The organism is Agromyces protaetiae (genome assembly GCF_030866785.1).
GTDB classification, from domain to species: domain Bacteria; phylum Actinomycetota; class Actinomycetes; order Actinomycetales; family Microbacteriaceae; genus Agromyces; species Agromyces silvae.
Map to the genome: position 1 here is coordinate 57,672 of NZ_CP133018.1, position 56,753 is coordinate 114,424.

At 69.1% G+C, this 56,753-nt stretch carries 52 protein-coding genes and 1 tRNA gene (2 of these 53 cut by a window edge); 31 read left to right on the forward strand and 22 right to left on the reverse strand.

From position 1 onward, the window contains the following. The 5 genes from QU602_RS00270 to QU602_RS00290 all read left to right on the forward strand — a co-directional run. Positions 1 to 418 carry the 3' portion of a LacI family DNA-binding transcriptional regulator gene (locus tag QU602_RS00270; RefSeq protein ID WP_308798112.1) on the forward strand. The gene continues 617 nt to the left of window position 1, outside the view, so the window shows 418 of its 1,035 coding nt (coding positions 618–1,035); the start codon falls outside the window, past its left edge; the stop codon is at positions 416 to 418. A gap of 71 nt (positions 419 to 489) precedes the next feature. After that, positions 490 to 1,782: an ABC transporter substrate-binding protein gene (locus QU602_RS00275; protein ID WP_308798113.1), complete on the forward strand. Its 1,293-nt coding sequence runs from the start codon at positions 490 to 492 to the stop codon at positions 1,780 to 1,782. A gap of 5 nt (positions 1,783 to 1,787) precedes the next feature. Then, complete coding sequence (locus QU602_RS00280) at positions 1,788 to 2,717, forward strand: carbohydrate ABC transporter permease (RefSeq protein WP_308798114.1); 930 nt, start codon at positions 1,788 to 1,790, stop codon at positions 2,715 to 2,717. Continuing rightward, positions 2,707 to 3,570, forward strand: coding sequence for a carbohydrate ABC transporter permease (locus tag QU602_RS00285; protein ID WP_308798115.1), 864 nt, complete (start codon positions 2,707 to 2,709; stop codon positions 3,568 to 3,570). The genes QU602_RS00280 and QU602_RS00285 overlap by 11 nt, the downstream gene beginning before the upstream one ends. 134 nt (positions 3,571 to 3,704) lie before the next feature. Continuing rightward, the gene (locus tag QU602_RS00290; protein WP_308798116.1) at positions 3,705 to 6,227 is read left to right on the forward strand and encodes a beta-xylosidase family glycoside hydrolase; all 2,523 of its coding nucleotides are present in this window, start codon (positions 3,705 to 3,707) and stop codon (positions 6,225 to 6,227) included. Positions 6,228 to 6,295: 68 nt separating this feature from the next. On the opposite strand, the gene QU602_RS00295 is transcribed toward QU602_RS00290, so the two are convergent. Together QU602_RS00295 and QU602_RS00300 are read right to left on the reverse strand one after the other, a co-directional pair. After that, positions 6,296 to 9,895 carry a polysaccharide lyase family 8 super-sandwich domain-containing protein gene (locus QU602_RS00295; protein WP_308798118.1) on the reverse strand — a complete coding sequence of 1,200 codons (3,600 nt, stop codon included), beginning with the start codon at positions 9,893 to 9,895 and terminating at the stop codon, positions 6,296 to 6,298. A 178-nt stretch (positions 9,896 to 10,073) separates the two neighbouring features. After that, complete coding sequence (locus QU602_RS00300; protein ID WP_308798119.1) at positions 10,074 to 11,264, reverse strand: enolase C-terminal domain-like protein; 1,191 nt, start codon at positions 11,262 to 11,264, stop codon at positions 10,074 to 10,076. Positions 11,265 to 11,394: 130 nt separating this feature from the next. On the opposite strand from QU602_RS00300, the gene QU602_RS00305 reads away from it, so the two are divergent. The 3 genes from QU602_RS00305 to QU602_RS00315 all read left to right on the forward strand — a co-directional run bounded on the left by QU602_RS00305 (position 11,395) and on the right by QU602_RS00315 (position 13,892). Further along, on the forward strand, positions 11,395 to 12,096 hold the full coding sequence (locus tag QU602_RS00305; protein WP_308798120.1) for an RraA family protein: 702 nt from the start codon (positions 11,395 to 11,397) through the stop codon (positions 12,094 to 12,096). Positions 12,097 to 12,139: 43 nt separating this feature from the next. Next, positions 12,140 to 12,841, forward strand: a complete 702-nt coding sequence (locus QU602_RS00310; protein WP_308798121.1) for an SDR family NAD(P)-dependent oxidoreductase — start codon at positions 12,140 to 12,142, stop codon at positions 12,839 to 12,841. A gap of 73 nt (positions 12,842 to 12,914) precedes the next feature. Beyond that, positions 12,915 to 13,892 (forward strand): acetylxylan esterase, encoded by a 978-nt coding sequence (locus QU602_RS00315; protein WP_308798122.1) that lies wholly within the window; start codon positions 12,915 to 12,917, stop codon positions 13,890 to 13,892. A gap of 30 nt (positions 13,893 to 13,922) precedes the next feature. Here the strand turns inward: QU602_RS00315 and QU602_RS00320 are convergent, their stop codons facing one another. Continuing rightward, positions 13,923 to 14,693, reverse strand: a complete 771-nt coding sequence (locus tag QU602_RS00320; protein WP_308798123.1) for an IclR family transcriptional regulator — start codon at positions 14,691 to 14,693, stop codon at positions 13,923 to 13,925. Between the two features lie 133 nt (positions 14,694 to 14,826). Here QU602_RS00320 and QU602_RS00325 point away from each other — a divergent pair, with 133 nt between their 5' ends. The 4 genes from QU602_RS00325 to QU602_RS00340 all read left to right on the forward strand — a co-directional run bounded on the left by QU602_RS00325 (position 14,827) and on the right by QU602_RS00340 (position 19,266). Beyond that, complete coding sequence (locus tag QU602_RS00325; protein WP_308798124.1) at positions 14,827 to 15,771, forward strand: carbohydrate ABC transporter permease; 945 nt, start codon at positions 14,827 to 14,829, stop codon at positions 15,769 to 15,771. Continuing rightward, positions 15,761 to 16,666, forward strand: coding sequence for a carbohydrate ABC transporter permease (locus tag QU602_RS00330; protein WP_308798125.1), 906 nt, complete (start codon positions 15,761 to 15,763; stop codon positions 16,664 to 16,666). Before QU602_RS00325 ends, QU602_RS00330 begins: the two co-directional genes overlap by 11 nt. A 52-nt stretch (positions 16,667 to 16,718) precedes the next feature. Continuing rightward, positions 16,719 to 17,996 carry an ABC transporter substrate-binding protein gene (locus QU602_RS00335; RefSeq protein ID WP_308798126.1) on the forward strand — a complete coding sequence of 426 codons (1,278 nt, stop codon included), beginning with the start codon at positions 16,719 to 16,721 and terminating at the stop codon, positions 17,994 to 17,996. A 94-nt stretch (positions 17,997 to 18,090) separates the two neighbouring features. Beyond that, positions 18,091 to 19,266 (forward strand): hypothetical protein, encoded by a 1,176-nt coding sequence (locus tag QU602_RS00340; protein WP_308798127.1) that lies wholly within the window; start codon positions 18,091 to 18,093, stop codon positions 19,264 to 19,266. A gap of 104 nt (positions 19,267 to 19,370) precedes the next feature. Here QU602_RS00340 and QU602_RS00345 read toward each other — a convergent pair whose 3' ends face one another. Continuing rightward, a complete protein-coding gene (locus tag QU602_RS00345; RefSeq protein WP_308798129.1) occupies positions 19,371 to 19,895 on the reverse strand; it encodes a DNA helicase in 525 nt (174 codons plus the stop codon). A gap of 116 nt (positions 19,896 to 20,011) precedes the next feature. Between QU602_RS00345 and QU602_RS00350 the strand changes: the two genes are divergently transcribed. Then, positions 20,012 to 20,557: a peptidylprolyl isomerase gene (locus tag QU602_RS00350; RefSeq protein WP_308798130.1), complete on the forward strand. Its 546-nt coding sequence runs from the start codon at positions 20,012 to 20,014 to the stop codon at positions 20,555 to 20,557. A 7-nt stretch (positions 20,558 to 20,564) separates the two neighbouring features. Further along, positions 20,565 to 21,422: a rhomboid family intramembrane serine protease gene (locus QU602_RS00355; RefSeq protein ID WP_308798131.1), complete on the forward strand. Its 858-nt coding sequence runs from the start codon at positions 20,565 to 20,567 to the stop codon at positions 21,420 to 21,422. Between the two features lie 185 nt (positions 21,423 to 21,607). On the opposite strand, the gene QU602_RS00360 is transcribed toward QU602_RS00355, so the two are convergent. Continuing rightward, positions 21,608 to 21,847 carry a cell division protein CrgA gene (locus QU602_RS00360; protein WP_308798132.1) on the reverse strand — a complete coding sequence of 80 codons (240 nt, stop codon included), beginning with the start codon at positions 21,845 to 21,847 and terminating at the stop codon, positions 21,608 to 21,610. A gap of 115 nt (positions 21,848 to 21,962) precedes the next feature. On the opposite strand from QU602_RS00360, the gene QU602_RS00365 reads away from it, so the two are divergent. Next, the gene (locus QU602_RS00365; RefSeq protein ID WP_308798133.1) at positions 21,963 to 23,894 is read left to right on the forward strand and encodes a bifunctional diguanylate cyclase/phosphodiesterase; all 1,932 of its coding nucleotides are present in this window, start codon (positions 21,963 to 21,965) and stop codon (positions 23,892 to 23,894) included. Positions 23,895 to 23,905: 11 nt separating this feature from the next. Here the strand turns inward: QU602_RS00365 and QU602_RS00370 are convergent, their stop codons facing one another. After that, the gene (locus tag QU602_RS00370) at positions 23,906 to 24,202 is read right to left on the reverse strand and encodes a DUF7882 family protein (protein WP_308798134.1); all 297 of its coding nucleotides are present in this window, start codon (positions 24,200 to 24,202) and stop codon (positions 23,906 to 23,908) included. A 32-nt stretch (positions 24,203 to 24,234) separates the two neighbouring features. On the opposite strand from QU602_RS00370, the gene QU602_RS00375 reads away from it, so the two are divergent. Then, positions 24,235 to 24,501, forward strand: a complete 267-nt coding sequence (locus tag QU602_RS00375) for a hypothetical protein (RefSeq protein WP_308798135.1) — start codon at positions 24,235 to 24,237, stop codon at positions 24,499 to 24,501. Between the two features lie 103 nt (positions 24,502 to 24,604). Here the strand turns inward: QU602_RS00375 and QU602_RS00380 are convergent, their stop codons facing one another. Then, positions 24,605 to 25,384: an EAL domain-containing protein gene (locus QU602_RS00380; protein WP_308800236.1), complete on the reverse strand. Its 780-nt coding sequence runs from the start codon at positions 25,382 to 25,384 to the stop codon at positions 24,605 to 24,607. A 122-nt stretch (positions 25,385 to 25,506) separates the two neighbouring features. On the opposite strand from QU602_RS00380, the gene QU602_RS00385 reads away from it, so the two are divergent. Continuing rightward, positions 25,507 to 25,839, forward strand: a complete 333-nt coding sequence (locus QU602_RS00385; RefSeq protein ID WP_308798136.1) for a DUF7882 family protein — start codon at positions 25,507 to 25,509, stop codon at positions 25,837 to 25,839. Here the strand turns inward: QU602_RS00385 and QU602_RS00390 are convergent. Further along, complete coding sequence (locus QU602_RS00390; protein WP_308798137.1) at positions 25,836 to 26,159, reverse strand: DUF7882 family protein; 324 nt, start codon at positions 26,157 to 26,159, stop codon at positions 25,836 to 25,838. The genes QU602_RS00385 and QU602_RS00390 overlap by 4 nt on opposite strands. Before the next feature lie 74 nt (positions 26,160 to 26,233). On the opposite strand from QU602_RS00390, the gene QU602_RS00395 reads away from it, so the two are divergent. Genes QU602_RS00395 through QU602_RS00405 form a run of 3 tightly spaced genes read left to right on the forward strand, consistent with a single transcriptional unit; the run spans position 26,234 to position 27,826 of the window. Continuing rightward, on the forward strand, positions 26,234 to 27,025 hold the full coding sequence (locus QU602_RS00395) for a class E sortase (protein ID WP_308798138.1): 792 nt from the start codon (positions 26,234 to 26,236) through the stop codon (positions 27,023 to 27,025). 1 nt (position 27,026) lies between these two features. Further along, positions 27,027 to 27,188, forward strand: a complete 162-nt coding sequence (locus tag QU602_RS00400; RefSeq protein WP_308798139.1) for a hypothetical protein — start codon at positions 27,027 to 27,029, stop codon at positions 27,186 to 27,188. Next, positions 27,185 to 27,826: an anthranilate synthase component II gene (locus QU602_RS00405; protein WP_308798140.1), complete on the forward strand. Its 642-nt coding sequence runs from the start codon at positions 27,185 to 27,187 to the stop codon at positions 27,824 to 27,826. Before QU602_RS00400 ends, QU602_RS00405 begins: the two co-directional genes overlap by 4 nt. A gap of 447 nt (positions 27,827 to 28,273) precedes the next feature. Here QU602_RS00405 and pknB read toward each other — a convergent pair whose 3' ends face one another. The 9 genes from pknB to QU602_RS00450 form a co-directional block, all read right to left on the reverse strand. Beyond that, complete coding sequence (pknB, locus tag QU602_RS00410; protein WP_457851475.1) at positions 28,274 to 29,905, reverse strand: Stk1 family PASTA domain-containing Ser/Thr kinase; 1,632 nt, start codon at positions 29,903 to 29,905, stop codon at positions 28,274 to 28,276. A gap of 123 nt (positions 29,906 to 30,028) precedes the next feature. Beyond that, a complete protein-coding gene (locus tag QU602_RS00415; RefSeq protein WP_308798142.1) occupies positions 30,029 to 31,726 on the reverse strand; it encodes a serine/threonine-protein kinase in 1,698 nt (565 codons plus the stop codon). After that, complete coding sequence (locus QU602_RS00420) at positions 31,723 to 33,177, reverse strand: peptidoglycan D,D-transpeptidase FtsI family protein (RefSeq protein ID WP_308798143.1); 1,455 nt, start codon at positions 33,175 to 33,177, stop codon at positions 31,723 to 31,725. Before QU602_RS00420 ends, QU602_RS00415 begins: the two co-directional genes overlap by 4 nt. Continuing rightward, the gene (locus tag QU602_RS00425) at positions 33,174 to 34,550 is read right to left on the reverse strand and encodes an FtsW/RodA/SpoVE family cell cycle protein (protein WP_308800237.1); all 1,377 of its coding nucleotides are present in this window, start codon (positions 34,548 to 34,550) and stop codon (positions 33,174 to 33,176) included. Before QU602_RS00425 ends, QU602_RS00420 begins: the two co-directional genes overlap by 4 nt. Before the next feature lie 37 nt (positions 34,551 to 34,587). After that, a complete protein-coding gene (locus QU602_RS00430; RefSeq protein ID WP_308798144.1) occupies positions 34,588 to 35,820 on the reverse strand; it encodes a PP2C family protein-serine/threonine phosphatase in 1,233 nt (410 codons plus the stop codon). 3 nt (positions 35,821 to 35,823) lie between these two features. Further along, positions 35,824 to 36,366, reverse strand: coding sequence for an FHA domain-containing protein FhaB/FipA (locus QU602_RS00435; protein WP_308798145.1), 543 nt, complete (start codon positions 36,364 to 36,366; stop codon positions 35,824 to 35,826). Beyond that, positions 36,363 to 37,109 (reverse strand): DUF3662 and FHA domain-containing protein, encoded by a 747-nt coding sequence (locus tag QU602_RS00440; RefSeq protein WP_308798146.1) that lies wholly within the window; start codon positions 37,107 to 37,109, stop codon positions 36,363 to 36,365. Before QU602_RS00440 ends, QU602_RS00435 begins: the two co-directional genes overlap by 4 nt. Before the next feature lie 65 nt (positions 37,110 to 37,174). Then, positions 37,175 to 39,685, reverse strand: coding sequence for a glycoside hydrolase family 65 protein (locus QU602_RS00445; protein WP_308798147.1), 2,511 nt, complete (start codon positions 39,683 to 39,685; stop codon positions 37,175 to 37,177). Further along, positions 39,682 to 40,485, reverse strand: coding sequence for an HAD family hydrolase (locus tag QU602_RS00450; RefSeq protein ID WP_308798148.1), 804 nt, complete (start codon positions 40,483 to 40,485; stop codon positions 39,682 to 39,684). Before QU602_RS00450 ends, QU602_RS00445 begins: the two co-directional genes overlap by 4 nt. A gap of 185 nt (positions 40,486 to 40,670) precedes the next feature. Between QU602_RS00450 and QU602_RS00455 the strand changes: the two genes are divergently transcribed. From QU602_RS00455 to QU602_RS00490, 8 genes are all read left to right on the forward strand, one after another. After that, positions 40,671 to 40,754: transfer RNA gene (locus tag QU602_RS00455), tRNA-Leu, on the forward strand. 327 nt (positions 40,755 to 41,081) lie between these two features. After that, the gene (locus QU602_RS00460; protein ID WP_308798150.1) at positions 41,082 to 41,639 is read left to right on the forward strand and encodes a VOC family protein; all 558 of its coding nucleotides are present in this window, start codon (positions 41,082 to 41,084) and stop codon (positions 41,637 to 41,639) included. Between the two features lie 229 nt (positions 41,640 to 41,868). Then, positions 41,869 to 42,897 (forward strand): alpha/beta hydrolase, encoded by a 1,029-nt coding sequence (locus tag QU602_RS00465; RefSeq protein ID WP_308798151.1) that lies wholly within the window; start codon positions 41,869 to 41,871, stop codon positions 42,895 to 42,897. Positions 42,898 to 43,180: 283 nt separating this feature from the next. After that, positions 43,181 to 45,052 carry an alkyl/aryl-sulfatase gene (locus QU602_RS00470; protein ID WP_308798152.1) on the forward strand — a complete coding sequence of 624 codons (1,872 nt, stop codon included), beginning with the start codon at positions 43,181 to 43,183 and terminating at the stop codon, positions 45,050 to 45,052. A gap of 116 nt (positions 45,053 to 45,168) precedes the next feature. Next, complete coding sequence (locus QU602_RS00475; protein ID WP_308798153.1) at positions 45,169 to 46,002, forward strand: DUF4397 domain-containing protein; 834 nt, start codon at positions 45,169 to 45,171, stop codon at positions 46,000 to 46,002. A 17-nt stretch (positions 46,003 to 46,019) separates the two neighbouring features. Then, positions 46,020 to 46,682 (forward strand): class F sortase, encoded by a 663-nt coding sequence (locus QU602_RS00480; RefSeq protein WP_308798154.1) that lies wholly within the window; start codon positions 46,020 to 46,022, stop codon positions 46,680 to 46,682. A 15-nt stretch (positions 46,683 to 46,697) separates the two neighbouring features. Further along, entirely contained in the window at positions 46,698 to 47,372 is a 675-nt protein-coding gene (locus tag QU602_RS00485) for an RNA polymerase sigma factor (protein ID WP_308798155.1), read from the forward strand. After that, positions 47,353 to 48,171, forward strand: coding sequence for an anti-sigma factor (locus tag QU602_RS00490; protein ID WP_308798156.1), 819 nt, complete (start codon positions 47,353 to 47,355; stop codon positions 48,169 to 48,171). Before QU602_RS00485 ends, QU602_RS00490 begins: the two co-directional genes overlap by 20 nt. A 54-nt stretch (positions 48,172 to 48,225) precedes the next feature. Here the strand turns inward: QU602_RS00490 and QU602_RS00495 are convergent, their stop codons facing one another. The 5 genes from QU602_RS00495 to QU602_RS00515 all read right to left on the reverse strand — a co-directional run bounded on the left by QU602_RS00495 (position 48,226) and on the right by QU602_RS00515 (position 52,717). Further along, the gene (locus QU602_RS00495; protein ID WP_308798157.1) at positions 48,226 to 49,161 is read right to left on the reverse strand and encodes a DUF5996 family protein; all 936 of its coding nucleotides are present in this window, start codon (positions 49,159 to 49,161) and stop codon (positions 48,226 to 48,228) included. A 54-nt stretch (positions 49,162 to 49,215) separates the two neighbouring features. Then, on the reverse strand, positions 49,216 to 50,688 hold the full coding sequence (gene cls, locus QU602_RS00500; protein WP_308798158.1) for a cardiolipin synthase: 1,473 nt from the start codon (positions 50,686 to 50,688) through the stop codon (positions 49,216 to 49,218). Between the two features lie 122 nt (positions 50,689 to 50,810). Next, positions 50,811 to 51,137 (reverse strand): hypothetical protein, encoded by a 327-nt coding sequence (locus tag QU602_RS00505; RefSeq protein ID WP_308798159.1) that lies wholly within the window; start codon positions 51,135 to 51,137, stop codon positions 50,811 to 50,813. Between the two features lie 41 nt (positions 51,138 to 51,178). Then, positions 51,179 to 51,826 (reverse strand): SDR family NAD(P)-dependent oxidoreductase, encoded by a 648-nt coding sequence (locus tag QU602_RS00510; protein WP_373692860.1) that lies wholly within the window; start codon positions 51,824 to 51,826, stop codon positions 51,179 to 51,181. Between the two features lie 198 nt (positions 51,827 to 52,024). After that, positions 52,025 to 52,717, reverse strand: a complete 693-nt coding sequence (locus tag QU602_RS00515) for a GntR family transcriptional regulator (RefSeq protein ID WP_308798162.1) — start codon at positions 52,715 to 52,717, stop codon at positions 52,025 to 52,027. Between QU602_RS00515 and QU602_RS00520 the strand changes: the two genes are divergently transcribed. The 3 genes in view from QU602_RS00520 to QU602_RS00530 are tightly spaced (at most 41 nt apart) and all read left to right on the forward strand, a layout consistent with a single transcriptional unit that may run on beyond the window. Next, positions 52,716 to 54,128: an FAD-dependent oxidoreductase gene (locus QU602_RS00520; RefSeq protein ID WP_308798164.1), complete on the forward strand. Its 1,413-nt coding sequence runs from the start codon at positions 52,716 to 52,718 to the stop codon at positions 54,126 to 54,128. The two genes, QU602_RS00515 and QU602_RS00520, sit on opposite strands and share 2 nt — an antisense overlap. Further along, on the forward strand, positions 54,125 to 55,795 hold the full coding sequence (gene ilvD, locus QU602_RS00525; protein WP_308798165.1) for a dihydroxy-acid dehydratase: 1,671 nt from the start codon (positions 54,125 to 54,127) through the stop codon (positions 55,793 to 55,795). The genes QU602_RS00520 and ilvD overlap by 4 nt, the downstream gene beginning before the upstream one ends. A gap of 41 nt (positions 55,796 to 55,836) precedes the next feature. Beyond that, positions 55,837 to 56,753 carry the 5' portion of an MFS transporter gene (locus tag QU602_RS00530; protein ID WP_308798166.1) on the forward strand. Its footprint extends 427 nt past the window's final position, so only the first 917 of its 1,344 coding nucleotides appear in the window; the start codon lies at positions 55,837 to 55,839; its stop codon lies beyond the right edge, outside the window.

Genomic DNA, 56,753 nt, shown 5'->3' on the forward strand with positions numbered 1-56,753 from the left:
GCTCGCATCCGCCGGGATCCCGGCGGGCACCGACCTCGTCGAGGAGGGCGAGTTCACGTACGAGTCGGGATTGCATGCGGCGCAGGAACTCCTCGGGCGACCGGACCGCGTGACGGCGATCTTCGCCGCGAGCGACGCGCAGGCCGCGGGCGTGCTGGAGGCGGCGCGGCTCGCCGGACTCTCGGTGCCGCAAGATCTCAGCGTCATCGGTTTCGACGACCAGCTCGTCGCGCGAATGACGGCGCCGCAATTGACGACCATTCGCCAGCCGTCCGAGGCGATGGGTGCGTACGCCGTCGAGGTCGCCCACAAGCTGCTGCTCGGTGGGTCGCCTGCTGCGTTCCACACCGACCTCGCGACGGAGCTCGTCACACGAGGGTCGACAGCACCCCCGGCAAGTCTCGAAACTTCTGCTTGATATTTTCGGTAACTCTGGTACTTTTTCCTCGATGCGCCGTGGAGCGCGTCCCGAGTCCGAAGGAGTACTTCATGCGAGTAAGCCGTTCCCGCGGAACCGCCATCGCGCTCACCGGTGTCCTCGCCGTGTCCCTCGCTGCATGCACGGGCACCGGCGACTCCGGAGCATCCGGCCCCGTCGATCTGAAGATGGCGCTGTGGTCCTCGAACGAGGACCACCTGGCGCTTCTGCAGGAGATCGGCGACGCCTACGTGGCCGAACACGGCGACGAGGTCGCGTCCATCACGTTCGAGCCCGTCACCAACCCTGACTACATCGCGGGTCTCACCACCCAGATCGCGGGCGGCGACGTGCCCGACCTCGCGTGGATCCCCGAGGCCAGCGGCCCGGAGTTCGTCGACGCGGGCATCGTGCACGACGTCCGCGACGTCTTGGAGTCGACCGACGGCTACGATCTCGACGACATCCTCCCCGCGGCCATCGCACCGTGGCAGGACGAGGAGGGCGGCGTCTACGCCTATCCGTTCTCGAACTCGCCGTTCGCCCTGTACGTGAACGAGACCCTGCTCGCCGCTGCCGGTCAGCCGGACGTGAAGGCCCTGGTCGGCACGCCGGAGTACACCTGGGAGACCATCACCGACATCGCGGCTGCGACGAATGCCGCGACGGGGGCCACTGGTCTGAACGTGCCGACGTTCAACCCCACGAACTGGAGCGCGGTCACCATGCTCGGCAACGCGTGGGGCGCGATGCCCTGGTCCGAGGACGGCACCTCCTGCGAGTTCGCCTCGCCCGAGATGGTCGAGTACCTCACCTGGTACCAGGAGCAGATCGCTCGCGGCGCCATCCCCGCGGTCTCCGGGAACGCGGCCCCCGACGCGTTCGCGAGCGGCAACGTCGCCTTCAGCGTCGCACAGCTCAGCCAGTCGGGCAGCCTCGACGACAGCTTCGAGTGGTCGTTCCTCCCGCTGCCTGCCGGCCCTGAGGGCTACCACCCCATCGTCGGCCAGGCCGGCGTGAGCGTGCTCGAGCGGAGCGAGCACAAGGACCAGGCCGCCGGGTTCCTCGCCTACCTCACCAACCCGACGAACGCCGAGCTCCTCGCGCAGTTCTTCCCGCCGCCCCGTGAGTCGCTGCTCAACGTGGAGACGCTGTCGCAGGCCGCGCCGAAGCTGTCGCCCGAGGAGATCCAGACCGCGATCATCGACGTGGTGCCCGAGGCCGAGGTGAAGCCGCAGCACGCCGTGCTCTCGCAGTTCTCCGACAAGGTCCGCGCCGGGCTCGACCCCGTGTGGTCCGGCGGCGACGTCGAGACCGCCGTCACCGGCATCTGCGAGCAGATCTCGCCGACGCTCGCGGGCTGACCCGGGTGTCCGCGAGCACTTCCGCGGCGACCGGCAGAAGTGCCGCGCCGAGCCGGCGGTCCCGTCCCGATGCGGACCGCTGGCTCGGCGCGGCGTTCGTCGCCCCGCAGGTTCTGGGCGTCATCGTCCTCGGTGTCGTGCCGTTCATCTTCGTCATCTGGTACAGCTTCAACGAGTGGCGCCCGCTCACGGGGCAGATGGAGTTCATCGGGGGCGACAACTATTCCCGCCTCATCGCCGACCCCACCTTCTCGGCATCGGTCGTCGCCAGCCTGTTCTTCAGTGCAGGGGTTTTGGTCCTCAACCTCGTGATCGCGATCAGCCTCGCGGTGCTCCTCAACCGCCGGATGAAGGGGATCACGGCATTCCGCACGATCTTCTTCTCGCCGGTCGTCGTGTCGATCGTCGCCTGGTCCGTGACCTGGGGATTTCTGCTCGCCCCGGCCGGAGGGATCAACGGTGCGCTGAAGCTGCTCGGCATCGACGGGCCGAACTGGCTCGCCGATCCGTCCACCGCGCTGATCTCGCTCGTCGTGGTGCAGGTGTTCAAGGGCGTCGGCATGAACATGGTGCTCTTCCTCGCCGCGCTGCAGAGCGTGCCGGAGGAGATCCGGGAAGCCGCGCAGCTCGACGGCGCGTCACCGTGGCGGTCGTTCTGGTCGATCACGGTCCCGATGATCGCTCCGACCATCCTGCTCACCGGCATCCTTACCACCATCGGCTCGCTCGAGGTGTTCGCACCCGTGCAGCTGCTCACCGGCGGAGGGCCCGGCGACTCGACGAACGTGCTGCCGTTCTTCCTGTATCGGACCGCCTTCGTCAGTCAGCAGTTCGGATACGCGAGTGCGATCGGCGTGGTGCTGTTCGTCATCATCCTGGCGCTGACGATGCTCCAGTGGTCGACCCGCAAGAGGTGGGTGCACGATGAGGTCTGACGCATCCAGGAAGGCCCGGAGCCGCTCGACCATCACCACCGTCACGCTCTATGCGCTCCTCGTGGTGGTCTCGCTCCCGTTCCTGTACCCCACGCTGTGGATGTTCTTCTCGTCGTTCAAGCCGGCGAACGAGATCTTCATGCAACCGCCCACCCTGCTGCCGCAGGAATGGACGCTCGAGGGGCTCGAGCAGGTGTTCACCGCACAGCCGTTCCTCCAGCAGTACTGGAACTCGATCTACATCGCGGTGGTCGTCACGGTGGCGTCCATCCTGCTCTCGGCGATGGCCGGGTATGCGTTCGCGCGCATCCGCTTCCCGCTGCGCAACGCCGCGTTCACGCTCATGCTCGCCGCCATGATGGTGCCGACCGAGGTCACGATCATCCCGATCTTCACGGCGGTCAACGCCATGGGACTGAACGACACCCATTGGCCACTGATCCTGCTGCCGATCTTCGGGCCGACGGCGGTCGTGTCGGTCTTCATCTTCCGGCAGCACTTCCTCTCCTTCCCGAAGGAGTACGAGGAGGCGGCCCGGCTTGACGGCGTGAGCCGAGCGGGCGTGTTCTTCCGGATCGCGTTGCCGCTGGCGAAACCGGCCATCGCCGCCGTCGGCATCATGGCGTTCCTGCGTTCGTTCAACATGTACTTCGAGGCGCTCATCTTCCTGCGAACGCCCGAGAACTTCACGCTCGGACTCGCCATCACGCGCTACCAGGACTTCTACGGCGAGCAGATGTGGAACACCCAGCTCGGCGCCGCCTCGCTGACCGTGGTCCCCATCCTCATCGTGTTCCTGATCGCGCAGAAGCAGTTCGTCCAGGGGTTGGCGCAGACGGGCCTGAAGGGCTGAGATTCGACCGATCATATACCGAGAAAAGATGAACTAATTCTCGAAATTAACTGGACATTCGCGGAAACGCTTGGCTAGCCTGGCGTCACCCTGGGCGCGCACGTCGTCGTGCCGCCCCGAGCAAAGGAGCTGCAATGTCACTTCGTTCTCGCTGTGCCGCACTCGCGGTCGCGGCCGCGGTGCTGTTCACGGGCGCCGCGGTCGCGCCCGCGCAGGCCGCCCCGCCACCGCCCGAGGCCGACGAGCTGCCGATCTTCACCTCGACCGGCCCCGTCATCGATCCGTACACCACCGAGACGTGGAACCCCACGCAGGAGTTCATCTTCCCCACGCTGTTCCATGCCGGCGAGCACCTCGAGGACCCGCTGGGGGAGTGGTACTTCTACTTCGGCCCACACGACGCGCCGGGCGGCATCAACATGATGTACGGCGACTCGCTTGAGGGTCCGTGGACCTTCTACGACGGCAATCCCATCGTCAGTCGCACCTGGGCGCCGCACTACGACGTGTCCCACGTCGCCGCGGCTGAGGTCGTGTACAACGAAGAGCTCGACAAGATCGTCATGTACTTCCACGGCGAGAACGACACGAGCCGGTACGCGACCAGCGACGACGGCGTGAACTTCGAGTACGGCGACGTCTACATGACGACCGCGATGTTCGGGCAGGACGCCATCGAGGCATCCTACGGCCGGGTCTTCAAGAATCCCGAGGTCGACAACCCGGCATCCGACGTCCAGGGCTACGAGTGGGCCCAGTACTTCATGGTCAACGATCGGCAGAACACCCGCCGGGTCGGTCTCGCCGTCTCCCACGACGGCCTGACCTGGGAGCCGCGGCCGGGCTGGGTCGCCGAGCCGAACGTCGTGACCGGGCCGAACATCGCTCCGTCGGGCTTCTGGCAGTACAACGGGGACAACTACGTGCTCTTCCACGGCAGCGTCGGGAAGATCTTCGCCAAGCGCGTCGACGAGCACCTGCGTTCCTACGGCGAGACGCAGGTGCTCTACGTGCCGAGCGTGCTGCCACCGGAGGCCGGCCGGTCGTCGTCGCCACGCATCATCGAGCACGACGGACAGCTGCAGATGTTCTACGAGGCCGGCGTGCGCGGCCACACCACCATCTTCCGCGCCGTGCTCGACCCTGACGGGGTCCGCGACCCGCTGAACCAGCGGCCCGACGACCCGATGTACGAGCAGTGCCAGGCGCCGGGGTCGGACGAGTTCGAGGATGGCGAGCTCGGCGAACAGTGGTCGGTCGTCGGCGGGACCGCCACGAGCCCGCGGCTCGAGGACGGTGCGCTCGTGCTCGACACCGCGGTGGCCACCACCGCGAACTTCGGTCGCGCGCCGACGGTCCGGCAGCAACTCCCGGTCGGGCAGACGTGGGAGTACACGACGGAGCTCGAGTTCGACCCGACGCAGATCCACCAGCAGGCTGGGCTCTTCCTGCACCGGGACGACCGCAACAACGCACGCGCGGTGTTCGGCTTCGCGCGTCAAGGTGGCGAGGACTACAAGCTCCGGTTCGACTTCACGTGGAAGCGCAACAACGTCGACCGGTTCAACACGTGGGTCTGGGAGGACGCGTACTTCCCGGGTGACACGACCGGGGACCGCGTCTGGCTCCGGGTGACGAACAGCGGGCTGCACATCACCGCGTCGCTGTCGACCGACGGGCAGACCTTCATGAAGCTCGGTCAGCCGATCCCGACCGCCGAACTCGCCCCGACGACCGTCGGGGTCGGTGCGGCGCGCAGCACGGCCGAGATCGCCGAGATCCCGGCCGCGTTCCACTGGTTCCGCGGGACGCCGAACGTCCAAGAGCCGCTGTCCTGCGACCCGCCGGCGCCGCACCAGGCACCCACGGTGAGCGGCTCGCTCGACGGCCGGACGGTGACCCTCGAGGCCCAGCCCTTCGGAACCGCGACCATCGCGAACTTCGGCTACACGATCGACGGGGGCCGCTTCGTGACGTACACGGGCCCGTTCGAGGTCGCGGGGACGGACGCGGCGACGATTCGCTTCAGTGCTCGGGACTCGTATGGTCTGAAGTCGGAAGACGGGGTGATCGAGATCCCGAGCATCGCGGACGATGCGGTCAAGCCGCAGGTGACGCTCGCGTCGCCGGGAGCGCCGGGTCCGTTCCGAGCACTCGAGATCGACCTCGACGCGACCGACGACGTCGGGTTGGCGAAGATCGTCGCGAACATCTACGACGCGAACGGCGTCCTGGTGAGATCGACGCAGACCGCGGCGAACGGGGCCACCTCCGCCACGCACACCGCTTCGGTGACACTGCCCGACGGCTCGTACACGCTGAGGTTCAACGCGCACGACCTGAACGGCAATGTGTCGCAGACCGGGAGCTTCGCCTTCACGCTCGACTCGACCAAGCCGACCGCGACGGTCAAGGAGGGCGCGCCGTACACGGTGCGAACCGGTGACACGTACGACGTGATCTCGTTCAAGCTGCACGACGCGCAGCGCATCGACCGGGTCGAGCTCAACGGCACGGTCAAAGACCTCGTGAACGATCCGTGGTCCGACGTGAACTTCATCGCGCCCGGCGCGTTCGGTGCGGTCTCGGGCTCGAACACCCTCGTGGTGTTCGACGTCGCCGGCAACAGCGAGACGTACACCTTCACCCTCAACTGAGCGCACGAACGCCGAGGTCCCTCGCCCGACGGGCGAGGGACCTCGGTTTCGACCGTTCGGCCGGAACCCTATGGTGCGGGGACGGCGATCCGCGCCGTGAAGGTCGCGCCCTTCGCACCCGAGACCGGGACGGAGAGCTGCACCGTCGGCGACGTCTGGATGGCGGTGACGCCCGGGGACGTCGACACCACCGATGCACCGACGACATGCAGCTCGACGACCAGTGGGGTCGTGCGCGCCTGTGTGGGGTCGACGACCGACAGCACGTACTCGTCGCCGTCGCGCTCCAGCGTCACGGATGCCGCGCCGGTGACCGAGAGCAGGGCCGCGCCGTCGCGGGCCACGGTGGCGGTGCCCGTCGACCAGAAGTTCGCGGCGACCGATCCGTCCGCGACGTGCTCGACGGCCGTCACGGCCGACGTGTCGGCGAGCACCCGGACACCCGGCGTCTGGGCGTAGCCCTCGGTCGCCGCGGCGTCGGCGCCCGGCAGCAGCACGTAGCCGTAGCCGGCGTTCGTCGGCGCTGCGCCGTGGTCCACCCAGAGGGTCGTGTATCGGTCGGTGCGCGTGTCGGACGAGCCGCTCGCTGCGTTGATCGCCGCCCACGTCCCCGTCCGGTCCTCGGTCAAGGCCTTGAGCGTCGTGTCGCCGAGCAGGACGTAACCGGTCTCACTCTCCCCGGTCGTGAGGTGCGCCCACGAGGCATCCGCGTGGGTTTCTGCGGTGCCGGGCGTGGTGCCCGCAGCAGCGCCGTCGACGAGCAGCTCCGACGCCGAAGCGACGGCCCTGTTCTCCAGCACGGTCTCGATCCGCCGTGGCGCACCGTCCCAGCCGTTGCCGCTCACCGCGGCCCGGGTGATTCCGGAGCCGAGCGCGACCACCTCGTCGCCGAAGAAGAACCACGACTTGCGGGCGGAGAGATCGGACCCGAAGGCGTCGAGCACCATGCCGGTGGCCGCGGCGGTGCCACCCGCGCCCGTGACGCCGCCCGCGAAGGTGTTCGTCGGCGCGGTGTGCGCGCCACTGGTGGCCGAACGGACGTGCGTGTCGACCGTGGTGCCGGCCAGACGGTACCGGTTCACGGTCGCCCAGAAGTCTCCGCCGTACGCCGGCTCCGCGTCGTACAGGTACGTCATGCCGTCGGCGGTGTACCAGGAGCGGGAGTTCTCGGAGTTGATCGCCTCGTACGTCTTGATGCGCGTGCTCGACATCGCGATTCCGACCGCGCTGGCATCCCCGTGGTGGATGACGCGCCCCATGCTGTTGTAGACCCACGTGCCGTGCAGGGGAGGAGCCGCCGACCCGGCGAGCGCCTCGACGCCCCACTCGAGCTCGGTGAGCGAGCCGCCCTGCCAGAAGTCATCGCGCTCCGTGGCGGTGAGGTGGCGGGCGACGATCCCCCGGATGACGTCGCCGTCCGCCGATGGTGCCCCGGCGGCGATGCCCAGCATCGCACGCAGCGTCGTCGCGCCCGCGGCGTGGTCGGGGTTGTACTCGCGCGAGATCTCGCGCCCCCGCACGGAGTCCATCATCGTCCCCTCGAACATGACGGGGTCGAACGCGTCGCTCACCCAGCCGTAGACGTTCGCGACATCCGGGTCGACCACCTCCCACGGGCTGCCGTCGAGCAGCAGCAGGAGATCGGCGAGATTCACGAGGAAGGAGATGCCGTAACCGCCCGTGTAGGGGTAGTCGGTGTGCTGCAGGAATCCGCCGTCCCAGTGGAAGCCGTCGCCGGTCGGTGTGACCTCGAACTCGGCTCCGACCTGGTCGCGCGCCTGCGCGACCTTGCCCGCGTCGCCGACGATGATCCCGCGGAGGCCGACGACCATCGCCTTCCAGACGCGGTTCGCCCCGGTGAGCCCGACGGTCGGGCTGAACACGTCGATCGCATCCATCGCATCGTCGCGCACGTCGGCGTCGAGCTCGTCATAGAGGATGACGGCGAGCTCGTTCACCTCGAGCGGAAAGCCGATCTCGAGGTACCACCAGTTGCCGGTGTCGGGCGTGGTCGCGTTGTAGCGGTTGGCGATCATCCAGTCGAAGACCCGGAGGGTCTCGGCAAGCGCACGGGCGTCCCCGTGGAGCGGGCTGCCGGGGGTGGCCCACGACGTCGCGATGGCTTTCAGACGCCGGAACGCGGTGAGCGACTGCGCCTGATCGGACGTGGCGAGGTCGGCCCAGGGTTCGCCTGCAACGGTGATCGAGTCGAGGTAGCCGGTCGCGAGGGCGGCCTCGGAGGCGATGACGGATGCGAACGGCTCGACCCCGGGGTCGATCGTGGGTGAGCCGATGAGGAGCTCGCGCCAGCGTTCGCGTGCATCGACGAACTCCGGAGCGACCTCGCCGCCGCCTGCGCAGTCGTCGCCCACGGGACTCCACCGGAACCAGTCGAAGTTCGCATCGATCTCGGGCGCGGAGCTCGTCGCGCCGCGGAACGCGGTCGGACCGATGCGGTTCGGTGCGAACGCGCCGAGGGATGCCGCCGACCCGACACTCTGGAAGGTCGAGCCGTCGGTGGAGTACGACCCGCGCACGTGCGATCCGTCGCTCGTCATCCGCAGCCAGAAGCGGGGTCCGCTCGTGGTCGGGAGGGCGATGGAGGCCGAGACGCCCGCGCGGTTGAACTGCACTCGCCGCTGCCCGGAGTAGTACACGTCGAGCGCGACCCACTCGCTCGCGCTCTCCCACAGCATGAGCCCGGCCTGCTGATAGGCGGCGGTGGGTGCGATCTCCACGGAGACCGTGGCCTCCCACTGGCCGGTCGGCACGTCTTGCGCGATGAAGGGCGCCGCCGGGGAGTTGACGGCGACGGTGGGGAGGACGAGTTCCCCGTCGGCGACCGTCGCGTGCACCGGTCCGTTCACGACGTGCGGCCACACGGCGCCGTCCACCGCGGTGCCGCCGAACTCGTCGGAGCCCGGGCCGGCGCAGTACTCATGGAGCGGGCCGTCGCAGGCGGCGATCCGCGCAGCATCCGGACTCCATCGGAACCAGTCGAACGACGCGTCGATCTGAGGTGCCGTGCTGCTGGCGCCGCGGAAGGCGACCGGTCCGATGCCTGTCGGGGCGAACGCGCCGAGGGGTGCCTGGGTGCCGATGGCCGTGAACGTCGTGCCGTCGGTCGAGTAGCTGCCGGAGACACGGGTGCCGTCGCTCGTCATCCGAAGCCAGTAGGTCGATCCCGCCCCACTCGGCAGTGCGACGAAGTCGGTGACCCCACCGCGGTTGAACTGCACGCGCTTCTGCCCTGCGGAGTAATAGACGCTGAGCGCGATCCACTCGGTCGCGTTCTCGCGGAGCATGATGCCGGCCTGTTGGAACGCGCCGGCGAGTGAGACCGTGACCTGGGTCGTCGCCTCCCAGCCGCCGGCAGGAAGGGGCTGCTGGAGGTGCGGGGCGGTGCCGGCGTTGTGCGCGACGGTCGGCAACACGAGTGCGCCGTCGACGACGGATGCGCTCACGGTGCCGTGGCTGGAGGTCCACGTCCCCGGGTCGACGCTCGATCCGTCGAACTCGTCAGAGCCCGGTCCGGAGCATCCTGCGAACAGCGGGTCGGACGGCGGGCCCGCGAAGTCGTCGGCGGCCGCGGGCGCCGAGACGATCAGCAGGGAGCCCAGCAGGGCCGTGACGGTCGCGAGGACAAGGGGCGTGCGTGCGTTCGGCATGAGCTCTCCATCGAGCAATCGTTGCATATAATGAAACAGGAATGCACTGAGTACAACGACGCTAGCCTGCTCCTCGCCCCGCCGTCAACGCCGGCGCGAGGAGACAGCCTCAGGGCCGGACCGGCACGCTCCCCACCGAGTCCGGATGCCGCTCGCTGAGCGGTGACGAAGCGCGCGGTCAGAGACCGCCGACGCTGGGGTACCAGTCGGGGCGGCGCTCGTCGACGTGGAAGCGCGCGTAATAGTCGCCGTGCTCCTCGAAGTACCGCTCGTACTTCTCGACTTTCTCGGGGTCGAGCTCGACCCCGAGGCCCGGACCCTTCGGCACGGCGATCGACCCGTCGACATACGGCATGAGACCGCCGACGATGATGTCGTCCTCGAGGTAGTGGTAATGCGCGTCGCCCGCGGTCGACATCTCCGGGATGGTGCTGGCCGTGTGCAGCATCGCGGCCAGCTCGATGCCGAACTCTGATCCGGAGTGCATGGCGACACCGAGGCCGAACGTTCGGCAGACGGCGGCAAGCTCCTTCACGCCGCGCGGGCCCTCCCAGTAATGGAGGTCGGTGAGCACGATGTCCACGGCGCCCAGGCGGATGCCCGGGGCGAGGTCGTCGAATCGTGCCGGATACATGTTGGTGGCGATCGGGATGCGCACCTGCTCGCGCACGGCCGCATTGCCGGTGAGACCCCACGACGGGTCCTCGTAGTACTCGGGCGCGATCGCTTCGAGACGGTGGCCCATTCGGATCGCGGTCGGCACCGACCACACGCCGTTCGGATCGATGCGCAGGCGGTAATCGGAGCCGAGGCGATCGCGGCACAGCTCGAGCGCACGCACCTCCTCCTCGGGCGCCATCACACCGGCCTTGAGCTTCATCGCGCTCACGCCGAGCGTCTCGGTGAGTTCCTCGCAGAGGTCGGCCATGTCCTCCGCTCGGGTGTCGTCGCCGCCGCCCGGGCGGTCGTAGCGCCAGAAGAGATAGGCGATGAACGGAATCTCGTCGTGCAGGGCGCCACCGAGCAGGTCGCTCATCGGCCGGCCGAGGATCTTGCCCTGGATGTCGAGGCACGCCATCTCGATCGCCGCGTACAGCCGCGCATTCGACATGTAGTAGATCGAGCGCAGCACCTTGAGCTTGATGACCTCGAGCTGGAACGGGTCGAGGCCGATCAGGCGCGGCTTGAGCTTCAGGATGGCACCGCGCTGGTCTCCGCCGCCCACTTCGCCGAGGCCCACAACGCCCTCGTCCGTGACGATCTCGATGATCGTGCGGACGAAGTAGCCGGGGTGAACCCCCGTCGAATGGCGGAGCTTGGCGTTGGTCGGGATGGCGACGGTGCGGGCCCGCAGATCGATGATGTGCATGTCCCGGAGCCTAGCCGAAAAAGTCCGACTTGGTTTATTCAGTGCAACGGGCGTATTGTCTGATGCAACAGTTCAGTACCGCCGAGCCGCGCTGTGAGTTCGACTCCGCGCTTGATGATCGAGGATGCTCATGACCAATCCGTACGAATACGCCGTCCCAGTCCAGGAGCTCATCGATCGCTACCGCGCGACGTACTCCGGCGCCGTCTACGACGTGCTCGACGGGCTCGGCTACCCGCACCAGGCGCTCGCCACCGACATCAAGCCGGTCGACAACAGGTGGGTCATCGCGGGCCCGGCCTTCACGATGAAGGGCATTCCCGAGCCGACCGGCGACGAAAAGCTCCGCTCCCGCCGGATCCATATGTTCGAGGCGATGAAGCAGACCGGCGTGCCGATCATCGACGTCCGCGACTGCAGTTTCGACACGCAAGCCGCGCACTACGGCGAGATGAACGCCACGGTCGGCGCGTCGTGTGGAGTCATCGCGGCGCTTGTGGACGGTGGCTCCCGCGACACCAAGTTCCTGCTCGAGCGCGACTTCCCCGTATTCGCCCGCTACCTCACGCCCGTCGAGGCCGTGAGGCGCTGGAGCTACTACGACTGGCAGCTGACCGTCTCCTTGCGAGGCGCGCTGACGAGCACCGTGCAGGTGTCGCCTGGGGACTTCATCATGGGCGACCTCGACGGCGTCGTGGTGGTCCCGCGCGACCTCGTGGTCGAGGTGCTCGAGAAGACCGAGGAGCTCATCCGCCACGAAGACCAGGTACGGGCGGAGTTCGACGAGGGCCAGGACCCCGTCGACGTGTACCGGCGCCACGGCCGCCTGTGACCGGCCTGCGGTAGCGTCGCGGGCGAGGGGAAGGAGGCGTGGGGTGTTCGACTTCACGGGATTACGCGCGCTCGTGACCGGCGCGACCAGCGGCATCGGCGCGGCCATCGCGTCTGCGCTCGAGGAGCGCGGCGCCGTCGTGCTCCGGCACGGACTTGAAGGCGCGGATCCCGGGCTCGACCTCGACCTCGGAGTTCCGGATGCTGCGCGGCGGCTCGCGGAGCGGGCGCTCGCGGGTGGTCCGGTGGACGTCGTCGTGCTGTCGGCGTCGCTACAGATCCGGTCGCCATGGAGGGAGCTGTCGGCGGACGACTTCGACCGGCAGCTGCGCGTCAACCTGACGTCGGGCGTCGAGCTCCTCAAGGGCCTCGTGCCGGGGATGCAGGAGCGAGGCTTCGGTCGCATCGTCGCGATCGGCAGCGTGCAGCAGGTGCGCCCCCACCCCGACATGATCGCGTACGCGGCGTCCAAGGCCGCGCTTGCGAACGTGACGCAGAACCTCGCGCGCCAGCTCGCGCCGGCGGGCATCACCGTGAACGCGCTTTCGCCCGGCGTGGTCCGCACGCCTCGGAACACCGAGGCGCTCGCCGACGAGGCGTACCTGAAGACGGTGCTCGGCGGCATACCCGCCGGCAGAATCGGCGATCCCGCCGACTGCGTGGCCGCTGCGCTCCTGTTGTGCTCGCGCGAGGCCGGCTACATCACCGGCCAGGACATCACCATCGACGGCGGGATGACCCTGTGAATGCTGCCCGCGAGTCGCTCCAGCGGTGCGCGCGTGACGGTGAGCGCCGATGGGCTGAGGTGCTGAGCCGCTGATGCCGCAGTGGGACATGCCGCCCGCGGAGCTCGAGGCCTATCGCTCCGACTTCCGCGAGCCGGACGACTTCGACGAGTTCTGGGCGCGGACCATGGCGGAGGCGCGGTCGCATCCGCTGGACCTCGCGACCCAGCCAGTCGACGCCGCGCTCCCGTTGCTCGACATCGACGACGTCACGTTCTCGGGCTTCGGCGGGCACCGCATCCGCGCGTGGTTCCTCCGGCCGCGCGGCGCGACCGGTCTGCCGGTGGTCGTGGGCTTCCAGGGCTACGGCGGCGGGCGCGGGCTCTCGCACGAGTGGACGATGCTGCCGTGCGCGGGCTATGCGCATCTCGTGGTCGACACCCGCGGGCAGGGGTCCGGGCATCGTGTGGGCGCCACGGCCGACCCGATCGGCTCCGGTCCCCACGTCGCCGGGTTCCTGACCAGCGGCATCCGATCGCGCGAGCAGGTGTATCACCGGCGGGTCCTGACCGACGCAGCCCGGGCTGTTGAGGCGGCGGCGGCCCTCCCCGGCATCGACCCGTCGCGGATCGTCACGTCGGGCGCGAGCCAGGGTGGGGCCATGTCACTGGCCGCCTCGGTGCTCTCGGCCGACCTGCCCAATCCGCCCGTCGCGGCCTTCATCGACGTGCCGTTCCTCCAGGACATCGGGCGCGCGATCCGCATCGTGTCGACGGGTCCGACGCGCGAGATCGCAGCCTACTTGCGCGCCCACATCGACGCTGAGGCGGAGGTCGCCCGTACCCTCGGCTACCTCGACGGCCTGGCCTTCGCCGCCCGCGCACGGATTCCCGCGAGCTACTCCGTCGGGCTCATGGACGACGTCTGCCCGCCCTCGACGGTGTACGCCTCGTTCAACCGGTACGCCGGGCCGAAACACATCGACGTCTATCCGTTCGCCGGGCACGAGGGCGGCGGGGCGCACCAGCACGCGCGCCAGTTGCGGTATCTGAGGGAGATGCTCCCGGACTGAGTGAGCGCGTTCGGCGAGGCGTGGGCGCGGTCAGCGGCCGAGCGCCTCGCTGACCGCGCGCGCGATCCGGATCAGCTCGGTGCCGAAGTGCTCGATCTGCGGCTCCATCCGGTAGTCGGGGCCGGAGAGGGTGATCGCTGCGATGGGCTCGCCGTCGGCGTCGACGATCGCGGACGCCAACCGGGTGACGTCGTCGTGCCGGTCGACCGCGGCCCAGCCGCGCTCCACGGCCTCATCGACGTCTGCACGCAGCTGCGGGACGTCGATCGGCTCCTGGCGGGCGGTCGCGTCGGCCTCGAGGCTCGCAATGAGCTGGTCGCGGCTCTCAGGATCGAGCTCGGCGAGCACGGCGCGACCCATCGCGGTGCGGTGCATCGGCAGGCGCGAGCCGACGGCGCTGCGCACGCGGATCGAACGGTCGGGCTGCTCCTGTGCGATGAAGACGACCGACGTGTCCTCGAGGATCGCGAGGTGCACGGTCTCCTGCGAGAGGTCGCGCAGCTCGGCGAGGAACGGCTGCGCAACACTGCTGAGCTCCTCTCGCCGCGACTTGTACTCGCGGGCGAGCCAGAGGCATCGGCTGCCCAGGACGAAGCGGCGGTCGACGCTGCGCTGCTGGACGTAACTCATCTGGCGGAGGGTCGCCAGCAGCCGCGACACCGTCCCCTTGTCGATCTCCGCGCGGGCGGCGACCTCGGTCACGCCGATTCCCTCCGGGGCTTGGGCGACGATCTCCAGGATCGTGAGGCCGCGGACGAGCGTGCGTGCGGCAGACGTGCCGACCTCCGTTGGTGCGGGCATGGTGACTCCTCTGGCTGTTCTCGACGATACTGCCGAATTCGACTTGACATCGGTCGGGGAAGGCCGCATCCTGGGATCTCACTCTACACAACGATGTTGTACAAAGTGCAACAGGCTCAACGATGAGGAACAGATGACATCGACCATCGAACGTACCGCGCGGGGTCCGTCGTCCCCCGTCGTCGTTCGTCCCCGCCGCAGCAAGCTCGAGCGGATCGACAGCCTATACGGGTACGCGTTCGTCGCCCCCGTCGTGATCGGCTTCATCGTCTTCGTCGCGATCCCCATCGTCGGCGTCTTCGCGTTCAGCTTCCAGGACTACAACACGATGTCGGGGCGCAGCAGCTTCGCTGGCGTCGACAACTACGTCGCGCTCGCGGAGAGCGGTACCTTCGCCCGCGTGCTCGGCAACACCGCGCTCTTCTCCGCGTTCGTGATCCCCGCCAGCATCTTGCTCGGACTCGTGCTCGCGACCCTCGTGAACCAGCGGATCCCGGCCATTGCGATCTTCCGCACGGCCTACTTCGTGCCCGTCGTGATCTCACTGGTCGCCTGGTCGCTGGTGTGGGAAGTGCTGCTGCAGGACTCGGGCGGCATCAACGGATGGCTCGCGATGATCGGCATCGACGGGCCCAACTGGCTCGCCGACAAGAACGTCGCGATGGGCACGATCATCGTCGTGCAGGTGCTCAAGGGCGTCGGCGTGAGCATGATCCTCTTCCTCGCCGCGCTCCAGGAGGTGCCCGTCGAGCTGGTGGAGGCGTCGAGGATCGACGGCGCCGGCCGCTGGCAGACCTTCCTCCACGTCGTGGTGCCGCTCATCACCCCGACGATCCTGATGGTCGCGATCCTCGCGACCATCAACTCGCTCAAGGCCTTCGCCCAGGTGTACCTGCTGACGGAGGGCGGCCCGGAGCTCTCCACCGCCATCCTCGGCTACTACATCTACGAGCAGGCCTTCAAAGCGTTCCAGGTCGGCTATGCGTCGACCGCCGCGGTCGTCCTGTTCGCGATCGTGCTGCTGCTGACCCTCCTCCAGTGGTGGTCACGACGGAGGTGGGTCTTCAATGAGTCTTGACCTGAGCTACGACACCGCCGTCGAAGGCGTGGAGAAGGTCCACGACGAGCCGCCGGCGAAGCGTCGCCCGTGGATCGCGAAGGCGCTCATCTACGTCCTGATGACCCTCATCGCACTGCCGTTCGTCTTCCCCGTGTACTGGATGATCTCCACGGCGCTGAAGACCTACGGCGACGTGTTCGAGAACCCGCCGGTGCTCTTCCCCGCCGACCCGCAGTGGCACAACTTCGCGGCACCGTTCCTCACCAGCCCGTTCCTGCAGCAGTTCCTGAACTCCGTGTACATCGCGACGATCACGACGATCGGTGTGCTCGCGGTGGCGTCACTCGCTGGGTACGCGTTCGCACGCATCCAGTTCCGCGGCCGCAACGCCCTGTTCATCATGCTGCTGAGTGCGCTTCTGGTGCCGCCGGAGGTCACGATCATCCCGCTCTTCCGACTGATCTCGGCGTTCGGCTGGGTGGACAACCACCTCTCATTGATCGTGCCGTCGATCTTCGGGGTGCCGGCGGTCCTGGGCGTGTTCCTCATGCGGCAGTTCTTCATCAGCATGCCGGTCGAGCTCGAGCAGGCCGGACGCGTCGACGGGCTCGGACGCTTCGGCATCTTCGCCCGCATCGCCCTGCCCCTCGCGAAGGCGCCGATGGCCGCGCTCGCGATCCTGACGTTCCTCAACAGCTGGAACGACTTCCTCGAGCCCCTCGTGTTCCTCCGCACTCGTGAACTGTGGACGATTCCGATCGCGCTCCAGTCCTTCACCGACCCGATCACGGGCATCCCGATCTGGAACGTCCAGATGGCGGCGACGACCCTCAGCGTCATCCCCGTCCTCCTCGTCTTCTTCGTCGCGCAGCGCCAGTTCGTCCAGGGCATCGCGGGAACGGGGATCAAGTAAGCAGCACCCCGGCGGCGCCGCCGTCGGTCACGACCAGGAAGGAAAGCAGCACATGCGAAAGACACAGCGCGCCGCGATCGCGGCGATGGCCATCGCCGGCCTCGCACTCGCGGGATGCACCTCGGCGGAGACCCCCGGCAGCGAAGAACCGGTCGATCTCACCATGACGCTCTGGACCGCGGACGAAACGATCATCGCCACCTTCCAGGAACTCGCCGACGAGTTCCGCGCCGACAACCCGGAACTGGGCGAACTCACGATCGAGACCATCCCGTTCGCGGACTACGACGCCCAGCTCTCCATCCGCCTGAGCGGCGGCGACTCGCCCGATCTCGGGTGGATCGTGGAGTCGGCCACGCCGGCGTGGGTCGACTCGGGAGCGCTCCTCGACATCAGCTCGCTCAAGGAGGACGAGAGCTGGAACTTCGAGGACATCATCCCGAACCTCTACTCCGAGCTCGAGGGCGACGACGGCGAACTGTACGGGTACCCGTTCGCCGGCACGACACATCCGATCATCTACAACGCGACCGCGTTCGAGCAGGCCGGCCTGCCCACTCCGAACGAGCTGTTCGACCAGGGCGCGTGGACCTGGGAGGCACTGCGCGGATCCGCGAAGGCGCTCGTAGACGCCGGCGTCGTGACGTACGGCTTCGACATCCCGCAGTGGGGGTACACCAGTTACGCGTTGTTCACGCCGTTCCTCAAGGGCTTCGGCGCCGAGGCGTATCCCGGCGGCACGCAATGCGGGTACACCGACCCGGCCACCGTCGAGACGTTCGAGTTCGTCCACGGCATGATCTTCGAGGACGGCTCGTACCCTGCGCCCGGGAACACCTCGAGCTTCCCGACGGGCGACACGGGTATGTACCTCGGGGCGCCGAGCACGCTCGCGCAGCTGGCCGACTCCACGTTCGAGTACGACATGGCGCCCCAGCCCAAGGGCGACGTCGAGTACGACCCGTTCATCGGCCAGGCCTCCATGGTGGTCTTCGCCGACGGAGCCGCGCCCGACCTCGCGACCCGGCTCTTCGCGTTCCTCACGAGCGAGCACGGTTCCGAGACCCTGCCGTACGTCGCGCCGCGCTACTCGCTCCAGACCGAGGAGTTCATCGGCAACCTCTACCCGCAGGTGCCGGCCGAACACGCGAAGGAGTCGCTGCTCGACACCCTCGAGTTCGCGAATCAGATCCCGTACCCGGTGGCGTTCCCCGAGCTGTCGACCGCGACCAAGCCGGTGCTCGACGGCGTATGGGTCGCCGGCGCCGACATCGAGTCGCAGCTCGCGGCGGTCTGCGACGTGGTCGACCCGATCCTCGAGAAGCAGTAGGTCCGAGGTTCGAAGGCGGGGGCGCATCGGAAGGTGCGTCCCCGCCGCACTGTCAGTGGGCCGGCAGCACGACCCGGCACGTCGGAGGGGCGGAATGGACGCGATCGAGTGGGACTTCCGCGACCCGGCGGCGCCGCTGCGCGACGTGACCGGCGGCAGCCTCCAGCTGCGCGGAGCCGGCCCCCGGTGGACTGCTGACCCGATCGTCGGGGGTGCGCTCCGCTTCGACGGCGAACGCGACTTCCTCGTGATCGATGCGGCGGCCACCGGCCCGCTCAACGTCGCCGAGAAAGGCGACCGGGTGAGCGTGATCGCCCTGGTTCGGCGCGCGAACCTCGCGACGGGTTTCATCGCCGGGATGTGGCAGGAGGATGATGCGGACCCGCGTCGGCAATACGGGCTGTTCGTGAGTCTCCCGACGTACGGGGGAGCGCATCAGGCGATCGGTCATGTATCGGCCGACGGGCGTCCGAGCGAATCGCTGCCCTACAGCCGCGAGTACGCCGCCAGCGCGCGGATGATGGTGCCGGGCGGATGGCGGGTGGTGGGCTTCACGTACGACGGCGCTGAGATCACCGCGTACCTCGACGGCATCGCAGATCCCCGTCCGCACTTCCGCGAGATCGGTCCGCCGATGGGTCAGGCCCGCGAATACGCCAAGAACCCCTACGCGTATCCGCTGGGGCTCAACCGCCTGAACGTATCGGACTTCACCATCGGGGCGGTGCTTCTGAGCTCGGGGATGGGGAACCACTTCGCGGGCGACATCGCGCGCGTGCGCGTCGTGCCGGCGGCGCTGGACGCGCGGCAGATGCTGGACATCGCCGCCGAGTGGACGCCCGAAGGCGCCCCGCTCATCCACGTGGACCTCTACCGACCCAGAGCGGGCGTGCGCTCGGTCTCCGGGGGAGCCGACGGCGAAGCGTGGCCGCTCGAGGCGCTCGGTTTCTCCTCCGACGGGCCCGTAGGAGAAGTGCGGCGCAGCCGGCTCGTCGTCCCGGCGGGCGGTCGGCCCGGCCGCATCACCCTCATCCGGTTCCCCGGCTTCGCCGCCGAGCGGATCGAGGCCGTGGAGGTCGAGTTCGAGAGCGGGATCGCGGCGCTCGAGATTCGCTCCCATCACGAGTGGGGGTCGGTCGGTGCGTTGTCGCCGGGCATGCAACGGCTCTCGCTCGCCGGTGTGGGTGGCAGCATCCACGAGCTCGCGCTCGCCGTCGACCCGCGTGACGAACCAGCCGTCGTGCGCGGATTGCGGGTCTGGGCTCGGTGAGCGAGAGCACCGTTTCGACGTAGGTGGGAATCGCCCGAACGCCGAGGTCCTTGCCCTCACGGGCGGGGACCTCGGCGTTCGGCGGAGTCTGGCGCTGGGCGCTCTTACAGCGCCGTGCTCGCCTCGCCCGACGGCGTGGGCTCGTCGTCGGCGACCCAGAGCTCGTCGTCGGCGCGGAAGGTCTGCCACACCGCGTAGGCGACGCCCGCGGCCGCGACGACGCCCGCGCCGATCGCGAGCACCGAGCCGATGCCGATGCCCTTCTTCTTCTCGACCTTGGCGACCGCGGTCGGCGAGACCCGGGCGACGGCACGGCGCACGCGCACATCGTTCGCGAGGTCGCCGATCGAGAGCAGCGAGCCGAGGACGTTGCCGAGCGACCGCTCGGCCGTGTCACCCGCGGCCCTGGCGTAGCCCTTCGCCTGCTCGACCGACGGCCGAACGTACGACTCGTACCCCGTTCGCACGCGCGGGACGACCTCTTCGCGAGTGAGGTGCCCGAGCTGGCGGCTCGCCTCGCGGGCGATGTGGTTCGCGTGGTCGATGACCACTTGCTGGTTCCCCCAGAGCTCTTCGGCACTCGCGCGCAGTCGCTTGAGTTCCTTCTTGCGCTTGCGTGACAGGCTCATCCCGACCTCCATCGTTTGCGAGTCCCTCCATCTTGCCACCGAACCGTCTGGAAGCGGGGTGAGAGTCGTGAATGGCGGGGGGCGGTTGACGAAGCAGCGCGTGACACAATATGGGAATGCCGATTCCCACCGCTGTCGCTACGCTGCACACCAACTACGGCCCCATCGAGGTCGAGCTCTATGGCAACCACGCGCCGAAGACCGTCAAGAACTTCGTCGGCCTCGCGACCGGCGACATCGAGTGGACCCACCCGGCCACGGGTGAGAAGTCGACCGCGCCGTTCTACGACGGCATCATCTTCCACCGCATCATCCCCGGCTTCATGATCCAGGGCGGCGACCCGCTCGGTCAGGGCGTCGGCGGCCCGGGCTACCAGTTCGACGACGAGATCAACCCCGAGCTCGACTTCACCGAGCCCTACGTGCTCGCGATGGCGAACGCCGGCCCCGACCGCATCACGGGCGGTGGCACCAACGGTTCGCAGTTCTTCATCACCGTCGGGCCCACGACGTGGCTGCAGGGCAAGCACAGCATCTTCGGCAAGGTGAACGACCCGGCGAGTCAGGCCGTCGTCGAGAAGCTCGCCACCGCGCCGACCGACGGTCGCGACAAGCCGCTCGAAGACATCGTTATCGAGCGCGTGACCGTCGAATCCCGCTGACCGGCCCGTGAGCGACGCCGCCGGCAATTCGAACGGATTCTGTTACCGGCACCCCGACCGGCAGAGCTTCGTGCTCTGCCAGCGGTGCGGCCGGACCATCTGCGGCGAATGCCAGACCCCGGGCGCCGTCGGCGTGATCTGCCCCGAGTGCATGAAGGAGCAGCGCGCCTCCGCACCCCGCACGAAGCCGGCCGTGCTCACGCGCATGAGTTCGGCCGGGCGTCGCGGTGCGCCGGTGGTCACGTACACGCTGATCGCCGTCACGCTCGCGGTGTTCGTGCTGCAGCTGATCCCGGGTCTCGCGGTCACCGAACGGCTGGCCTACGCCGGGGTGTACTCGATCCCCGGCAACCTCGAGCCCTGGCGCATGCTCACCTCGGTGTTCGTGCACTCGACCGGGCTGATCTTCCACGTGCTGCTCAACATGTACACGCTGTGGATCTTCGGTCAGCTGCTCGAGGGCATGCTCGGCCGGTGGCGCTTCCTCGCGCTCTACCTGATCGCGGGGCTCGGCGGATCGGTCGGCGTGCTCTGGCTCGGCGACCCGCGCATGGGCGTGGTCGGGGCATCCGGTGCCATCTTCGGGCTGATGGGCGCGTTCCTGGTGATCCAGCGCCGCCTCGGCGGCCAGACCAAGCAGCTCTTCGTGCTGCTCGGCATCAACCTGGTCATCGGCTTCGTGCCGGGGTGGAACATCGCCTGGCAGGCGCACCTCGGCGGGCTCGTCGTCGGCGCGCTGATCGGACTGATCTACGTCGAGACCCGCAAGCGGAACCAGCAGGGCCTGCAGGTCGGCCTGCTCGTCGGCGTCGTCGCGGTGCTCGTCGTGCTCAGCCTGCGCTACTTCGTCTTCCCCGCCTTCTGACGAGTTATCCACAGCATTCTCCACATGTTGGGGAGAATCACATCCCTGTCATTGCATGGAGGCCCGGAATTCCGGGCCTCCATGCTTTCCACATGTGTGTAGAACTGGGGAATGTGCGATCCGGTGAACGCATGAGGGGCGGATGCCTCAGCATCCGCCCCTCGTCGAAGTCGTCTCGCGCGTGGTCAGCGCCACCTGGTCGTCATCAGGAAGCCGATGAAGGCGATGCCGAAGCCGATCAGGATGTTCCAGGACTCGAGCGCCTGGATCGGCAGCGTGCCCTGGCTCACGTAGAACACGATGATCCACGCGAGACCGAGGAGCATGAAGCCGAACATCACCGGCTTGTACCAGACCGGGTTCGGGGCCTCCTCGCCGGAGGCCACCTCCTCGCGCGCGGGCTTCGGGTTCTTCGAACGGGCCATGCCGCCGATTGTAGCCGAGTGATCCATCGAACCCCCACTCACCCGAACGGGCGTTCGAACGTGCAGTAGTCTGAATCGACCGATCTTCCACCTCGATCGGCAGACGGAGACGCCTTTGGACCCGGCCGAACTCGCCATCGATCCCGATGAGCTGCGGCGGCTCGAAGAGTGCGCGAGAGAGCCCATCCGCACCCCGGGCATGATTCAGGCGCACGGCGCGGTGCTCGGCATCGATTCGGCCACTCAGGTCGTGGTCGTCGCGAGTGAGAACGCCCGCGACTGGCTCGGCCGGCCGTTCGCCGAGATCGCCGACCCGGCGCTCGAGTACGCGGCGCGCACGGGTGCCGCGATCGATCCCGTCCGGGTGAGCTGGGGCGGCGTGCCCAGCGATGCGATCGTGCACCGCGTCGACGACCTCACGCTCGTGGAGATCGAGCCGGTGCCCGCCGGCAACGAGTATGCGCGGACCGCCGTCGTCTCCGCGATCACGACGCTGTTGTCGGTGACCTCCGTCGCGGAGCTTCGCGAACGTGCAGCGGCACTGATCCGGGAGATCACCGGATTCGACCGCGTGATGATCTACCACTTCCACGACGACGGCCACGGGGAGGTCGTCGCCGACGACCGCCACCCCGACCTCGAACCGTACCTCGGGCTGCACTTCCCGTCGTCGGACATCCCGCCCCAGGCCCGTGCGTTGTACATCTCGAAGCTCGGCCGCGCGATCGCGAGCACGACCGAGCCGGCGATCCCGCTGCTCGCCGTCTCCGGCGACCCGCGGACGATCGACCTCTCGAACGCCGAGCTGCGGGCGGTCTCGCCGTATCACCTGCAGTACATGCAGAACATGGGCCAGGCGTCGACGTTCTCACTCAGCCTCGTGGAGAACGGGCGCCTCGTCGGCATGATCACCTGCGCGCACCGCACCGAGCGGCGGTTGCCGGTGCTGCTCCGGCGCTCGCTCGAGGTGCTCGCGGGTCAGGTGTCCATGCAGCTCGCCTCGATGCGTGAGATCGCGAGGCTGCAGCACATGGTCGAGGTCCGCGAGCGTCGGGCCGCGCTGCTCGCGCCGCTCTACGCGTCCGACGACATTCAAGCCGCGCTCCTGGGCGGGTCGCAGACGGTGCTCGACCTCGTCCCCGCCGACGGTGTGCTGGTGCGCATCGGCGGCACCTCCCGCGTCGGTGGCGACGTGCCTGCCGTCGGTGGCCTGCTGAAGGTGCTCGAACGGCTCCACGGCGAGCCGTTCGTGTCCGAGTGCCTTGACACCGACCGGCCCGAGTTCGCGGAACTCCTCCCCGGCGTCGCCGGGCTCCTCGTCGTGCAGCTCTCAGGAACGGGCGACGCGATCGTCTTCGTGCGTGGCGAGGTGTCGCGTGAGATCTCGTGGCTCGGGGACCCGGGCATGACGCACCGCCCGAGCGATCTCTCGCCGCGCACCTCGTTCTCGGCGTGGGAGCGCACTGTGCGGGGGCGCTCCGAGGCGTGGGGCACCGTGCCCGAGGAGGCGGCAGAGCTCGGGCACGAGCTCGAGATCGCGCTGCAGCGCCGCGCTGAGGCCCAGCTCGCCGAGCTCGCGATGCGGGACGCCCTCACGGGCCTGCACAACCGGCGCTATCTCGTCGAACGACTCGCCACCCGCGGACCCGTCGGCGAGGAGGGCAAGGCGCTGCTCTTCGTCGACCTCGATGAGTTCAAACGCATCAACGACGAGCACGGGCACGACGTCGGCGACATGGTCATCCTCGAGGTCGCCAAGCGATTGACCGCCCATTCGCGGCACCAAGACGACGTCGTGCGGCTCGGTGGCGATGAGTTCGTCGTGCTGATCGACGGGGTCGTCGGCGAAGACGTGAACGCGATCGCCCAACGCATGGTCGAGGCGGTCGCCGCCCCGATCGTCGTCGGCCGCGTCGTGCTGACGGTCACCGCGTCGTGCGGATTCGTCATCGCCGAGCCGGGGTCGCCGCGCGCCGGGCTGCTGGAGGCCGCCGACGCGGCGATGTATCGCGCCAAGCGCGCCGGACGCAACCGGGTCTCGGCCTAGCGAGGCTCAGGTCAGGCCGGGCGCTCAGGCTCGGGCGTGATGCGCAGGCCCGACGCGGCGTTCGCCGAATCGATGAGCTCTTCGAGCCACATCCGGTTGATGTCGCTCACCGGCCCCTCGAACTCGAAGCGAAGGGTCGCGGCGGTGTTGATCCAGATCTGCTGCCGCCCGCCCGACGCCTCATCGATCGAGAGCGCGAAGCCCTCGCCTCGGCGGAGCTTGGCGAGCACCACGAACTCGACGTGCGCGAGCGTCCGGTCAGGCAGTGCGAACGAGGTCGGCGGCGAGCCGTAGTGCAGGGTACCCATCACGTCGATCCTACGCGGGGTAGCCTGGTGGAGTGAGCATTGTGCACCGGTTGACCGTAGATGGACGCGATTACTTCCTGCCCGACCCTGTGACCGCGCTCAAAGGGCAGATCCTGGAGGCGATCAAACAGGGCGGCGGCTACGTCAACATCCCGCCGTTGCGCGGCGGTCCCGGCATCGACATCCTCTTCTCGCCGGGCATGCCCGTGACGTGGTCGCAGATCGACGTCGGCGGCGAGGCCGTCCCCGACGCCGAGGCCAAGGGCCCGGTGCAGGTCGACGACGAGTTCGGGCTCTGACGCTCTCACGGTTGGCGCGCGGTTAAGGAACCGAGCACCGCATCGGATGCCTCGTCGGGCGCCCGTCACGGGCGCCTGGATCGGGCATCCCGATGAGCGGAGCTCAGGCGGCCTTGGCGAGGATCTGATCGAGCTGTTCGGCCGGGAGCGCGGGCGCGAAGTAGAAGCCCTGCGCCCGGTCGCAGCCCCAGCGCAGCGCGCGGGCGAAGTGCTCGTCCGTCTCGACGCCCTCGGCGACCACGCACGCGTCGTGGTCCCGGGCGATCTCGACGCACTCGGCGACGAGCGCGTCGGCGGAGGCGCGATCGTCGCTCATGAGCGATCGGTCGATCTTCACCTCGGTGAACGGCAGACGGCGCAGGATCTCCAGCGAGGTGTGGCCGGCGCCGAAGTCGTCGATCGACACACCCACCCCGCCGTCGAGCAGCGTTCGCAGCGTCTCCAGCTCGGCATCCGACTCCTGGAGCCGGGGCGACTCGATGATCTCGACCGTGACCGCACCTCGGGGCAGCTCGAGGCGGCTGATGGTCTCCAGCATCGACTCGGCGAACTCGGGGCGGAGCTCGGAGGGCGACACGTTGAGTGAGAGTCCGACGTGCAGGCCGCGCCGGTGCCATTCCGCGGCGCGACGGCCCGATTCCTCCAGCATGACCCGGCCGAGGTCGGCGATCAGCCCGTGCTGTTCGGCGATCTCGATGAACCGATCCGGAAGGAGGATGCCGCGCTCCGGGTGGTTCCACCGGCAGAGCGCCTCGAGGGCGACGACGCGACGGGTCTTCAGGTCGTACAGCGGCTGGAAGTACGCGGTGAGCTCACCCGACGTGAACGCACGCCGGAGCTCGCCGGCGAGCTCGTCGGCGGGGTTCAGCGGGCTATCCAACATCACCAGTCAAGGGTCGGGAAAGTTCGGGCATTTGACAATATCGGACTTTTTCGTCCGAACCGGCGTATACTGCCGCCCCCGCCCCGCGGCTTCGACCCGTCCGGCGCGATATCCTGCCAGTGATGGGCACCCTCACGTACGACTCCAAACTCACCGTCTCGTTCGACGACCGCGTGCTGGCGCACCTGCAGTCGGTCATCTGGTCGAAGCTCCGGCGCGGCGAGTGCTTCTCGTTCACCTGGGCGGAATCGTCCGGCAGTGCGTTCGGCCGCACCTCGATCTGGCTCGCGCCGCACATCCCGATCGCGTTCGAGTACTTCGGCGGTCGTGCGCCGCGATTGAACCCCGCATGGGTGCAGGTGCTGACGAAGGCGGCGAACTCGGCCGCGGGCCTCGTGATCGTGCCCGAGCCGAGCGAGTCGGACGCGCGGGCGTCGGGCGCCGGTTCGCCCTAGCCGCGCTCGGTGCGCGCAGGTGCCGGCTCGGGCTCCGGCACCAGCACGAGCCCGGCCGGTGAGTTCGCGGCCTTGGTGAGGGCCCTGATCCAGTGCGGGTTGAGCGGGATCTCACGCGATTCGAAGAACTCGAAGGTCACGGCGACGTTCGGGCTGAACCAGATCGAGCTCCGGCCGCTGCCGCGCTCGACGGGGTTCTCCCACGAGTACGAGAACGACTCGCCACGCCGGAGCTTGGCGAAGATCACGCTCCGCAGATGCGCGAGCGGACGGTCGTCGATCTCGATCGTGCGGATGAAGTTATACGTCAGAACGCCCACCCTCCCAGCATGCCACCTCCACACCCGTCCGATTCCCAGCAGAACGTTCAATCCACGCGGATAGAATCGCCCGTATGCCAGAGCCGCTCACCGAGTCGCGTCGCGCCCGCCGCAGGTCCGAGCGACCCCGCCGACGCGTCAGCGTGGTCGGCGTCTTCGGCGAGCTGTTGCTCACCGCGGGTGCCCTGATCCTGCTCTTCCTCGGCTGGCAGCTCTGGTGGAACGACGCCATCATGGCGGGTCAGCAGTCGAGCGCGGCATCCGATCTCAGCAATGAGTGGATGGAGTCTGACCGCGCCGAACGCGGCGACGCGCCCCCGCCGGCGACGCCCGACCCGGGCGAGCCCGTCGTCGACACGACGACGTACGGCAATGCCGAATCGTTCGCGGTCATGTACGTGCCGCGCTTCGGTGAGGGCTCGCAGCGGAACATCGCCGAGGGCACGGGGCTCGACGTGCTGAACAGCTTCACGCTCGGCGTCGGGCACTACCCCGGCACGGCGATGCCCGGGTCCGTCGGCAACTTCGCGATCGCCGCGCACCGTTCCGCCTACGGCGGCGGCATGCACGAGATCGATCAGTTGCAGCTCGGTGACGCCATCTACGTGCAGACCAAAGACGGCTGGTACACGTACCGGTTCCGCGACTTCGAGTACGTCACGCCCGAGACCGTCGACGTGCTCGCGCCCGTGCCGCACCACCCCGACCTGCAGCCGACCGACCGCATCATCACACTGACCAGCTGCAACCCGCTCTGGTCGACCGCCGAGCGCATCATCGCGTACGGCGTGCTGGAGTCCTGGCAGCCGGGCGCAGCCAATCCTCCGGCGGAGATCGCCGAGACCGTCGCAACCTGGGGACAATGACATGTACGGTGCACTCTGGAGGGTCCTGCCGGGCCCGTGGTGGGTTCGCCTGCTGCTTCTGCTCATCCTGATCGCCGCTGCGGTCTACGCCCTGTTCACGTGGGCGTTCCCGTGGGTCGACGGCATCCTGAACCCGATCAACGTCACGGTGGACCAGTCATGACCCGCATCCTCGTCATCGACAACTACGACAGCTTCGTCTACACGCTCGACGGCTACCTGCAAGAGCTCGGCGCCGAGACCGAGGTGGTGCGCAACGATTCGTTCGCTGCGGCCGACGTCGCTTCCCGCATCTCCGAGTACGACGGCGTCCTGATCTCACCCGGCCCGGGCAAGCCCGCCGGAGCGGGGGTGTCGATCCCGATCGTGGAGGCCGCGGTCGCCTCGGGGCAGCCGCTGCTCGGCGTCTGCCTCGGGCACCAGGCGATCGCCGAGGCCTTCGGCGCGGTGGTGACGAACGCCGAGGAGCTCATGCACGGCAAGACGTCGCGCATCGAGCACGACGACAGCGCCTTCTACGACGGCGTGCCGCAGCCGTTCACCGCGACGCGCTATCACTCGCTCGCGGTGGTCGACGGCACGGTGCCGAGCGACCTGGTGGTCACCAGCCGGACGCAGGGCGGCGTGATCATGGGCCTCCGGCATCAGGATGCCCCGATCTACGGCGTGCAGTTCCACCCCGAGTCCGTGCTCACCGAGGGCGGCTACCGCATGCTCGGCAACTGGCTGGACGTCGTCGGCCTGCCCGGTGCCCGCGACCGCTCGCGTGAGCTCAGCCCACTCGTGCGCCCGACCGCCTGACCTCCGGCCCCCCGCCCGCACGCCCCGCGCGCCCCCGGCCCGCGCGCCCCACCCCCCCCGCCGAGTGATGACGGAATGCGCCGAGTGTTAACGAAACGCGGTCGCTATCGGCCCATTTCGTTAACGCTCGGCGGCTGTGGTCTGAGGGGTCACGGGCGGACCGGCCGGGCGGCCGGGCGGGGGTCAGCCCGGTCGTATGCCCGACCGCCGGACCTCCGCCTGCCCGCGCGTCCCTGCCCGCGCGCCCCCGCCCGCGCGCCCCTGCCCGCGCGGGCCTGCCCCGCGCGCCTCTGCCCCCGCGCGCCCTCACTCCCGCCCACCACACCCCGCCGAGTGATGACGAAATGCACCGAGTGTTAACGAAACGCGGCCGCTATCGGCCCATTTCGTTAACACTCGGTGGGGGTCGGCGGGTGGGGTGCGTGGGGCGGACGAGGGCGGGGCGGGTCAGCCCGAGCAGTAGGCCAGGGTCACGTCGGACTTCTGCGGGACCTCACCGGGCGGCAGGGACTGCCGGATGACCGGCGAGCCCGGCTGCTCCTCGCAGGCCGGGTCGGGTTCGGGGATCGGGTTCAGCTGCAGGTCCTCTGCCCGGAGGTAGGCCGACGCGGCCGCGAGGGTCTGCCCGGTGAGGTCGGGAAGCGTCACGTTTCCGCTGGAGATGCGCAGGTCGACGGATGACCCGGAGGGCACTTGCTCGCCGGCCCCCGGGCTGGTGCCGAGCACCGTGTCGGCGGGGATGAGCGGCGACCCCTCACGGTTCTCGACGCCGGCGGTGAGCCCGGCGGCCTCGAGGGCCGCTTTCGCCTGATCGATCGGCATGTTCGTCAGGTCGGGGACCCCGACCGGCACCCTGCCGGTCGAGACGAAGACCGTGATCGGGGTGGCGGTCGCCACGACCTCGCCCGCCGGCGGGTCGGTGCGGATCACCTCGCCCGAGGGCACCGTGTCGTTCGCCTCGTCGATGCGTGTGGCCGGCAGCGTGAGCTGCTGCAACTCGTCCACCGCCTGCTCATAGGTCATGCCGGTGAGCACCGGCACCTCGCGTGCGTTCGACGGGACGTTGTCGGTCGGCTGCAGGTTGAAGGCCCAGTACATGACGGCGATCACGATGACCACCACCGCGACGATGCCCGACCAGATCCAGATCGCCGGCGGACGACGCTGGGTGCGTACCATCGTCTCGTCGTCGGTGAGCTGGCGGAGGGCGAGCTCGGAGGTCGAGAACGAGCCCGTCGCGGTGCTGCCGAAGAGCGCCGTCGCGGTGTCGGGCTCGCGTCGCACGGGCAGCCGGCCCGACGCGGCGAGGTCGACCTCTTCGCGGAACTCGGCCGCGGACTGGTAGCGCCTGGTCCGGTCCTTGTCGAGCGCGTGCAGCACGACCGCGTCGAGCGCCGGCGAGACTCGGGAGTTGATCGAGCTCGGCTTCACCGGGCGCTCGCTCACGTGCTGGTAGGCGACCGCGACGGGCGTGTCGCCCCGGAACGGCGGCCGGCCGGTGAGCATCTCGAACAGCACGACGCCGGTCGAATAGAGGTCGGTGCGCGCGTCGACCGTCTCGCCTTTCGCCTGCTCGGGCGAGAAGTATGCGGCCGTGCCGAGGATGGCGGTGGTCTGCGCGACGGTGGTCGCCGAATCGGAGACCGCACGGGCGATGCCGAAGTCCATGACCTTCACCTGGCCGGCGGTGGTGATCATGATGTTGCCGGGCTTGATGTCGCGGTGCACGACGCCGGCCCGGTGCGAGTACTCGAGCGCGGTGAGCACGCCGTCGATGATGCGCACCGCGGCGGTGGGCTCGAGCGGGCCCTCGTGCACGATGTCTTTCAGCAGCCGGCCGTCGACGTGCTCCATGACGATGAACGGCAGCTGGACCTCGTGGCCGCTCGAGTCGACGACCGTCTCCTCGCCGGCGTCGAAGACGCGCACGATGGTCGGGTGCGCCATACGGGCCGCCGACTGCGCCTCTTGGCGGAAGCGCATGCGGAACGCCGGGTCCGTCGCCAGCTGCGGCTTCAGGATCTTGATCGCGACCTGGCGGCCGAGCCGACTGTCGGTGCCGACATGGACGTCGGCCATGCCGCCGCGGCCGATGAGCGCGCCGACGCGGTATCGTCCCGCGAGGACACGTCCTTCATCAGTCACAGTGCATCGGCTCCTGTCGTCGGGGGTGGCGGGGTGAATGGGGTCGGGGCGGGCCGATCAGTCCTGGTCGCCGCCGCCGTTGCCGCCCTCGGTGACCGTCACGGTCGTTGCGGGCGAGGCGGGCGATTCGACGGGGCCGCAATAGTACGTGTACGTCAGCTGCAGCGCGCCGGCCGTCTGCGGCGCCAGCGTGGCGGTCGTCGTGCCGGCACCGAGCGGCTGCGTCGTGCCGTCGGACCCGATGAGTCGGTAGCCGCTCAGCGGCGGCCCGGCCGGGCAGGTCTGTGCGGGCCAGCTCACGCTCACGCTGCCGCCGGTCTGCACGGTTGTCGGGTTCGCCGTGGGGGCCGTGGAGGGCGCCGCCGGTGCGTCGGGCGCACCGAGGAAGCTCAGCGTGATCGTCGTGCCGGGCGGCACCGGCCCGGACGGGTTCACGTCGGAGACCGTGTTGTTCTGAGCCTGCTCGGTCGCCTTGCCGCTCTCCTGCCGGTTCACGGGAAGGCCGAGCGCCTCGATCTCGGCGGCCGCCTGGTCGATGTTCATGCCGAGGTAGGCATTGCGATCGATCTGGACCGTCTCGGGCGCCTGAGTCGTGGGCGGCGGCGCCGTGGTGCTCGGCGCAGGCGCCGAGGTCGACGGCGGACGCGAGGTGCTCGGCGCGGGGTCGTCGTTCTGGTTTGTGAGGAGCGCGATCACCGTGCCGATGAGCACGATCGCGAGGATCGCGATCAGGATGATGAGCGGCCAGGTCCAGCGGCTGCGCTTCTTCTTGCCCTCGTCGGCCTGCTCCTCGTCGAGCGCTTCGCCGTCTGCCGCTGCGCTCGGCATGACCGTCGTCGCGGCGGTCTGGCCCTGCTGCGACGGCATGAGCATGGTCGCCGCCGTGGCGCCGGCCGCGCCGAGCACAGCGGGCACGGCGGCCGCGGCGCCCTGCACGTCGCCACGACGCAGCGCCTGTGCAGCGCGCGCCAGGTGTGCGGCGGTCTGCGGGCGGTCGCTCGGGTTCTTCGCGATGCACGCGTAGACCAGGTTCCGCACCGGCTCTGAGACGGTGACGGGGAGGTCGGGCGGCGTCTCGTTGATCTGCGCCATGGCGATCGCGACCTGCGACTCGCCCGTGAACGGACGGCGGCCGGCGAGGCACTCGTACGCGACGATGCCGAGCGAGTAGATGTCGGTCGTCGGCGAGGCGGGGTGGCCGGAGGCCTGCTCGGGGGAGAGGTACTGCACCGTGCCCATGACCTGACCGGTCGCGGTGAGCGGCACCTGGTCGGCGATGCGGGCGATGCCGAAGTCGGTGATCTTCACCCGCCCGTCGGGCGTGATGAGCAGGTTGCCCGGCTTGATGTCGCGGTGCACGAGGCCGGCCGCGTGCGCGGCCTGCAGGGCCGCGGCGGTCTGGGCGACGATGTCGAGCACCTTGTCGGTCGAGAGCACGTGCTCCCGCTCGAGGATCGTCGACAGTGCCTCGCCGGGTACGAGCTCCATCACGAGGTAGGCGCTGCCATCCTCCTCGCCGTAGTCGAAGACGTTCGCGATGCCTTCGTGGTTCACGAGCGCCGCATGCCGCGCCTCGGCGCGGAATCGCTCGAGGAAGCCGGGGTCGCCGAGATACTCGTCTTTGAGGATCTTGATCGCGACCTGTCGCCCGATGACGAGATCGGTCGCCTGCCACACCTCGCCCATGCCGCCGATGGCGATTCTGGACTGCAGCTCGTAGCGCCCTCCGAAGGTGAGCCCCGCGCTCGGTCTCATTTGTTCAGCACCGCCTCTAGTACCTGTTGTGCGACGGGTGCGGCGATACCGTTGCCGAACCCCTCCTGACCCTGTCCCCCGCCATCCTCCACGAGCACCGTGATCGCATACTGAGGGTCGTCGGCGGGGGCAAAACCGGTGAACCAAAGAGTGTATGGATCGCTCTCGCCGTTCTCCGCTGTACCCGTCTTACCGGCCACGCTGACGCCGTCTATTCTTGCATTACTCGCGGCCCCGTTTTCGACGCCGCTGACCATCATCTGGACCATCGTGGCGGCGGTTTCCTCGCTGATCGCGCGGCCGTACTCGGACGCTTCGAACTGCTCGAGCGGGCTGAGGTCGGGCGCGGTCACCTCGTCGACGAGATCGGGGTTCATGACGATGCCGCCGTTCGCGATCGCCGCGGAGACCATGGCCATCTGCAGCGGCGTCGCGCGGACGTCGCCCTGGCCGAACGCGGTGAGTGCGGTCTGCGCGTCGTCGAGGGCACGAGGGTAGGTGCTCGGCTCGGTCAGGTTGGGGATCTCGAACTCCGAGTTGAAGCCGAACTTCTCGGCCTGCTCGCGGATCGCGTCGTCGCCGAGCGCGATGCCCAGCTCGGCGAAGGGGATGTTGCACGACAGCCGCAGCGCGTCCGCGAGCGTGACCTCGTCGCCGGGGCCGCAGGTGCCGCCGCTCGAGTTGCGCACGACCGAGCTGCTGCCCGGCAGCGTGAACGTCGCGGGGTTGGGGAACCGGCTCTCGGGCGTGTACCGGCCCGACTCGAGCGCCGCGGCGGTGACGACGAGCTTGAACACCGAGCCGGGCGGGTTCATATCGCCACCGGTCGCGCGGTTGAACAGCGGGTCGGCGGGGTCGTCGAGCAGCGCCTGGTAATTGTCCTCCAGCTGTGAGCCGCTGTGCACGGCGAGGGAGTTCGGGTCGTAGGTCGGCTTGGTCACCATCGCGAGGATGCGGCCGGTCGCCGGCTCGGTGACGATGACCGCGCCGGTGTACTCGCCGAGTGCGTCCCACGCGGCCTGCTGCAGGGTCTGGTCGATCGAGACCGAGACGGACGCCCCCATCGGGTCCTGCCCGGAGATGAGGCGGTTCAGGGAGTCGAAGAACTGGCTCGACGACTGTCCGCTGAGCACCGAGTTCATGGACCGTTCGAGCCCGGTCGCCTCGCCGTTGACCGGGATGAACCCCGTGATCGGCGCGTAGAGCGGGCCGTTCGCGTACACGCGCTGGAACTGGTAGTTGTCGCCGGACGGCTGCGAGAACGCGATGGGCTCGCCGCCCACGAGGATCGGTCCCCGTTCGACCGAGTAGCTCTCGTAGAGCGTCCGCGAGTTGCGCGGGTCTTCCGCGAGGGTCTCGGCCTGGGCGTACTGGATGATCGACGACGCGACGAAGAGCGTCAGGAACATGACCAGGACGACCAGGGTCACCCGCTTGAGTTCGCGATTCATCCGTCGATCACCAGCCTCGGGTGGTTCCGGATCGTGTCGGAGAGCCGGAGGAGCAGGGCGACGATGATCCAGTTCGCCACGAGTGACGAACCGCCCGCCGCCAGGAAGGGCGTCGTGAGGCCGGTGAGCGGGATGACGCGCATGACGCCGCCCACGACGATGAAGACCTGCAGCGCGAGCGTGAACGACAGGCCCACGCCGAGCAGCTTGCCGAAGTCGTCCTGACCGGCGAACCCGATACGGAAGCCGCGCGCGACGAACAGCACGTAGAGGCCGAGGATCGCGAAGACCCCGGCGAGCCCGAGCTCCTCGCCGAGCGACGCGATGATGTAGTCGCTCTGCGGCACCGGCGTGATGTCGGGGCGGCCCTCGCCCCAGCCCGTGCCGATCAGCCCGCCGTTGGCGAGTCCGAAGAGGCCCTGCACGAGCTGGAAGCTGCCGCCGAAGGCGGCGTCGTACCGCTCCTGGTTGAACGGGTCGAGCCAGTTCTGGAATCGGTTGTTCACGTAGTCGAGGGTCTGGCTCGCGATGAGCGCGCCGGCGACGAACATGGTGAGCCCGAGCACGACCCAGGACAGCCGGCTCGTGGCCACGTAGAGCATGACGAGGAAGAGCCCGAAGTACAGCAGCGCGGTGCCGAGGTCGCGCTGGAACACGATCACGGCCATCGAGAGCGCCCACACGATGAGCAGCGGGCCGAGGTCGCGTGCCCGCGGGAACTGCATGCCGAGGAACCGGCGGCCGACCATCGAGAGCGAGTCGCGGTTCCGCACGAGGTAGCCGGCGAAGAACACGGCGAGGGCGATCTTCGCGATCTCGCCCGGCTGGAAGGTCGCGAAGTCGCCGAAGCCGATCCAGACCCGCGCGCCGCTCACCTCGCGGCCGAGTCCCGGCACGAGCGGCAGCAGCAGCAGCACGATCGCGACGAACCCGGCGACGTAGGTGTACCGGAAGAGCACGCGGTGGTTGCGGATCACGAGGATCGTGGCGATCGCGCAGACGATGGCGATCGCGCTCCACGCGATCTGGCGTACCGCCGCGCTCTCCCAGCCGGCGTCGCCGTTGGCGATGTCGATCCGGTAGATCATCGCGATGCCGAGCCCGTTCAGCACGGTCGCGATCGGCAGCAGGAACGGATCGGCGTCGCGTGCGACGAACCGCATCGCGATGTGCAGTCCGAACACGAGCACCGAGAGGCCGAGCCCGAGGAGCACGAGCTGGGTGTCGACTGTGCCGAGCGCGCCGAGCTGCACGAGGACGATCGAGGCGGCATTGATCGCGCACGCGAAGAGCAGCAGCCACACCTCGAGGTTGCGCAGCCGTTGCGGCAGCCGGATCTTCCGCACGCCGGCGGGCGGCGTGTCCGACTTCACGGGCGTGCCGCGCGGAGGCGTCTGGCTTCGTCCGCGGTCACTCAAGGGACTCCTCCAGTCGCTGCACGATGACCAGCGCCTCCGCGAGGCTGCCCGCGGTGATCGTCTGGCCGACGCGCTGCTGATCGTAGGTGCGCAGCTCGGAGACGTCGAGGTCGGTCTCGGTGTGCAGCTCGTGCAGCGAGATCGGCCCGAGGTCTTGTTGGATGCCCTGGTAGACGGCCACCCGGCCGTTCGACTCGCCGACGTAGTACCTCGTCTGCGTCCACTGGTAGCCGAGCACGAACGCGGCGACGATGGCGCCGATGAGGAGCACGATCCAGAAGCTCCAGAGCGCCCGCCGCCGCCGGCGGCGCCGGGCGTCCTCTTCGATGAGCTCGTCGAAGAACTCCTCGGAGTCGGGCTCGAAGTGCGTCTCCTGCACGGGGTGCGGGCGGAAGGGCGTCAGGAAGATGCCGCGCGCGCGGGCGGGCTCCGACGGCTGGCCGAAGGCCAGCGGTGCGGCGGCGGAGCCCACGATGAGCGGCGGCGTCTCGGGGGCCGCGGGCTCGCCGATGTCGACGACGACCACGGTGACGTTGTCGGGGGCGCCGCCGTCGAGCGACGCCTTGACGAGCCGGTCGGCGATCTGCTTGGCACCCGCGTCGGACGCGATCAGCTCGTGCAGCTCGTCGAAGGACACCACACCCGACAGCCCGTCGGAGCAGAGCACCCACCGGTCGCCCGGTCTCGTGTCGAGGACCATCGTGTCGATCTCGGGTGAGGCCTCGACGTCGCCGAGCACGCGCATGAGCACCGAGCGCCGGGGGTGCACCATCGCCTCTTCGGCGGTGATGCGGCCGGCGTCGACGAGCCGCTGCACGAAGGTGTGGTCCGTCGAGATCTGGCTCAGTTCACCCGATCGCAGTAGGTAGATGCGCGAGTCGCCGATGTGCGCGATGACCGCGCGGTCGCCGTCGATGAGCAGGGCGCTGACCGTCGTGCCCATGCCCGTGAGCTCGGAGTGGTCGGCGACGGTCTCGGTGATGCGGCGGTTCGCGGCGAGCAGCGCCGACTCGAGCGCCGCTGCCGCCTCGGGCGCACTCGGGTACTCGACGTCGGAGTCGGCGATGTGCTGCGTCGCGATCGCGCTCGCGACGTCGCCGCCCGCGTGTCCGCCCATGCCGTCGGCGACGAAGAACAGCTGCCGCCCGGCGTACCCGGAGTCCTGGTTGTTCGCGCGGACCCGTCCGACGTGCGAGACGGCCGCACTCGCCTTGACCGAAGCCATGGGCTACCGCCGCAGCTCGAACGTCGTCGCGCCGACCTTCACCGTGGCTCCGAGCGGAACGGGCGTCGGCACGGTCACTCGGGAGCCGTCGAGGAAGGTGCCGTTCGTGGAATCGAGGTCCTGGATCATCCACCGGCCGTTCCACAGCATGAGCCGGGCGTGGTGGGTCGAGGTGTAGTCGTCGCGGATGATGATCGCCGAGTCGCTCGACCGGCCGATGGTGATCTCGTCGCGGCCCAGCGGGAACTCCGCGCCGGCCTTCGCGCCGGACGTGATCACGAGGCGGGTCGCGTTGTCGGTCGAGGCGTGATCGGATGCCACGGGCGGCTGTGTGACGGCCTCGGTCGGGGCGGAACCCACCTGCGACGAGGGGAACGCGGAGGGGGCCGGGGCCGCCGGGGCGGCCGCGGCCGCCGCAGCATCCGGGAACTTGCGCACCCGTTGGCCGAACAGGTCGCTGCGCAGCGCGTAGACGATGGAGAAGACGAAGACCCACAGCAGCAGCAGGAAGCCGAGCTGCAGGACGAGGAGCGTCAGTTCACTCACGAGGCCGGCCCCCAGAATCCGCCGAGGTCGCCGCCGCCGCGCGACTCGCCCGCGCGGGAGCCGCCGCCGTGCTCGGCGCCCGCCTGGGCCAGCACCCGGAACACGATGCGCGACCGGCCGATGGTGATCACCGAATCCGGTTCGAGCACGGCCTCTTTCACGGGCGAGCCGTTCAACTGTGTGCCATTGGTCGATCCGAGGTCGCGGACCCGCGCGCGCGACCCGTCCCACTGCACCTCGGCGTGCCGGCGCGACGCGCCCGTGTCGTCGAGGGTGACGTCGGCCTCGCTGCCGCGGCCGATCACGGTGCGGCCCTTGAGCATCGGGTACCGGCGCCCGTTCACGTCGAGCACCGGCGTCCAGGCGACGGTGCCCTTCGTGGTGTTCGAGTCGACCTGGACCATGCCGACCGAGAGGCTCTCGTCGGGCTGCAGCGCGATCGAGATGCCGCCCGCGAACTGGAACCGCTGGCTGGCCGCGTGCTTCTGCACCAGGTCGACGAGCTCATCGATGAGTGCGGGTCCCAGGCGAGACATCCGGTCGTGGTCTTCGGGAGCCATGCGGACCGTGAAGGTGTTGGGCACCAGCACGCGGTCGCGTGACACGACCGCGGCCTTCGTGTCGATCTCGCGCTTGAGGGCGGCGGTGATCTCCACCGGCTGCAGCCCCGAGCGGAAGGTCTTCGCGAACGCGCCGTTGACGGCGCGCTCGAGACCCTTCTCGAAGTTGTCCAGTAGGCCCACGTGTCTCCCGATCGGTATCCGTGACTCGCGACAGAATAGCGCGAAGGGCTGAAAAACGAGCTGGCTCAGTCGACGGGTATGGGTGAGTCCGCCTCGTCGACGTCGAGCGACAGCGTGGGGATCGACGCCGTGAGCAGTGTGCCGTCGGCGCGGCGGACGCCCGTGACGTCGCGCATCGTCGGCGCGCCCAGGATGCGCGGGCCCTGCCCGTCGAGCGGCACCCGCAGCTCCGCCCCGGGCCGCACCTCGACCGCATGGCCGCGCACCGAGACATCCGCCCCCTCGCCGTCTTCGACGAGGAAGGTGATCGCCTCGTGCTCGACCCGCACCCGCACCCGGCTGCCCTTGAGCGTGACGCGGAACGTCAGCGACTCCCAGCCGTCTGGCAGGCGCGGATCGAACGTGAACCGGCCGTTGTGGTCGCGGAAGCCGCCGAAGCCGAAGGCCAGCGCCGCCCAGACGCCGCCCGTCGAGGCGACGTGCACGCCGTCGGCCGCATTGTGGTGCAGGTCCGCGAGATCGACGTACAGCGCGGCCCGGAAGTAGCGGAGCGCGAGCTCGTGGTAGCCGACCTCGGCCGCGATGATCGACTGCACGACCGCCGACAGGGTCGAGTCGCCCGTGGTCAGCGGGTCGTAGTACTCGAAGTCGGCGAGCTTCTGCTCCATCGAGAAGCGGTGGCCCTGCAGGAACAGCGCGAGCACCACGTCGGCCTGCTTCAGCACCTGGAAGCGGTAGATCACCAGCGGGTGGTAGTGCAGCAGCAGCGGCCGACGGTCGTCGGGCGTGTGCTCGAGGTCCCACAGCTCCTTCTCGAGGAACGCGGCGTCCTGCGGGTGCACGCCCAGCTGCTCGTCGAACGGGATGTGCATGTGCGCTGCGGCACGGCGCCAGCTCGCCACCTCGGCCGGCGTCACGCCGAGCCGCTCGATCAGGCGACGGTACTCGTCGGGCTGGTTCACCTGCAGCTCGTCGACGGCCTTCGCGGCGGACTCGAGGTTCGCGCGCGCCATGACGTTCGTGAACAGGTTGTCGTTCACGACGGTCGTGTACTCGTCGGGGCCGGTCACGCCGTGGATGTGGAAGATGTCGTCGGTGTTCGAGCGCCAGAAGCCGAGGTCCTCCCACATGCGCGCCGTCTCGACGAGGATGTCGATCGCGCCGCGCGCGAGGAAGTCTTCATCGCCCGTCGCCCGCACGTACTGCATGAGTGCATACGAGATGTCCGCGTCGATGTGGTACTGCGCAGTGCCCGCCGCGTAGTACGCGCTCGACTCGAGGCCGTTGATCGTGCGCCACGGGAACAGCGCGCCGAGCTGGTTGAGCTCCATGGCGCGCTCGCGCGCGGCGTCGAGCATCTTCTGCCGGAACCGCAGCACGTTGCGCGCCACGATCGGCGCCGTGTAGCTGAGGAAGGGCATGACGTAGATCTCGGAGTCCCAGAAGTAGTGGCCGCCGTAGCCCGAGCCCGAGACGCCCTTCGCTGCGACGCCGCCGCCGTCGGTGCGCGCCGTGGCCTGGCCGAGCTGGAACAGGTTCCAGCGGATGCCCTGCTGCAGTTGCGGCTGGCCCGGGACCTCGACGTCGGAACGGGTCCAGTAGTCGTCGAGCCAGGCGCGCTGCTGCGCGAAGATCTCGGCGACGCCGAGCTCGGCGGCGCGGTCGAGCGTGCGGTCGGCGCGGTCGACGAGCTCGCGCGCCGGCACCTTGCGGGCCGTGTGGTAGCTCACGGCCTTCGTGATGCGGATCGGCATGCCCTGGCTCGCGTGCACCTTATAGATGTGCTTCGCGAGGTCGTCGCCGATCGAGCCCGACTCGGAGAACGGGTTCTCGGTCTCGATCGAATGCTGGGCGGCGACCGCGATCGTCATGCCCGAGTTCGTGGTCTGGTACGCGAGCATGTAGCGGCCGTCGCCGTGCCGCTTCACGCGGGGCTGCAGCACGCGCTCGTTGAACATCTCGGCCTTGCGCGGGTCGAATCCCGCGGGCGCTTCGGTGACGCCCGACCGGTACTCGTCGCGGCCGTCCTGCCGGTTCAGGATGTGGCTCGAGATCGTGATCGCCGCGTCGGCGTCGAGCAGCTCGACCTCGTAGTCGATGAGCGCGAGGTGCCGGTCGGTGAAGCTCGCCATGCGCCGACTCGTGATGAGCACACGCTTGCCCGAGGGCGTGCGCCACTCGATCGAGCGGCTGAGCGTGCCGGTGCGGAAGTCGAGCCGGCGCTCGTACGACAGGATCTCGGCCTCGGTCATGACGAGCGGCTCGTCGTCGACGTAGAGGCGGATGATCTTCGCGTCGGGCGCGTTCACGATCGTCTGCCCGACCCGCGCGAAGCCGAACGCCTCCTCGGCGTGCCGGATCGGCCAGGTCTCGTGGAAGCCGTTCACGAACGTGCCGTGCATGTGGCCGTCGCGGCCCTCTTCCACGTTGCCGCGCAGACCGAGGTACCCGTTGCCGACGGCGAACATCGTCTCGGACCGGCCCTGGTCGTCGAAGCCGAACTCGGTCTCGACGAGGGCCCACTCGTCGATCGGGAACCGGCTGCGGTTCAGGGGGTCGGTGTCGGCGAACCTCATGCCAGTCCTTCTTCAGTGTCCGTTGGTCGAGTAGCGCCCGACGAAGGAGGACGCGTATCGAGGGCGGGGATCAACTCGTCCAGTTCGTGCACGACCACGTCGGCGCCGAGCGCGAGGAGCGCCTCGGCCCCCGCGCCGCGGTCGACGCCGACGACGGCGCCGAACGGGCCGGCGGCGCCGGCGCGCACGCCCGACTCCGCATCCTCGACGACCGCGCACACGGACGGGTCGAGACCGAGGCGTTCGGCCGCCGCGAGATAGGTGTCGGGTGCGGGCTTGCCCGCAATGCCCTCGCGTGCCGCGACCGCGCCGTCGACGACGACCTCGAACCGCGGGGCGAGCCCCGCGGCGGCCAGCACCGACGGCGCGTTCTTCGAGCTCGACACGACCGCCACGAGGCATCCGTGCCGTTCGACCGCGTCGAGGAACGCGACGCTCGCCGGGTACGCGGCGACGCCCTCTTCGGCGAGGGTCGCATTGAAGGCGGCGTTCTTGCGGTTGCCGAGCCCGTGCACGGTGTCGAGCTCGGGGGCGTCGGTCACCTCGCCCTCGGGCAGCACGATGCCGCGGCTCGCGAGCAACGAGCGGACCCCGTCATAGCGCGGCTTGCCGTCGATGTAGGCGTAATAGTCGGCGTCGGTGTACGGCGCGACACCCGCCTCCGCGAGCACGGGTGTGAACAGGCGCGACCACGCGTGCATGTGCACGTCGGCAGTCGGCGTGAGCACACCGTCGAGGTCGAACAACCAGCCGCGGATCCGGCTCAGATCGAGCGCACGCGTCGCGGGGGAGTGGGTCACGTGAGCGGTCCTTTCATCGCGCATCGGCCGGGCACCTGAACCCAGGTTTTCGATGGTATTCCGGATGCCTCGCCTCGTGCGAGTCCGGATCGTGAAGATTGCGGGAGGATCGGCCGAATGGCGATCCCAGAGTCGAGATGTTAGTCTCGGTTGGCTGATGCGCGCCTGAGTGTGCACGTCGGTTTGCGCAAGTGGCGGAATAGGCAGACGCGCACGGTTCAGGTCCGTGTGCCCGAAAGGGCGTGGGGGTTCAACTCCCCCCTTGCGCACCGCAGTTCGAGCGAGTGAAAGCCGGGTCGTCGACCCGGCTTTCGTCGTTTCCGGATGCCTCGGCATGGGGCTGGGGTGCGGGCAGTGGCTGCTCGGCGCCGACGACCGCCGTGGGACGTGCGCTGGAAGTCGAAAAGTGGGTTGGAACGACTGCAGGGTCGACTTCCGACCCACCATCGGGCGCCGGATCCACGTTTCGCGGCGTTGATCGCATGGCTCAGTGCTGCGTCGCATCTCCTGCTTACGAACCGCGCATGGCCATACCGGACGAAAACTGTCCGGGTTGGGTGACAGGGTTCGATCACCTACAGAAGGAGGACCTGTTCATGACCCCCGTGGCTATCCCCGAAGGCTCGAACACCGTGAACCCGTTCATCATGGCGGACCGGGCCGCCGAGCTCATCGAGTTCCTGGTCGCCGTGCTCGACGCTGCTGATGTCCCGGAAGCGCGCACACTCGACACCGACGGCTTGATCCTGCATGCCGAGCTGAAGGTCGGCGATTCCCTGCTCACGATCGCCGACCGGAAGCCCGACTGGCCGTTCACACCCGCGTTCACGCGCGTGTACGTCGACGACGTCGACGCCGTGCTCGCCCGGGCCGAGGCCAACGGCGGACGCATCGTCACGAAGCCGACCGAGTTCTTCGGAGACGTCCTCGGGCGGTTCCAGGACCCCTCCGGGAACCTCTGGTGGATCTACCGCCACAACTCCGAGGCGGTCTACGACTGGTCCGTCGAGGGTGCATCCGACGAGGGGGCCGACGAGTCTGCCGGCGAGTCCGGTGCCGAGGACTGGGAAAGCTTCAGCACCCCCGAACTCGAGTACATCCACTCGACGCTCATCGACGCGATGAGCACCCTGCGTGACCCTCGCAACCCCTGAGCCCTCAACCATCGAGCGGAATGACCGGGGAGGCTTCCGCTCCGGTACATTGGCGTAGCCCACGTGACTTCGTTTTCGAAGTCACGTGGGCTGACTACGAAAACGAAGTCATCCGCGCCGGGGTGGATGGAGGTCGCGCCGACGCCACGGCCGTCTGCCCGGGTCACCTACACCTCCGCTCCCCGATGGAGCCGTCCGCGAGCTGGTCGCGAACCTATGATCGGACCACATGAGCACCGCACACGCAACCGCTCCGGCCCGCCGGGACGCGGTGAGCTGGGTCGGCTTCGGGGTGGCCGTCGCCGGGCTCCTCGTGTGCGCCTGGGCGTGCCTGACGGCCTGGAGCGCGATCGTCCACGGCCATCCCGCGTACGCGATCCTGCTCGCGGTGACCGCTCTCGTCTCCGCGGGTGCGGCGTGGTGGACGCTTCGACGGCGCATCCGGCGCGGCGGCTGGCGCCGGGCCGGGCGCATCGCGCTGATCGTGCTCGCCGCAGTCTGGCTCGGCCTCACCGCGTGGCTCCGGCCGTACAGCGCCGTCGAACCCGCGCTGGCCGCGATGCACTCCGGCTCCGGCGTCTCCGTCGCGGAGACGCCGACCGAGATCGTGCTGACGCCGCAGGCGGTGACCGACCCGGTCGGCGTGCTGTTCCAGCCGGGTGCGCTCGTGGACGCGCGCGCCTATGCGGCAGTGCTGCGGCCGCTGGCCGAAGACGGTCACACGGTCGTCATCGTGAAGCAGCCGCTCGGCATCGCCTTCCTTGCGCTCGGCGCACTCGACCGCGCCCGGGCGGACCATCCGGACGTGCAACGGTGGGTGGTGGGCGGCCATTCGCTCGGTGGCACGGTGGCCGCCATGGAAGCGACCGGCACCGAGGCGACCGGCACCGAGGCGACCGGCACCGAGGCGACCGGCACCGAGGCGACGGGTACCGAGTCGACCGGCACAGCGCCGGTCGGCGGCCTGTTGCTCTACGCGTCGTATCCGGCGTCCGACCTCAGCTCGTCCCTCCGAGTCTCCGTCGAATCGGTCTCCGGCACGCGTGACGGACTGGCGACACCGGAGAAGATCGCCGCGTCTCGCGCGGATCTCCCGCCCGACGCCCAGTTCACGGTCATCACCGGGGCGTCGCACGCCCAGTTCGGCGACTACGGTCCCCAGCCGGGGGACAACGCCCCGACGATCAGCCACGACGACGCCCGCCGGCAGATCAGCGCCGCCTCGCTCGACTTCCTGGACCGGATCGCCGACCGCTGACGGTCGCCGCTCCCGCGCGCGTCGCGGAGCGAGCTCATCTGAGACAGCGACCTCATGACAACGCAGCGCGGACGGGCTGTGTGATGAAGTTCTCGGCCGCATCAAGACCACCACGCTCGCGGCGCTCGACGAAGGCCAGCGACTGGCCCGAGGTCGGCTGACGTCGGGCCGCACCGGCGGCCGGACCTGCCGGTCGAGATCCGAATCCGGAGGGTTGCCGTCGCCGGGAGGACCGGACACACTCGACCCCGAAGGGATGCACCCTTCGCGGAAGGGGAATGCAATGCAGCAGAACCAGCCGTCGGCGGCGATCGCCGCCGCGAACCGCGATCTGGCCGGCCGGCTCCCGTTCGAGGACACCAGCGACTTCGAGGCGGCGAGCCGCGGATTCCTCGGCACGCTCGCCGATCCGAAGATCCGCAACGCGGCGGGCGAGGTGGTGTGGGATGCCTCGAGCTACGACTTCCTCGACGGCGATGCGCCGTCCTCGGTCAATCCGAGTCTGTGGCGCCAGTCCCAGTTGGCCGCGAAGCACGGCCTGTTCGAGGTGGTCGACGGCATCTACCAGGCACGCGGCCTCGACCTGTCGGTGACCTCCTTCATCGAGGGCGACACCGGGGTGATCGTCGTCGATCCGCTCATCTCCGCGGAGACCGGCGCGGCCGCGCTCGCCCTGTATCGCGAACATCGGGGCGACCGGCCGGTCGTCGCCGTCATCTACACGCACAGCCACATCGACCACTTCGGCGGTGTGCTCGGGGTCACGACGCAGGCCGACGTCGACGCGGGACGCGTGCAGATCCTCGCGCCCGAGGGCTTCCTCGAGCACGCGATCGCCGAGAACGTGTACGCGGGCACTGCGATGGGGCGCCGTGCGGGATACATGTACGGCGCGGCCCTGGCCAAGGGTCCGCAGGGGCAGGTCGGCGCGGGCCTCGGGCAGTCCACGTCGACCGGGCAGCCGGGTCTGATCGTGCCGACGGTCGACGTCGCGCAGACCGGCGAGACGCACACGATCGACGGGGTCGAGTTCGAGTTCCAGATGGCGCCGGGTACCGAGGCGCCGGCGGAGATGCACTTCTACCTGCCGCGGTACCGGGCGCTGTGCATGGCCGAGAACGCCACCCACAACCTGCACAACCTGCTCACCTTGCGAGGTGCGCTCGTGCGCGATCCGCACGTGTGGTCGCAGTACCTCACCGAGGCGATCGAACGATTCGCCGACCGCAGCGACGTCGTGTTCGCCTCTCACCACTGGCCGACCTGGGGCAGCGACCGGGTGCGGCACTTCCTCGGTGTGCAGCGCGATCTCTACGGGTACCTGCACGATCAGACGCTGCGGCTGCTCAACCAGGGCTACCAGGGCGCCGAGATCGCCGAGATGCTCCGGATGCCTCCGTCGCTCGAGCGCGAATGGAGCACGCACGGCTACTACGGCTCGGTGAGCCACAACGTCAAGGCCGTCTATCAGCGCTACATGGGCTGGTTCGATGGCAATCCGGCGCGGCTCTGGCCGCACCCGCCGAAGGAGCTCGCCGAGCGTTATGTCGCCGCGATCGGTGGCGTCGACCGTGTCGTCGAGGTCGCGCAGGACGCGTACGACGGCGGCGACCTGCGGTGGGCGGCCACACTGCTCGACCACGCGGTGTTCGCCGAACCGACGCACGAGACCGCGCGGCGCCTCTACGCGGACACGCTCGAGCAGCTGGGCTACGGATCCGAGAACGGCACGTGGCGCAACTTCTTCCTCTCGGGGGCGACCGAGCTGCGGGAGGGCAACTTCGGCACGCCGACCGCCGCGAACGCCCCCGACATCCTGGCCGAGCTGTCGCCGGAACAGGTGTTCGACGCGATCGCCATCACGGTCGACGGCCCGAAGGCCTGGGATCTCGACCTCGCCTTCGACGTGACGATCAGCGATCTCGAGCGCAACTTCCACGTGACCCTGCGCAACGGCGTGCTGATCTACGTCGAGAAGCCGGCGGCCAGCGACCCCGCTCTGCGGATGACGCTCGAGAAAGCACGATTGATCCGTCTCGTCGGCGGAGACCTGTCGCCCGACGGGCTCGGCATCGAGGGCGACCTCGGTGTGCTGCAGCAGCTGCTCGGGGTGCTGTCGCCCGGGGACACGAACTTCGAGATCGTCGTGCCCTGAGCGGCCGGCCTCAGGAATTAATTCCATTCGAGTGCATCCAAACCAGCGTCGGTGACGGAAGGGATAGGTGAAGGCAATCCACGCCCCATCACGGGGCTGACCGACCTGGAGGAACCATGAAGAAGATCCTCGCCGCGGCCATCGGCGCCGGCGCACTCGTCGCTCTCGGCGGCGTGGCTCCGGCGCACGCTGCCGAAGCACCTGCCCAGCTCTCCGTCTTGCACGGCGTGCCGGGGCTCACGGTCGACGTCTACGTCGACGACGCACTCACGATCGACGACTTCGAGCCAGGCGACCTGGCCGGTCCGCTCGAGCTTCCGGCCGGCACCTACTCGGTGGCGATCACGGCCGCGGATGCCGCCGATGCATCCGCGCCCGCGATCGGTCCCATCGACCTGACGCTCGCCTCGGGTGGCAACTACACCGCAGTGGCCCACCTGACCGAGGCGGGCGAACCCACCGCGACCCTGTTCACGAACGATGTCGCGCAGATCGCCGCCGGTGAAGGTCGCCTCACGGTCAGGCATGTGGCGGCAGCGCCCGGCGTCGACGTGCTGGCGGCCGGCACCCCGGTGATCTCGAACCTCACGAACCCGAACGAGCAGGTGCTGACCCTGCCCGCCGGCGTCGTGTCGGCGTCGGTCGCTGCGACCGGCACGACCGAGCCGGTGATCGGCCCGGCCGACGTCGACGTCGCCGAGGGCGTCAACACGATCGTGTACGCCTGGGGCAGCCTCGAGGACGACAACCTCGCCCTCGCGGTGCAGACCATCACCGGGCTGCACTCCACGCCCGATGGCGTGCCGGCCGGTGTCGCCGGGCTCGCCGCGACCGAAGCGCCCGGCGGTGGTTCCGCCGCGCTGATCGTCGTCGGCGTGGGACTGCTCGCAGTGCTCGCGCTCGCGGCCGTGATCGTGGCGACGCGGCGCCCCGCGGAGCAGCGGCGCTGAACCGGCGGGAACGGGCGATGGCCGTGATCAGGACCGTGCAGGCCCTGATCGCGGCCTCGCTCATCGTGCTGGCGCTCGCCGCGTGCCTGGGCCCGGCCGCCGCCCCGCCGACATCGCCGGCGCCCCCCGGGCCGTCGCCGGAGACGGCCGCACCGGCACCCACGCCGTCGCCGACGGTGCCGCAGCCGGCCCGGCAGTCCGCCGCGCTCGAAGACCAGCGCGCACTCGCGGCCCCGCCGCCGACCCGGCTGGAGATCCCCGATCTCGGCATCGATGTCACGGTGCAGCCCGTCGGTCTCGACGATCGCGGGCAGATGGGGTTGTTCGATGACACCGCGATCGCCGCGTGGTATCAATGGGGACCCGCTCCGGCCAGCGCGGCCGGCTCGACCGTGATCGCCGCCCACGTCGACTCGCTGGAGTACGACCTGCTGCCCTTCGCCAGGCTCAGGGATGCGGTCGGCGGCATGCAGGTCATCGTGACGGATGCCGCGGGCGGCCGCCACGGCTACGCCGTGCAGGCCGTCGAGGTCTCCGAGAAGTCCGCAGTCGACTGGTCCGCCGCGTTCGATCGGACCGGTTCGCCGCGGCTCACGCTCGTCACGTGCGGTGGTGAGTTCGATGTGCAGAACCGCCGATACCTGAGCAATCTCGTGCTCACCGCGGTCCGGGTCGGGTGAACGTGGGGAGTCGATATGCTGATCGCATCACCGCAGCATCCGGGTCCGCGCTCGGGTACGGGCTCATGGATTCCGGAATCCGCCCACGACGCCGCCGAAGGGGGTGAACGTCAGCTGAGCAGCAACTCGCGGGTCTCGGATCGGCTCGACGATCAGACGCTCGCCGCAGGCTTCGCCGCGGGCGACGAGTCTGCGCTGAGCGAGGCGTACGCGCGCTGGTCGCCTCTGGTGTTCACACTGGCGCTCCGATCGCTCGGCGTCCGCGCGGATGCCGAGGACGTCACGCAGCAGGTGTACATCTCGGCGTGGCGGACCCGTGCCGGATACGACCCGACCCGCTCATCCCTGAGCGCGTGGATCGTCGGCATCACGCGGCACCGCATCGCCGACGCGCACGAGGCCCGGTCGCGCCAGCGTCGGGTCGAGGAGGCCGCCGTCGCGGAGGCCGCGGTCCGGCCCGCCTCGCACGGCGATGACGTCGCCGAACGCGTCATGGTGGCCGAAGAGCTCGAGGCGCTCGAACCGGTGCCGAGGCGCGTGATGCAACTGGCCTTCTACGAGCAGCTGAGCCAGAGCCAGATCGCCGAGACGCTCGATCTGCCGTTGGGAACGGTGAAGAGTCACATGCGACGCAGCCTCAGCCGATTGAGGACACGATGGGAGGTGGATGATGAGCCACATCGAACCTGAAGACCTCGCGACGCTCGCGCTCGACGGGATGGACACCGACGCGGCAGCGCGGGCGCATCTCGACGACTGCACCGAGTGCCGCGCCGAGTACGACGCGATCGTGCGCACGATCGACCTCGCGCGGGGCGAGGTCGACCAGCCGCTCGAGGTGCCGCCGCCGCACGTCTGGACGACCATTCACCGCGAGCTCGGCCTCACGGCGGAACTGGCCCAGGATCCACTGGGGGCACCCGGGGGTGTGCAGGCGCGCATCGCCGAGCCGGGCTCCCCGGCCGGCGGGCCGGAGGCGGTCGACGACCCGGCTGCGGGGGCCGCCGCTGCCGGTCGTGCGACCAGCGCTGAAGCACGGGCCCGGCGACGGTGGTGGCCGGTCGCGCTGGCCGCGGCCTCGGCGGGTGTGCTCGTCGGCCTGGCCCTCGGGATCGCGCTGGCCGGGTTCGGCACGGGCGGCCAGGGCTCGCAGACCGTCGTCGCGAGTGCGACGCTCGCCGCGTTCCCGGGCTGGTCGACCAGCGGCACCGCGGTCGTGGAGGAGGATGACGACGGGGCCAGGTCGATCGTCGTCGACCTCGACGAGGAGGTGCCCGCGAGCGAGGTCCGCGAGGTCTGGTTGATCCGCTCGGACGCGTCAGGGCTTGTCAGCCTCGGACTGCTCGAGGGCCTCACCGGTCGGTTCGCCGTGCCGGCCGGGATCGATCTCGACGAGTTCACGCTCGTCGACGTGTCCGCCGAGCCGGTCGACGGTGATCCCTCGCATTCGGGGGACTCCATCGTTCGCGGGGAGCTCCAGAGGGCGTGACCATGCGCGGACTGCCGTCCTCGCGGACCGGCGCGACCATCGGTCACGCCGCCATCACACCGCTCGATCGCCGGATGCCTCCACGAGGGTGCCGCGCGTCAACCCGGCCGGCCAGTCGCCGGCCACGGCCGCGACGTCGTACGTGGCCTCGAGGAATCGCAGGAGCAGCGCGTCCGGGTCCGGCGCGGTGCGTACTCGCTCGTAGGGCAGCAGGAACTCGCCGAGCTCCCGGTCGTAGTACGCGCCGTCGATGCCCAGGTCCCGCTCGCGGAATCCCACCGGTTCGGGGTAGGCGTATGCGTAGAAGGCACCCTCCGCGGCGCCGCCCGGCCAGTAGCCGGCGCTCGAGAGCTCCGCGTCGTACGCCTCGTGCATGACCCAGTCGGGACAGTTCGGCACCCCGCCCGGGTGCAGCGGTGCCGGGCGTCCCGAGAATCGCGTCGTCGCGAGGTCGAACGCGCCCCAGAAGAAGTGCACCGGGCTCGCCTTGCCGGTGAACTGGGCCCGGAACCGGTGCAGCACGCGCGACGCCGAGACCAGCGAGACCCAGAATCGGTGGGCCGCGTCCGGGTCGTACTCGGCGGGGCGGGTGTCGAGGTCGAACGCGATGACCTCGGCCAGCTCGACCGGGACCGGATCGAGGTCCACCTCCACGCCGAGCTCGCTCAGCGCCTCGGTGAACGATGCATAGAAGCGCGCGATCGTCCCGCTGTGCAGCGGCAACCGCCGCTCCTGCCCGTCGGTGTGCAGGAGCACGAGTTCGTGGGTGAAGAAGTCGAAGCGCGCCTCGAGTCCCGCCGAACCCACGGGCATGAGCGAGGTGGTGAGGCCACGGCTGTCGACGTAGAGCGGGACGTTCCACCAGTGATTCACGAGCGGGGTGAGCGCGAGGCGGAGCTTCCCGACCATCTGCGTCCAGAGCTGCAGGGTGTCGCGGGTGCCCTGCCATTCCGAAACGGGAAGCGCCGGCCAGGGGGGAGCAACGGTCATGGGTCGAGCCTCCGATCGGTGATGAGCATCACGGAAAGGCTAGACGGCCTTTCATCACTGCAGCGCCGACGTGAGCCGAGCGACGCCGTCGAGGAAGGTCGCCGATGCGGGCTCGCGCTTCCACTCGTCGAGCGTGAGCTCCCGCCCGATCGCGCGGTACCCGGCCTCGACCGCACGGAGGTCGGAGACGAACGACGCGCTGCGCACGAGGAGCGAGATCTCGAAGTTCAGGGCGAACGAGCGGATGTCCATATTGCTCGAGCCGATCACCGCGACGTCGTCATCGATCGACAGATGCTTCGCATGCAGGATGTACGGACCCGGGTACAGGAAGATGCGAACGCCCGCGCGGAGGAGTGCCCCGTAGTAGGAGCGCTGCGCGTGCCACACCGACCCCTGATCGCCGATCTCCGACACGAAGAGCTGCACGTCGAGCCCGCGCAGCCTGGCCGACGTGATGGCGTACATCATCGCCTCATCCGGGACGAAGTACGGGCTGGTGATGATCACCCGCTCCTGCGCCGCGCTGACGAGGCCGAGGAACATGCGCAGGTTGTTCTCCTGCTCGTAGGCCGGGCCGCTCGGCACGATCTGGCAGACGACCGGGGCATCCGTCGAGGCGACGCCGATGTCGGTCACCGGCACGTGCTCCTGGTCACGCAGCATCTCGTCGGTCTCGGCGTACCAATCCGACAGGAAGACGGTGTTCACCGCCGCGACGGTCGGGCCGGTCAGCCTGACCACGAGCTCTTGCCACATGAGCCCGCGCTTCTGGTTCTTCGGCGAGTCGTAGTCGCGCGCGATGAGGTTCTGCGAGCCGGTGTAGGCGACCCGGCCATCGACGACGACGAGCTTGCGGTGGTTGCGCAGGTCGGGCCGCTGCGACTGCCCCTTGAACGGTCGCACGGGAAGGAGATACGCCCACTGCACGCCGATGCGGTCGAGTTCGGCGGTCGTCGCTCCATGCACGGGGACCTTCCGCGACGCGATGTAGTCCATGAGCAGTCGCACCGTCACGCCACGCTGCACGGCTCGCTCCATGGCGGCGAAGAAGCCGCGCGTGGTGTCGTCGAACGCGACGATGAAGAACTCGACGTGCACCCAGCGCTCGGCCCGGTCGAGGTCCGCGGCCATGCGGTCGATCGACGTCTGGTACTCGCCGATGAGCTCCGCGTCGTTGCCGCCGAAGGCGGGCAACGCCCCGAGTGCGGTGTTCTGTCGCACGAGCGAGGCGAACCACTTCGGCCACACCTCGTCGCCGAGATGCAGGTCGATCCCGGCGGAGCGCTCCGCGATGATCCGGTTGATCTCGAGCTGCCGTTCCATCCGCTTGCGGGGCAGCTTGGTGTTGCCGATGAGCAGGAACAGGAGGATGCCGACGAACGGGATGAGGAAGATCGCGAGCAGCCACGCCATCGCGGCCGTGGGCTTCCGCCCGCGGGGGACGATGATGAGCGCGGCGATCCGGATCGCAAGGTCGACCAGGATGAGGATGCCCCCGAGCAGCGTGATTGCCTCGGCGCTCATATGCCTGCCCCCACTCTCGGTGGGTCGATCATATGGGTGACCTGAGCATTCTTCAATGAACGTGCGCTCGCCCGCGGACCTCATCGTGGGGGCGGAGGCGAGAGGCGGAGGGGGCGAGGGGGCTAGCTCGGTGTCCCGCCGTCGGCCTCGATGATCTCTCGCATGGTCTCCATCGAGATCTGGTCGCGCTCGCCGTCGATCCACTCGTGGATGGTGAACGGGATGTCGAGACCGACGAGGTAGTCGACCGTCTTCTCGAGCCGGGGTGCGACGTCGAGATGGTCGTTGCCGAACAGGGCTGCGGTGTAGACGGGCTCGCCGCCGCGGATCGCGCGCCGCAGCTCGACCGTCGACCGCCCGGTGAGGCGGTACAACGACTTCAGGACCTCGCTGCCGAAATCGGGCGTTCCGGTGATGGTGAGCGAAAGGGCGTTCTCGGGTGCGGTCACCCCTCCATCACACCACTCGGCACCCAGATCAGCGAGCCGGTTCAGTAGCTGGCGCGGCCACCGCTGATGTCGTACACGGCGCCGGTCGAGAAGCTGCAGGCGTCCGAGGCCAGCCACGCGACGAGCTCGGCGACCTCCTCCGCGCGACCGAGGCGTCTCATGGGGATCTTCTCCACCAGGGAGGCGAGCACATCCGGTCGGGTCGTCGCGTTCATGGGCGTCTCGATGACGGCCGGGGCGATGGCGTTCACGAGGACGCCTGTGGTCGCGAGCTCTTTGCCGAGCGACTTGGTGAGGCCGATCACGCCCGCCTTGGAGGCCGAATAGGCGGCGAGCCGGGGATTGCCCTCCATGCCGGCGATGCTCGCGATGTTCACGATACGACCCCATCCGGCGTCGATCATGCCCGGCAGCACCGCCTGGCACATGTGGAAGGTCCCCGTGAGGTTCACCGCGAGCGTGCGCTCCCAATCCGAGCCGTCGACGTCGACGAAGTCGGCGTTGGGGCCCACGATGCCCGCGCTGTTGACCAGCACGGCGACGGACCCGAGCCCGGAGACCACTCGGCCGAGATCCTTCGGATCCGTGACGTCGGCGACGAAGTCCGCGTCCGACGTCCGGTCGAGCGTGAAGACCTCATACCCGGCGCGTCCGAGTCGCTCGGCGCACGCGGCGCCGAGTCCGCTCACGCCACCGGTTACTACCGCTTTTCGCATGGTCGCTCTCTCCATATTCCACTTAATGGAACGCACATCTGATAGATTGAATGTTATCAGGCGTGAACGGTCCGTCTCGGAATCCGGGGTGCCCCGGGCAGCCGGGGCACCCCGGCCGCCGCGGGCGAGGCGGACCGCGGCGGTGCCGAGGAGCAGCGAACAGCGTGGCGTCTAGCGCTTCGGGAGCGTGTCGTACGTGAACGCGACGAGGTAGTCGTTCAGAGCCAGCGAAGCGGCCTCGGCCCCGGCTCCGTCGGCTTTCACGATCGCGTGCAGGATGCCGCGGTGGAGTGCGACCGCCTCCTGCACCTGTGCCTCCGGGTCGGTCAAGTGAGCGAACCAGAACCTGCGAGACAGTCCTTGCAGCGGCGCCATCGCCACAGACAGGAACTCGTTCTGCGCTGCCTCGACGATGAACTCGTGTGAGTCGCGGAGCACGGTCGGGAAGTCCTCGACCGATACCGGCGAGGCGTCGAGCCGGTCGAGCATGTCGCGAGCGTGTTCCCGCTGATTGGGACGTGCGCGTGCCGCCGCCAGTTGCGCCGCGAAGGGCTCCAGCACTCGCCGAAGCTCGAGGAGCTTCAGCTGCGCCTCGATGGAACTCGCCGGCACGAGCACGCCGCGCTGCGGGTGGATCTCGACCATCCGGTCCCGGGCGAGTCGCTGGAGCGCTTCACGCACGGGTGTGCGGCCGATGCCGGTGAGCTCGGTGAGCTGCTTCTCGGAAATCAGGCTCCCAGGCGGGATCTCCTGCAGGACGATCATGCGCTCGATCTGATCGAACGCACGATCGGTCAAGTTGCGCTCTGTCACGTCGACCTCCTGCTCGACAGTATCGCGCGAGCCGATGTATGGTTCATACATGACTGATATCTCAGTTGGGCGATGGAGCCTGGTGACTCGAGCGGACGCCACAGATCTGCAGGTGCTCGCAGAGGTCGACGTGCTCGTCGTCGGCGCCGGCGCCGCGGGTGTCGCGGCCGCGACCGTTGCGGCCGAGGGTGGCGCGGAGGTGCTCATCGTCGAGAAATACGGCTTCGCCGGAGGCGCCGCCGTCGCCGGCATGTCGGGCACGATCTGCGGGATGTACCTGGCTTCCGACGACCCGGAGGCGCCGCCGCGTCAGGTCGTCTTCGGATTCACCGAACGCTTCGCGGCCCGCCTTCGCGAACGCGGCGGCCTGACGGGGCCGCAGCGCTACGGAAAGACCTTCACGAGCGCGCACGACCCCCTCAAGTGGCGCGAAGTGGCGGACGAGCTCCTCACCTCGGCGGGGGCTCGCATCCTGTTCCACACCGACGTGGTCGAGGTGATCGTGGAGGACGGCCGATACCGCGGCGTGGTCATCGCCTCGAACGCGGGGCTCGGCGTGATCCGCGCCAGGCGGATCGTCGATGCATCCGGTGACGGGGCGATCGTTGCGCGTGGCGGCGGCGACTGGCGGTTCGGGCAGGACGGTCGGATCCAGAACCCGACCATGTTCTTCCGCATCGGCAACGTCGACCTCGAGCGGTTCTGGGATGCGTGGGGTGAAGACACCATCTGCCCGGCATGGATCACCGAGCGGATCGTCGCCGCGCGCGATCGTGGGCTCGACCTGCCGCGGAACAAGATCTGGATCTTCGACACCGGCCGGGCCGGTGAACTGCTCGTCAATGCCACCCGCCTCGTCGGAGAGGGGGGCCGAATGCTCAACGTCATCGACCCCGTCGACTTCACGATCGCCGAGATCTCGGGCCGTGAGCAGGTTCGCCAGTACGCGCGGTTCCTGCGCGAAGAGATCCCCGGGTGCGAGGAGCTGTACGTGGTCGACACCGGCGTGGAGGCCGGCATCCGGCAGACCAGAACCATCCGTGGCATCCAGACGCTCCGGAACGAGGATGTGGTGGAGGCGCGGAAATCGCCCGACGCGGTGGTGCGGTCGCCGTGGCCGATCGAGCTGCACGATGGTGAGCGTCCGAAGCTGCACTGGATCCTGGACGACTATTACGAGGTGCCCTACGGCACGCTCGTGCCGGCCGTCGGTGAAGACGTCATCGTCGCGGGCCGCTGTCTCAGCGCCGAGCACGAGGCACTCGCCTCGGCGCGGGTCACCGCGCAGTGCTTCGAGTACGGGCACGCGGCGGGCGCCGCCACCCTGATCTCGCTGGAGCGCGAGATCGACTATCGCGCGATCGCCGCGCGAGAGGTACGTGAACGGATGATTCGCGCAGGCAGCGCGCTCACACACGACGAAGACACTGCGAACGTCGACCTGGAGAGGACCCACGCATGACCGAGCCGACCACCCTGCGAAGCAACTTCACACCGGGTACGACTCGCTGGGCGGTGCGTCGTGCCCAGTGGAGTGCGATGGGCATTCCACTGGAGGATCAGGAGAAGCCGAAGATCGCCATCGTCAACACGTCTTCGCGCCTCTCGGTCTGCTTCTCGCACCTCGACGACGTCGCGGTGCGGGTCGCCGAGGCGGTGCGGGAAGGCGGCGGCCTGCCGTTCGAGATCCGCACCACCGCGCCGAGCGACTTCGTCACGAGCGCGGGCCGCAAGGGTCGCTACCTGATGCCGACCCGCGATCTCATCGTCAATGACGTCGAGGCGGCGGTCGAAGGTGCGGTACTCGACGGCATCGTCTTCCTCTCCTCGTGTGACAAGACGACCCCGGCGCACCTCATGGCCGCCGCGCGACTCGACCTTCCGTCGATCGTCGTGATCGGCGGCTACCAACGGGGCGGGACCTGGAGCGGCTGTTCGGTCGACATCGACACGGTCTACGAGTCGGTGGGGGCGATCGCCTCCGGGGAGATGACCGCGCCTCAGCTGGGTGACCTCGCGGATGCCGCGATCCAGGGGCCGGGTGTCTGCGCCGGCCTCGCCACCGCGAACACCATGCATTGCCTCGCGGAGGCGATCGGCATGACCGTGCCCGGCTCCGCGCCGACCCGTGCGAACTCGGAGCAGATGCTCGCGAATGCGTCCGCCGCGGGGCGGCGAATCGTCGACATGGTCATCGAGGGGCTGACAGCTCGACAGGTCATCACCGCCGAGGCCGTCGAGAACGCCGTCGAGGTCGCACTCGCACTCGGCGGCTCCGTCAACTGCATCCGGCACCTCACCGCCATCTCGGCTGAAGCAGACCTCGACCAGGACGTCGTCGCGCTCTTCGAGTCGAAGGGGCGGGATGCCGTCCAACTCGCCGCCATCCGCCCGAACGGCGCGCATCAGGTCTGGGACCTCGATGACATCGGCGGCGTGCAGACGGTGATGCGGACCCTGCTGCCTCGCCTGCACGGAGACGCGCTGACCGTCGATGGCCGTACCGTGGCCGAGCGAGCCGAAGTGGCGCGCGAGGCCGACGGCGAGGTGCTTCGCCCGCTCCATGAACCGATCAAGCCCGAGCCCGGCCTCATCATCCTCCGCGGGTCGCTCGCCCCCGACGGGGCCATCGTCAAGGTCGCCGGGGTCGGCAGCGCGCGACGCCAGTTCAGCGGCCCGGCCAATGTCTTCGTCGGTGAGGACGACGCGATCGACGCGCTCGGAACCGGCGGCATCTCACCGGGCGACGTCATCATCCTCCGCGGCATGGGTCCTCGCGGTGGGCCGGGCACGGTGTTCGCGGCGAGCTTCGTCGCAGCGCTGAACGGCGCAGGCCTCGGCGGTCAGGTCGCGGTCGTCACCGACGGTGAGCTTTCCGGGCTCAACCATGGTCTGGTCGTCGGGCAGGTCATGCCGGAGGCCGCCGACGGTGGTCCGCTCGCCGGAGTCGAGCAGGGGGACGTCATCTCGATCGACCTCGACGCCCGCCTCATCGACGCCGAACCCGTTCGCAACGGCGCGCCCGTGCGTGCCGGCGACCCGGAGGCCGAACGAGGCTGGCTCGGCCAGTACGCCGCGCTCGTGTCGCCGATCCAGCAGGGCGCCGTGCTCCGCCGCCCGCGCCCCTGAGCCACCACCCCACCCCGCTCTCGCCAACGAAGGAGATGGCCATGACCACCGCGACCGATCAGCACGACAGGATGAGCGACGCGAGACGCCGCCAAGCGCGAAAAGCCGGCATCGCCGCGCTCGTCGGCACGACGCTCGAGTGGTACGACTTCTTGATCTACGGCACCGCCGCGGCGCTCGTGCTCAACTCGCAGTTCTTCCCGGACGTCGACCCGCTCGTCGGCACGATCGCGGCCTTCGCGACGTACGCGGTCGGCTTCCTCGCTCGGCCGTTCGGCGGCATCATCCTCGGCAACATGGGCGACAAGGTCGGCCGTAAGAAGATGCTCGTGTTCACCATCGTGCTCATGGGTGTCGCGACGACCCTCATCGGGGTCTTGCCCACGTACGCGGCGATCGGCATCGGTGCGCCGATCCTGCTGGTCGTCCTCCGACTGCTGCAGGGTTTCGGAGCGGGCGGCGAGTACGCCGGCGCGGTCGTGCTCTCGGTCGAGCACGGCGATCAGAAACGACGAGGTCTCGCCGGGGCGTGGGCTCCGACCGGATTCGCCCTCGCGACGCTGCTGTCGACCGGGATCTTCCAGCTCATGACGACGATCCTCTCCAAGGAGGACTTCGAGGCATGGGGCTGGCGCGTGCCGTTCCTGCTCGGCGCACTGCTGCTCCTCGTCGGCTACTTCATCCGTCGGACGATCGATGAGACCCCGGCGTACGAAGACGCGGTCAAGGCCGAGCAAGCCGGCGCCGCCAAGGAGACGAAGATCCCCGTCCTCGAAGCGGTGCGCCGCCACCCGCGGAACTTCTTCGTCGTGGTCGGCTCCCGCCTCGCCGAGAACGCCTTCGCGTACCTCTTCCCGGTGTTCGCCGTCGGCTTTGCGGTGAACACGCTCGGCGTCGAATCGTCCACGACGCTCATGGCCGTGGTCATCGCGTCCGCCGTGCAGGTCGTCGCCATTCC

Excerpts from the sequence above, each read along its gene's own strand:
- QU602_RS00360 (WP_308798132.1), bottom strand. The coding sequence starts at position 21,847 with ATGGCCCGTTCGAAGAACCCGAAGCCCGCGCGCGAGGAGGTGGCCTCC.
- QU602_RS00420 (WP_308798143.1), bottom strand. The coding sequence starts at position 33,177 with ATGAATCGCGAACTCAAGCGGGTGACCCTGGTCGTCCTGGTCATGTTC.
- QU602_RS00465 (WP_308798151.1), top strand. The coding sequence starts at position 41,869 with ATGAGCACCGCACACGCAACCGCTCCGGCCCGCCGGGACGCGGTGAGC.
- QU602_RS00330 (WP_308798125.1), top strand. The coding sequence starts at position 15,761 with ATGAGTCTTGACCTGAGCTACGACACCGCCGTCGAAGGCGTGGAGAAG.
- QU602_RS00320 (WP_308798123.1), bottom strand. The coding sequence starts at position 14,693 with ATGCCCGCACCAACGGAGGTCGGCACGTCTGCCGCACGCACGCTCGTC.
- QU602_RS00300 (WP_308798119.1), bottom strand. The coding sequence starts at position 11,264 with ATGCACATCATCGATCTGCGGGCCCGCACCGTCGCCATCCCGACCAAC.
- QU602_RS00485 (WP_308798155.1), top strand. The coding sequence starts at position 46,698 with ATGCTGATCGCATCACCGCAGCATCCGGGTCCGCGCTCGGGTACGGGC.
- QU602_RS00285 (WP_308798115.1), top strand. The coding sequence starts at position 2,707 with ATGAGGTCTGACGCATCCAGGAAGGCCCGGAGCCGCTCGACCATCACC.
- QU602_RS00400 (WP_308798139.1), top strand. The coding sequence starts at position 27,027 with ATGTACGGTGCACTCTGGAGGGTCCTGCCGGGCCCGTGGTGGGTTCGC.
- QU602_RS00520 (WP_308798164.1), top strand. The coding sequence starts at position 52,716 with ATGACTGATATCTCAGTTGGGCGATGGAGCCTGGTGACTCGAGCGGAC.
- QU602_RS00490 (WP_308798156.1), top strand. The coding sequence starts at position 47,353 with ATGAGCCACATCGAACCTGAAGACCTCGCGACGCTCGCGCTCGACGGG.
- QU602_RS00290 (WP_308798116.1), top strand. The coding sequence starts at position 3,705 with ATGTCACTTCGTTCTCGCTGTGCCGCACTCGCGGTCGCGGCCGCGGTG.
- QU602_RS00430 (WP_308798144.1), bottom strand. The coding sequence starts at position 35,820 with ATGGCTTCGGTCAAGGCGAGTGCGGCCGTCTCGCACGTCGGACGGGTC.
- QU602_RS00340 (WP_308798127.1), top strand. The coding sequence starts at position 18,091 with ATGGACGCGATCGAGTGGGACTTCCGCGACCCGGCGGCGCCGCTGCGC.
- QU602_RS00405 (WP_308798140.1), top strand. The coding sequence starts at position 27,185 with ATGACCCGCATCCTCGTCATCGACAACTACGACAGCTTCGTCTACACG.
- QU602_RS00380 (WP_308800236.1), bottom strand. The coding sequence starts at position 25,384 with ATGTTGGATAGCCCGCTGAACCCCGCCGACGAGCTCGCCGGCGAGCTC.
- QU602_RS00370 (WP_308798134.1), bottom strand. The coding sequence starts at position 24,202 with ATGGGTACCCTGCACTACGGCTCGCCGCCGACCTCGTTCGCACTGCCT.
- QU602_RS00470 (WP_308798152.1), top strand. The coding sequence starts at position 43,181 with ATGCAGCAGAACCAGCCGTCGGCGGCGATCGCCGCCGCGAACCGCGAT.
- QU602_RS00385 (WP_308798136.1), top strand. The coding sequence starts at position 25,507 with ATGGGCACCCTCACGTACGACTCCAAACTCACCGTCTCGTTCGACGAC.
- QU602_RS00515 (WP_308798162.1), bottom strand. The coding sequence starts at position 52,717 with ATGTATGAACCATACATCGGCTCGCGCGATACTGTCGAGCAGGAGGTC.
- QU602_RS00480 (WP_308798154.1), top strand. The coding sequence starts at position 46,020 with ATGGCCGTGATCAGGACCGTGCAGGCCCTGATCGCGGCCTCGCTCATC.
- cls (WP_308798158.1), bottom strand. The coding sequence starts at position 50,688 with ATGAGCGCCGAGGCAATCACGCTGCTCGGGGGCATCCTCATCCTGGTC.
- QU602_RS00325 (WP_308798124.1), top strand. The coding sequence starts at position 14,827 with ATGACATCGACCATCGAACGTACCGCGCGGGGTCCGTCGTCCCCCGTC.
- QU602_RS00395 (WP_308798138.1), top strand. The coding sequence starts at position 26,234 with ATGCCAGAGCCGCTCACCGAGTCGCGTCGCGCCCGCCGCAGGTCCGAG.
- QU602_RS00475 (WP_308798153.1), top strand. The coding sequence starts at position 45,169 with ATGAAGAAGATCCTCGCCGCGGCCATCGGCGCCGGCGCACTCGTCGCT.
- QU602_RS00445 (WP_308798147.1), bottom strand. The coding sequence starts at position 39,685 with ATGAGGTTCGCCGACACCGACCCCCTGAACCGCAGCCGGTTCCCGATC.
- QU602_RS00350 (WP_308798130.1), top strand. The coding sequence starts at position 20,012 with ATGCCGATTCCCACCGCTGTCGCTACGCTGCACACCAACTACGGCCCC.
- QU602_RS00305 (WP_308798120.1), top strand. The coding sequence starts at position 11,395 with ATGACCAATCCGTACGAATACGCCGTCCCAGTCCAGGAGCTCATCGAT.
- QU602_RS00460 (WP_308798150.1), top strand. The coding sequence starts at position 41,082 with ATGACCCCCGTGGCTATCCCCGAAGGCTCGAACACCGTGAACCCGTTC.
- pknB (WP_457851475.1), bottom strand. The coding sequence starts at position 29,905 with ATGGCCGACGTCCATGTCGGCACCGACAGTCGGCTCGGCCGCCAGGTC.
- QU602_RS00295 (WP_308798118.1), bottom strand. The coding sequence starts at position 9,895 with ATGCCGAACGCACGCACGCCCCTTGTCCTCGCGACCGTCACGGCCCTG.
- QU602_RS00335 (WP_308798126.1), top strand. The coding sequence starts at position 16,719 with ATGCGAAAGACACAGCGCGCCGCGATCGCGGCGATGGCCATCGCCGGC.
- QU602_RS00495 (WP_308798157.1), bottom strand. The coding sequence starts at position 49,161 with ATGACCGTTGCTCCCCCCTGGCCGGCGCTTCCCGTTTCGGAATGGCAG.
- ilvD (WP_308798165.1), top strand. The coding sequence starts at position 54,125 with ATGACCGAGCCGACCACCCTGCGAAGCAACTTCACACCGGGTACGACT.
- QU602_RS00345 (WP_308798129.1), bottom strand. The coding sequence starts at position 19,895 with ATGAGCCTGTCACGCAAGCGCAAGAAGGAACTCAAGCGACTGCGCGCG.
- QU602_RS00315 (WP_308798122.1), top strand. The coding sequence starts at position 12,915 with ATGCCGCAGTGGGACATGCCGCCCGCGGAGCTCGAGGCCTATCGCTCC.
- QU602_RS00275 (WP_308798113.1), top strand. The coding sequence starts at position 490 with ATGCGAGTAAGCCGTTCCCGCGGAACCGCCATCGCGCTCACCGGTGTC.
- QU602_RS00415 (WP_308798142.1), bottom strand. The coding sequence starts at position 31,726 with ATGAGACCGAGCGCGGGGCTCACCTTCGGAGGGCGCTACGAGCTGCAG.